General features: G+C 41.9%; 49 protein-coding genes and 1 pseudogene (2 of these 50 running past the window's edge). 43 read left to right on the forward strand and 7 right to left on the reverse strand.

Annotation, left to right across the window (positions count from 1 at the left end):
• The 3 genes from NQ536_RS02225 to NQ536_RS02235 all read left to right on the forward strand — a co-directional run.
• Nucleotides 1-1012: the 3' end of an ATP-binding protein gene (locus NQ536_RS02225; protein ID WP_004851598.1), read on the forward strand. The gene continues 1307 nt to the left of window position 1, outside the view; the window shows 1012 of its 2319 coding nt (coding positions 1308-2319); its start codon lies beyond the left edge, outside the window; its stop codon occupies nt 1010-1012.
• Nucleotides 1009-1590, forward strand: coding sequence for a hypothetical protein (locus NQ536_RS02230; protein WP_259805371.1), 582 nt, complete (start codon nt 1009-1011; stop codon nt 1588-1590). Before NQ536_RS02225 ends, NQ536_RS02230 begins: the two co-directional genes overlap by 4 nt.
• Nucleotides 1591-1755: 165 nt before the next feature.
• Nucleotides 1756-2973, forward strand: a complete 1218-nt coding sequence (locus NQ536_RS02235) for an IS256 family transposase (RefSeq protein ID WP_167530854.1) — start codon at nt 1756-1758, stop codon at nt 2971-2973.
• Nucleotides 2974-3324: 351 nt separating this feature from the next.
• On the opposite strand, the pseudogene NQ536_RS02240 reads toward NQ536_RS02235, so the two are convergent.
• Nucleotides 3325-3690, reverse strand: a pseudogene (locus tag NQ536_RS02240) (UDP binding domain-containing protein); the annotation flags it as partial.
• A 110-nt stretch (nt 3691-3800) separates the two neighbouring features.
• Between NQ536_RS02240 and NQ536_RS02245 the strand changes: the two are divergent.
• Complete coding sequence (locus tag NQ536_RS02245) at nt 3801-5480, forward strand: ATP-dependent nuclease (protein WP_004851593.1); 1680 nt, start codon at nt 3801-3803, stop codon at nt 5478-5480.
• Between the two features lie 124 nt (nt 5481-5604).
• Complete coding sequence (locus NQ536_RS02250) at nt 5605-6525, forward strand: DHH family phosphoesterase (protein ID WP_004851589.1); 921 nt, start codon at nt 5605-5607, stop codon at nt 6523-6525.
• A 172-nt stretch (nt 6526-6697) separates the two neighbouring features.
• Here NQ536_RS02250 and NQ536_RS02255 read toward each other — a convergent pair whose 3' ends face one another.
• Nucleotides 6698-7846: an endonuclease/exonuclease/phosphatase family protein gene (locus tag NQ536_RS02255; RefSeq protein ID WP_004851586.1), complete on the reverse strand. Its 1149-nt coding sequence runs from the start codon at nt 7844-7846 to the stop codon at nt 6698-6700.
• A gap of 245 nt (nt 7847-8091) precedes the next feature.
• Here NQ536_RS02255 and NQ536_RS02260 point away from each other — a divergent pair, with 245 nt between their 5' ends.
• Both NQ536_RS02260 and NQ536_RS02265 read left to right on the forward strand, forming a co-directional pair.
• Complete coding sequence (locus NQ536_RS02260) at nt 8092-8733, forward strand: VanZ family protein (RefSeq protein WP_004851584.1); 642 nt, start codon at nt 8092-8094, stop codon at nt 8731-8733.
• Between the two features lie 124 nt (nt 8734-8857).
• Nucleotides 8858-10486, forward strand: a complete 1629-nt coding sequence (locus tag NQ536_RS02265) for a C69 family dipeptidase (protein ID WP_004851578.1) — start codon at nt 8858-8860, stop codon at nt 10484-10486.
• A gap of 61 nt (nt 10487-10547) precedes the next feature.
• Here NQ536_RS02265 and NQ536_RS02270 read toward each other — a convergent pair whose 3' ends face one another.
• On the reverse strand, nt 10548-11432 hold the full coding sequence (locus NQ536_RS02270; protein ID WP_004851576.1) for an AraC family transcriptional regulator: 885 nt from the start codon (nt 11430-11432) through the stop codon (nt 10548-10550).
• A gap of 160 nt (nt 11433-11592) precedes the next feature.
• On the opposite strand from NQ536_RS02270, the gene malQ reads away from it, so the two are divergent.
• From malQ to NQ536_RS02315, 9 genes are all read left to right on the forward strand, one after another.
• Nucleotides 11593-13128: a 4-alpha-glucanotransferase gene (malQ, locus tag NQ536_RS02275; RefSeq protein WP_004851574.1), complete on the forward strand. Its 1536-nt coding sequence runs from the start codon at nt 11593-11595 to the stop codon at nt 13126-13128.
• A gap of 117 nt (nt 13129-13245) precedes the next feature.
• The gene (locus NQ536_RS02280; RefSeq protein ID WP_044998084.1) at nt 13246-15495 is read left to right on the forward strand and encodes a glycogen/starch/alpha-glucan phosphorylase; all 2250 of its coding nucleotides are present in this window, start codon (nt 13246-13248) and stop codon (nt 15493-15495) included.
• Nucleotides 15496-15612: 117 nt separating this feature from the next.
• Nucleotides 15613-17184 carry a response regulator transcription factor gene (locus tag NQ536_RS02285; protein WP_004851571.1) on the forward strand — a complete coding sequence of 524 codons (1572 nt, stop codon included), beginning with the start codon at nt 15613-15615 and terminating at the stop codon, nt 17182-17184.
• A 58-nt stretch (nt 17185-17242) separates the two neighbouring features.
• Nucleotides 17243-18955, forward strand: coding sequence for a sensor histidine kinase (locus NQ536_RS02290; RefSeq protein WP_004851569.1), 1713 nt, complete (start codon nt 17243-17245; stop codon nt 18953-18955).
• A gap of 346 nt (nt 18956-19301) precedes the next feature.
• Complete coding sequence (locus tag NQ536_RS02295) at nt 19302-20603, forward strand: extracellular solute-binding protein (protein ID WP_004851568.1); 1302 nt, start codon at nt 19302-19304, stop codon at nt 20601-20603.
• A gap of 106 nt (nt 20604-20709) precedes the next feature.
• Nucleotides 20710-22104: a carbohydrate ABC transporter permease gene (locus tag NQ536_RS02300; protein ID WP_004851566.1), complete on the forward strand. Its 1395-nt coding sequence runs from the start codon at nt 20710-20712 to the stop codon at nt 22102-22104.
• Nucleotides 22104-22979 carry a sugar ABC transporter permease gene (locus NQ536_RS02305; RefSeq protein ID WP_004851565.1) on the forward strand — a complete coding sequence of 292 codons (876 nt, stop codon included), beginning with the start codon at nt 22104-22106 and terminating at the stop codon, nt 22977-22979. The genes NQ536_RS02300 and NQ536_RS02305 overlap by 1 nt, the downstream gene beginning before the upstream one ends.
• Nucleotides 22980-23028: 49 nt before the next feature.
• Nucleotides 23029-24738: an extracellular solute-binding protein gene (locus tag NQ536_RS02310; protein WP_004851564.1), complete on the forward strand. Its 1710-nt coding sequence runs from the start codon at nt 23029-23031 to the stop codon at nt 24736-24738.
• Nucleotides 24739-24995: 257 nt separating this feature from the next.
• Complete coding sequence (locus NQ536_RS02315) at nt 24996-25694, forward strand: HAD family hydrolase (protein ID WP_004851562.1); 699 nt, start codon at nt 24996-24998, stop codon at nt 25692-25694.
• A gap of 51 nt (nt 25695-25745) precedes the next feature.
• Here NQ536_RS02315 and NQ536_RS02320 read toward each other — a convergent pair whose 3' ends face one another.
• Nucleotides 25746-27074 (reverse strand): MATE family efflux transporter, encoded by a 1329-nt coding sequence (locus NQ536_RS02320; protein WP_004851560.1) that lies wholly within the window; start codon nt 27072-27074, stop codon nt 25746-25748.
• Nucleotides 27065-27529: a MarR family winged helix-turn-helix transcriptional regulator gene (locus tag NQ536_RS02325; protein WP_004851558.1), complete on the reverse strand. Its 465-nt coding sequence runs from the start codon at nt 27527-27529 to the stop codon at nt 27065-27067. Before NQ536_RS02325 ends, NQ536_RS02320 begins: the two co-directional genes overlap by 10 nt.
• 359 nt (nt 27530-27888) lie before the next feature.
• Here NQ536_RS02325 and NQ536_RS02330 point away from each other — a divergent pair, with 359 nt between their 5' ends.
• Complete coding sequence (locus NQ536_RS02330; protein ID WP_004851555.1) at nt 27889-28689, forward strand: SDR family NAD(P)-dependent oxidoreductase; 801 nt, start codon at nt 27889-27891, stop codon at nt 28687-28689.
• A 146-nt stretch (nt 28690-28835) separates the two neighbouring features.
• Here the strand turns inward: NQ536_RS02330 and NQ536_RS02335 are convergent, their stop codons facing one another.
• Nucleotides 28836-29312, reverse strand: a complete 477-nt coding sequence (locus NQ536_RS02335; RefSeq protein WP_004851551.1) for a DUF3592 domain-containing protein — start codon at nt 29310-29312, stop codon at nt 28836-28838.
• A 342-nt stretch (nt 29313-29654) separates the two neighbouring features.
• On the opposite strand from NQ536_RS02335, the gene NQ536_RS02340 reads away from it, so the two are divergent.
• The 4 genes from NQ536_RS02340 to NQ536_RS02355 all read left to right on the forward strand — a co-directional run bounded on the left by NQ536_RS02340 (nt 29655) and on the right by NQ536_RS02355 (nt 36858).
• The gene (locus tag NQ536_RS02340) at nt 29655-32204 is read left to right on the forward strand and encodes a cation-translocating P-type ATPase (protein ID WP_004851549.1); all 2550 of its coding nucleotides are present in this window, start codon (nt 29655-29657) and stop codon (nt 32202-32204) included.
• 66 nt (nt 32205-32270) lie between these two features.
• On the forward strand, nt 32271-32831 hold the full coding sequence (locus NQ536_RS02345; RefSeq protein WP_004851548.1) for a TetR/AcrR family transcriptional regulator: 561 nt from the start codon (nt 32271-32273) through the stop codon (nt 32829-32831).
• A 79-nt stretch (nt 32832-32910) separates the two neighbouring features.
• A complete protein-coding gene (locus NQ536_RS02350) occupies nt 32911-34743 on the forward strand; it encodes a GGDEF domain-containing protein (protein ID WP_259805372.1) in 1833 nt (610 codons plus the stop codon).
• Between the two features lie 150 nt (nt 34744-34893).
• A complete protein-coding gene (locus NQ536_RS02355; protein WP_044998162.1) occupies nt 34894-36858 on the forward strand; it encodes an oleate hydratase in 1965 nt (654 codons plus the stop codon).
• A 97-nt stretch (nt 36859-36955) separates the two neighbouring features.
• Here the strand turns inward: NQ536_RS02355 and NQ536_RS02360 are convergent, their stop codons facing one another.
• Complete coding sequence (locus NQ536_RS02360; RefSeq protein ID WP_004851544.1) at nt 36956-37657, reverse strand: DUF6796 family protein; 702 nt, start codon at nt 37655-37657, stop codon at nt 36956-36958.
• Nucleotides 37658-37850: 193 nt separating this feature from the next.
• On the opposite strand from NQ536_RS02360, the gene NQ536_RS02365 reads away from it, so the two are divergent.
• From NQ536_RS02365 to NQ536_RS02470, 22 genes are all read left to right on the forward strand, one after another.
• Nucleotides 37851-38624 carry a hypothetical protein gene (locus NQ536_RS02365; protein WP_004851542.1) on the forward strand — a complete coding sequence of 258 codons (774 nt, stop codon included), beginning with the start codon at nt 37851-37853 and terminating at the stop codon, nt 38622-38624.
• Nucleotides 38625-38677: 53 nt separating this feature from the next.
• On the forward strand, nt 38678-39601 hold the full coding sequence (locus NQ536_RS02370; protein WP_004851540.1) for a DMT family transporter: 924 nt from the start codon (nt 38678-38680) through the stop codon (nt 39599-39601).
• A 98-nt stretch (nt 39602-39699) separates the two neighbouring features.
• Nucleotides 39700-40161, forward strand: coding sequence for an NUDIX hydrolase (locus NQ536_RS02375; RefSeq protein WP_004851538.1), 462 nt, complete (start codon nt 39700-39702; stop codon nt 40159-40161).
• Nucleotides 40162-40250: 89 nt separating this feature from the next.
• Nucleotides 40251-41297, forward strand: coding sequence for a DUF3592 domain-containing protein (locus tag NQ536_RS02380; protein ID WP_004851536.1), 1047 nt, complete (start codon nt 40251-40253; stop codon nt 41295-41297).
• A 26-nt stretch (nt 41298-41323) separates the two neighbouring features.
• Nucleotides 41324-41746 carry a PPC domain-containing DNA-binding protein gene (locus tag NQ536_RS02385; protein WP_004851534.1) on the forward strand — a complete coding sequence of 141 codons (423 nt, stop codon included), beginning with the start codon at nt 41324-41326 and terminating at the stop codon, nt 41744-41746.
• A gap of 44 nt (nt 41747-41790) precedes the next feature.
• The gene (locus NQ536_RS02390) at nt 41791-42447 is read left to right on the forward strand and encodes a hypothetical protein (protein WP_004851532.1); all 657 of its coding nucleotides are present in this window, start codon (nt 41791-41793) and stop codon (nt 42445-42447) included.
• 75 nt (nt 42448-42522) lie between these two features.
• Nucleotides 42523-43494, forward strand: coding sequence for a site-specific tyrosine recombinase/integron integrase (gene xerA, locus NQ536_RS02395; protein WP_004851530.1), 972 nt, complete (start codon nt 42523-42525; stop codon nt 43492-43494).
• Nucleotides 43495-43548: 54 nt separating this feature from the next.
• On the forward strand, nt 43549-43851 hold the full coding sequence (locus tag NQ536_RS02400) for a type II toxin-antitoxin system RelB/DinJ family antitoxin (protein ID WP_186814605.1): 303 nt from the start codon (nt 43549-43551) through the stop codon (nt 43849-43851).
• Complete coding sequence (locus NQ536_RS02405; RefSeq protein WP_004851526.1) at nt 43851-44171, forward strand: type II toxin-antitoxin system RelE/ParE family toxin; 321 nt, start codon at nt 43851-43853, stop codon at nt 44169-44171. Before NQ536_RS02400 ends, NQ536_RS02405 begins: the two co-directional genes overlap by 1 nt.
• A 66-nt stretch (nt 44172-44237) precedes the next feature.
• Nucleotides 44238-44822, forward strand: a complete 585-nt coding sequence (locus NQ536_RS02410) for a hypothetical protein (RefSeq protein WP_004851524.1) — start codon at nt 44238-44240, stop codon at nt 44820-44822.
• Between the two features lie 538 nt (nt 44823-45360).
• The gene (locus NQ536_RS02415) at nt 45361-46794 is read left to right on the forward strand and encodes a phospholipase D family protein (protein ID WP_004851519.1); all 1434 of its coding nucleotides are present in this window, start codon (nt 45361-45363) and stop codon (nt 46792-46794) included.
• 18 nt (nt 46795-46812) lie between these two features.
• Entirely contained in the window at nt 46813-47484 is a 672-nt protein-coding gene (locus tag NQ536_RS02420; RefSeq protein WP_004851516.1) for a response regulator transcription factor, read from the forward strand.
• Nucleotides 47484-48527 (forward strand): HAMP domain-containing sensor histidine kinase, encoded by a 1044-nt coding sequence (locus NQ536_RS02425; RefSeq protein WP_004851514.1) that lies wholly within the window; start codon nt 47484-47486, stop codon nt 48525-48527. Before NQ536_RS02420 ends, NQ536_RS02425 begins: the two co-directional genes overlap by 1 nt.
• 33 nt (nt 48528-48560) lie before the next feature.
• Nucleotides 48561-49598, forward strand: a complete 1038-nt coding sequence (locus NQ536_RS02430; protein WP_004851512.1) for an FUSC family protein — start codon at nt 48561-48563, stop codon at nt 49596-49598.
• 635 nt (nt 49599-50233) lie between these two features.
• Entirely contained in the window at nt 50234-50488 is a 255-nt protein-coding gene (locus tag NQ536_RS02435) for a hypothetical protein (protein ID WP_004851507.1), read from the forward strand.
• Nucleotides 50489-50633: 145 nt separating this feature from the next.
• Complete coding sequence (locus NQ536_RS02440) at nt 50634-52775, forward strand: ATP-binding protein (protein WP_044998161.1); 2142 nt, start codon at nt 50634-50636, stop codon at nt 52773-52775.
• A 1-nt stretch (nt 52776) separates the two neighbouring features.
• A complete protein-coding gene (locus tag NQ536_RS02445; RefSeq protein WP_004851504.1) occupies nt 52777-52950 on the forward strand; it encodes a DUF6017 domain-containing protein in 174 nt (57 codons plus the stop codon).
• Between the two features lie 57 nt (nt 52951-53007).
• Nucleotides 53008-53805 carry a PfkB family carbohydrate kinase gene (locus tag NQ536_RS02450; protein WP_004851502.1) on the forward strand — a complete coding sequence of 266 codons (798 nt, stop codon included), beginning with the start codon at nt 53008-53010 and terminating at the stop codon, nt 53803-53805.
• 350 nt (nt 53806-54155) lie between these two features.
• The gene (locus NQ536_RS02455; protein WP_004851500.1) at nt 54156-54422 is read left to right on the forward strand and encodes a hypothetical protein; all 267 of its coding nucleotides are present in this window, start codon (nt 54156-54158) and stop codon (nt 54420-54422) included.
• Nucleotides 54423-54905: 483 nt separating this feature from the next.
• Nucleotides 54906-55802 carry a LysR family transcriptional regulator gene (locus tag NQ536_RS02460; RefSeq protein WP_004851493.1) on the forward strand — a complete coding sequence of 299 codons (897 nt, stop codon included), beginning with the start codon at nt 54906-54908 and terminating at the stop codon, nt 55800-55802.
• Nucleotides 55803-56043: 241 nt separating this feature from the next.
• Nucleotides 56044-57342 (forward strand): MmgE/PrpD family protein, encoded by a 1299-nt coding sequence (locus NQ536_RS02465; RefSeq protein ID WP_004851491.1) that lies wholly within the window; start codon nt 56044-56046, stop codon nt 57340-57342.
• A gap of 9 nt (nt 57343-57351) precedes the next feature.
• Nucleotides 57352-57671, forward strand: the beginning of a protein-coding gene (locus NQ536_RS02470) for a Rossmann-fold NAD(P)-binding domain-containing protein (RefSeq protein ID WP_004851489.1). 796 nt of this gene lie beyond the right edge of the window; 320 of the gene's 1116 nt are visible here — the first part of the coding sequence; it begins with the start codon at nt 57352-57354; its stop codon lies beyond the right edge, outside the window.

Raw genomic sequence — 57671 nt, forward strand, 5'->3', positions numbered from 1 at the left:
TATTACGAAAAGAACTGATATAGACACAACCCGAAATGTGTGGGAAGCAGTATTGAAGCGGATGGAGGGAACATTTGTCAAGATTATAGAGAACAATGGCGTGCGGCAAATTGGAGCTATCAACCCATCTGTAAATGACTTTTTGAAGAATTATTTGGATGAGAATGAACCTGAGGTTGAAGAAATCAGGAGAAACGCCACGGAATATATTCAGGTTGTCAGAGGATTCGGACCAGATATGGCGGATATTGTAAAATCTGGAGACGCATGTAGATACAACTTTGCAAGTGATGTCGAAAAGCAGCTTGTCATATTGTCGAATATATGTGAGCTGGGTATATGCATAAATCAATACAGAGATATTGTCAGGACGTTTGTGGAGTCTTTGCCATATGCGTTTTATAACAAAGCAAGTACATTTACTGTAGTGCCTTCTTTGCTCTCGGAGCCGCTGGCAGCATATTATGGCACACGTGAGCATTTGTCGTCAGAGGCGTTGAATGACCTGCTGGATTCGATGGATTTTGATGATTTTTGTGTATTTGAAGAAAATCTGAAGAATAATGGACTGGAACTGTATGAACTGGTGGACAGTGATGTTGTTCTGGAAAAGCTGGACAAGGCCATGCGGGATTACATAGATGGATATGACAGATCCGAAAGTTATACAAATCAGGATACATATGAACTTTTCAATGAGAACATGGTATACAACGGATCATATCATGAGGTTGATGTAGATAAGGTTGTTAATATTTTGGCAGATTGTGTGCGGAATGATATATATGACGATGTGACAGATAAATTGGCGGTATTCCCTCGTGCGATAACAGATGACATTGACTTATCCAGATATGATATCTGGGCGGATGCTGGTGAGATTGAGAGTTATGTGTGCGATGTGCTGGCTGATCCTGGTGACAGAGATTATAGCGACATTTATGATGGTGATAGTTCTTATTCGGGGCATTTGGATGGGATGGATGAGCTGGATTTTATATTTGCGGAGTGACAGCTTTTGAGTTGCGTATTAGAATTATTCTGCATAAATTGAGGTTTAGTTATACAAATAGAACTTTAAGTTCCTGGCACTGCGCTTTAATGTGTTTTATAATGTTGCTAACGGTTTATGGTAAGACCTTGGATGATAATTATATGCATATTTTGTATGACCATCCAGAATTAAATTTACAAGATGCGTTTTTGCTTGATAGAGTCCAAAAAGGTGTTCAAATTGAGAAGAAGGATGCTGATAGATTACGAGCATTAAAACTTGTAGAGGGAAGACTTGGAAGCCTATATTTGTCAGCATCAGTTGCAAAAAGTATTGAGGATCAAGCAGGTTATATAAAAAACAAAGGCTTGGATGATCAGTATTATAAGACATTAATTATTGAATATCTGAAACAATATTCAAAAGCAAATAGAAAAGAAATTAACAAATTGTTATGGGGCAAGTTACCAGATTCATTGTCGGATGACCAAAAGAAACATAAAGTTCACAACTTATTAACGGCCTTAAAAAATAAGAATGTTATTGAAAAGGATGGAGAAAACCAACGTAAAGCTAATTGGATATTAAAAGATTAATCGGTTTAGGATTGGTTTAGTTTGCTTTGTTTAAACCGATTATTAAACCAATCAATGGGAGCATCCCAAAGTTTGTGTAAACCTCCAAACTGATGTAAGATAAAATTACTCAGTTTGGAGGTTATTTTTATGGCAAGAAGAAAAGACAGCCCACAAAAAGCAGCAATGAGAGAAATGATGCGTGATTATCTGAAGAATAATGATATCAGCATCAAAGACGGCACCGATGTAAACAGTATCATGCGTGACATGATGTCTGTCATTTTGGAAGGTGCTTTGGATGAAGAACTGGATGAAGAATTAGGATATTCCAAGTACGACTATCGAAACAAAGAAACAGACAATAGTAGAAATGGACATTCCAGCAAAACCATGCACACCAGTTATGGAGATATGGATGTGGCAATCCCAAGGGATCGTAATGGTGATTATGAACCACAGCTGATTAAAAAATATCAGAATACCGTAACTCAGGACATGGAAGAAAAAATACTTTCCATGTATGCCAAGGGAATGACAACTGGAGACATTGAATCCCACATGCGTGAATTATACGATATTGATATTTCTGACAGCACAATCAGCCGGATCACAGACAAAATCCTGCCGATTGTAAAAGAATGGCAGGAACGCCCTTTGGAAGAAGTGTATGCTGTAGTATTTATGGATGCAATCCACTATCACGTCCGCAGTGAAGGACGTATTGTAAAACGTGCGGTTTACATTGCCCTTGGTATCGATATGAATGGGAAAAAAGATGTTCTTGGAATGTATGTTGGAGAAAACGAAAGTGCGAAGTTCTGGCTTTCTATCATGAATGGATTAAAAAACAGAGGCGTTGAGGATATCCTGATTGCATGCGTTGATGGTTTAAATGGATTTCCACAGGCAATCGAGGCTGTTTATCCAAAAACAGAGATTCAGCAGTGTATCATCCATCAGATCCGTAATTCAACGAAGTTTGTTTCTTACAAAGATATCAAAAAACTGATGGCTGATCTGAAGCTTGTATATGCGGCTCCAACGGAAGAAACCGCTTTAAATGAACTGGAACTGTTCAAGGATAAATGGGATTCCAAGTACCCGAAAATCTATAAATCCTGGCATGATAACTGGGCAACACTGTCCACTTATTTCAAATATCCAGAGGCAGTAAGACGGCTGATTTATACCACAAATGCCATTGAAGGATTCAACCGCCAGCTCCGGAAAGTGACCAAAAGCAAAACGGTTTTTCCGTCGGATGACAGCCTTTTGAAAATGCTGTATCTGGCAACCATGGATATCACGAAAAAATGGACCGGACACAGGCAGGACTGGGGACAGATCCATTCCCAGCTTGAAATTTATTTTGAAGAACGTCTGGCGGGACGGAACCTGTAAAGCAGTCAATTTTAGGCAGGTTTTATTGACATGCCTAAAAACTACTGTATAATGCAGATATGGGCAGAATCCGGAAAATCGGCTCTGCCCATTTGTAACTATTCACAAATCTTATATCAGTTTTTAACGTTTACACAAAACTTGAAACGGTCTCCAATCAATACTCCAAATCCTTATAAAATAGGGATTATGATTGGTTTAATATGATCAAATTCAACCGATTTAAACCGATTGAATCAGCAATATTTATGGATATTGCATGTACTAAGACCAACAGAACCCAACACGCCTCTCAACGATGCGGATCATGTTGGGTCTTTTGGTTTTTAAGGAACTAACAATTTTTCGAGATTAATCTCTCTTAAAAATATCCCTCGTATAAACTTTATCCTTCACATCGTCAAGGCACGAGTCGTATCTGTTGGCGATGATAGCATGGCTGATTTTTTTGAATTTCTTAAGGTTATTTACCACTTCTGAGCCGAAGAACGTTTCGCCGTTCTTGAGAGTTGGCTCGTAGATGATAACTCTGGCGCCTTTGGCCTTGATCCTTTTCATGACACCCTGGATGGAGGACTGGCGGAAATTATCTGAGTTGCTCTTCATGGTCAGGCGGTATACGCCAATCACACAGTCCTTCTCCTGTTCAGGAGCGAAATCACCGCGGTTATTATAATCATAGTAGCTGGCCATATTCAGTACCTGGTCCGCTATGAATATTGATTTAAATAGAAAATATATTAAAATTACTATATATACGTATTCAATATTGGAACATAAAACAGTGATAAATCTATCAACCAATGTAATTAAGAAAGGAGCCCCCCATGTACAAAGGAATAAGATTCAAAGGCTACAAGGCATTCGCCGCCGACACATACACAGAACTTGACAACCTTCCACGGGTGTCGGTGATAATAGGCAAGAACAACAGCGGAAAGTCAAGTGTCATCGATGTGATGGGGATGATGTATGACAGGATGTATGCAATGAGGGAGGAGATCACATCCTGTGCAGAAGAGATTGCTGCGGAGATACCGATCACCAGGGATATGTGTGACAGATTGCTCAGCGGGTATACATCGATTCAGGGCTACACAAGCGGAACTCTTTGGATCAAATCAAAAGGCCGGTCGATAGGCTACAGGGTGGAGCCTGAGGACAGCGGTGGACATATAGTGGAGTGGAATGACAGGCTTCCCCTTTGGAACTCCTCAGATGCCAATCGAGTCGAATCTGATATAAGCCGGGAGAGGGACACATACGTGTTCAGACATGTTGCCGCGGAGCGCAATATCGTTCCTGAGGAGGAAGAGAAGATAGGCGGAACACTGGAGGATCTGTCCAGTACCGGCAGGGGCGCAAGCAACATTATCAGGGCATTTCTGAACGATAGCAGCTACGATGAGACGATCATTGAGGACACTCTCTTGAAAGCGGTAAATGAGATCATGGGCCCTGAGGCTGTATTCGAGAGCATACGTGTGCAGCAGGTACAGGATGGCTACGGGAATGTACGGTGGGAGGTGTTTCTCAAGGAGGAGGGCATGAGCCGCTGCCCTTTGTCCCGTATGGGAAGCGGACTCAAGACGATCATTCTGGTGCTGCTCAATCTGCTTGTCATACCGGAGCTGGATGAATATAAGAACAAGAAGATGGTCTATGGCTTCGAGGAGCTTGAGAACAATCTTCACCCCGCCATGCAGAGAAAACTGTTTGAGTATATATATGAATTTGCGGAAATGCATGATGTACAGGTGTTTATCACGACCCATTCGCATGTGGCCATCAATGCATTTTATGACAAGGACGATGCGGGGATATTCCACGTGTACAAACAGGACGGAAGGGCATTTGTCAAAAGGATAGAGTCGTATCTGGACAAGACCCGGATACTTGATGATCTGGACGTGAAGGCGAGTGATCTGCTCCAGTCAAATGGAATCATATGGGTGGAAGGACCATCAGACAGAGTGTACATAAAGCACTGGCTTGACCTGTATTTCCCGGACCGTTTCGTGGAGGGGGTGCATTATCAGTTTCTGTATTATGGTGGAAGACTGCTGTCACAGTACTCGGCTGAGGAAGTGACTGAGCTCATAAGTGTTATCAAGACCAACAGAAATGCTGTTATTGTGATGGACAGTGATAAGAGAAACAGGAATGCCCAGCTGAATGATACCAAGAAGAGGATCATCGCGGAATTTGATGCCCTTGGAATGATGTCGTGGGTCACTAAGGGCAAGGAAATAGAAAACTATATTCCGAAGACCGCCATAGAGGAGGCACTGGAAGTCAGCCTGAAAGCGCAGTGTGGACAATATGAGCTTTTTCCTGGTTACATAGAGAAGTATTACAGAGGTTTCACTGGTAAGAAGGTCAGGTTTGCGAGGTGCGTTGTGGATCACATGACTGAAGAGAACATGGCTGGTATGATGGATGTGAAGAAGCGAGTTACGGAGCTGGGCGGGAGGATCGCTGAGTGGAATGGTGGGCAGTCTCACTGATAAAAAAGCTTCTTGAAATCCCCCTCCCATGTCTATATAATTATAGATATATTTTGTTGCGGAATATGAACGGATCAGCCCGGCCGGAAAAGGGCTGAAGTTCAATATCAGGGAGGATATTACTATGAGGTTGGTTACAAGATCAGATTTTGATGGACTTGCATGCGGAGCGCTTTTGAAAGAGGCGGGTATCATAGATCACTGGAAATTTGCACATCCAAAGGACCTTCAGGATGGATTGGTGGAGATCACGGAGGATGACTGTCTTGCGAATGTGCCATTTGTTGAGGGCTGCGGACTTTGGTTCGATCACCACTCAAGTGAGCATGAGAGACTGGCACTTGAGGGCAAATACAAGGGCGAGAGCCGTATCACACCGTCATGTGCGAGGATAATATATGAATATTACGGTGGAAGAGAGAGATTTCCACAGTTTGACGATTTGATGGAGGCTGTTGATAAGGTGGATTCTGGAAATCTTACGATAGACGAGGTGCAGAATCCGAAGGGATGGATCCTCATAGGCTTCCTCATGGATCCGAGAACGGGACTTGGAAGATTCAGAAACTTTACAATTTCTAATTATCAGCTTATGGAGAAGCTTATAGATGCCTGCAGGACCATGACTACGGATGAGATCCTTGCCATGCCTGATATTCAGGAGAGAATTGTGCTATACAATGAGCAGACGGAGAAGTTTAAGGAGATGGTTAAGGCACACACAGTAGTTGACGGTAACCTGATAATAAGTGATCTCCGCGGTGTCGATCCTATATACACAGGCAATCGTTTTATGATCTATAGTATGTATCCTGAGCAGAATGTGTCAGCTTGGATAGTCAGTGGTCGTGGTGGACAGGGCTGTTCAGCCGCATGCGGATACAGCATTCTCAACCGTACAGCGACAATGGATGTCGGAAGTCTTATGCTCAAGTATGGCGGTGGTGGTCACAAGAAGGTTGGCACATGTCAGTTCAAGAACGAGGAGATGGACACTAAGCTTCCACAGATGCTAGACGAACTGAAAGCGCAGGCCAACGCGTAAGTGCGAGATTAATACAATCAAATAGATATCACCGTAAACAGGTGGAGTTCTGGTTGGATTCAACCGAAACTCCGCCTGTTTGCATGTCTGGCTGTGGGGACGGAGAGGAAGGCTGCGTGACAGAAAAATGCCGTTCCCGATAAAAAGGGAGCGGCATTTGTGCGTAATTAAGTTAATTAAGTATTACCTCAAGTTTTATTGGATTGTGATCTGAGTTTTGAAAATTCAGATTAACTGTTTCAATAGACTTGATAGAAATATTTGATGAAACAATAAAACCGTCAATTACATAAAACTGAAATTTTTCATCTGCGTCATCATAAGACTTGTCCAGGGAACGGCATGTAGGAACTGACGAATCAGTTATACATGTAAAATCATTTCCAAATTCTGAAATATCGATGAGACTAGGAGCCCACAGTTCATCGGATTGCTGGGGATAGGCTGATATGTCGGTATTTGAAAATGTCTGGTTGAAGTCGCCCCCGGCTATCACGTAATTGCCTTTATCGGTTTCAGCTTGCAGTATGTCCGCAAGCATTTTCGTCTGAGCAGCCTTGCCCTCACCAGAATCATAGGCTTCAAGGTGTAGATTTACAATGACAAGCTCTTTATCCGTACCATCAATAGGAACTTTGGATACAATCAGACAGCGTTTCAGATTGCACAGCCTGATAGGATAAGAAAATGGGCAAGGAAGCTTGATTCTGCAAGCGGTCGATGCCGGATAAGTGCTGAGGGTCATTATACCGGAAGCAACCTGCCCGATGGGCGGAATTGGGTATGGCACCATGAGCGTTTTGTAGTTGTAAGCGTAAGAACTGTTGTATGAGGGCAGTTCATCTCTGATTATGGATGCTTCGTTTATTTTGTGACTACGGGAGGATTTCTCATCGACTTCCTGAAGCAGGATAATATCAGGCGATAAACTGTTCAATTCTTCTGTGATGGCAGACATGTTGGTTAGTACCTGTTCTTTGGTGGATGTGTACACACTATCACCGCCATCCATGAAAAAGTCAGCATTTGCTCCGAGGGAACCGTAGCCGATGTTCCATGTAACAACGGAAATGTTATCGCCGATTGATAATTTCTTCTGCTGGGAGAGCTTGTTTGTATCAGTGGGAAATGAATCATCCTGAGTAGCTTGCTGGTCGTTGTAAGTTACCGTCAGATCCTCAGAGTCTTGAGGTTTGTATTCGGTTACGGTGAGTACGCCGACAAAGATAGCAGCAATAAAAATGATAATTCCAAGAGCAGCACCTACTATCTTAAGAATTTTGATCACTGGCTTAGCGTTAGATTTTTTTACGGATTTCAAATAACAGGTCCTCTCTTATCAAATAATAAGCACACAATATCGAGATATTGTGCACTAAACAAAATTATAGCAGACATGTCTTATTCAAACAACGAAAAATATTTTTTACAATAACGTAAATGAGGACGGAGGTGCCTGTCCCCTCCGTCCCCATGAAATTATCGGTAATGCATTCTATTTCCGTATGTTTAATTACAGAGAAATATGTTATGATGCATAGGATAATAAGTCGATGAGGGGAAAATATGTTTGATTATATAATTAAAGATGTTATGGAAGTGGTGGGATACCTGCCCATAGGAATTCTGTGCGGAATCCTTGCGGTTGCTATATATCTCGTGTGCGTGTGGCATGCTGGGAGAAAAAGACATTTGGATATTCATTTGTCGGATGGCAGCAGTGAAATAGATGATAATGATGTTCCGGCTGTGACCTCAGCGGTAACTCACATATGGAATTCTATGGTGTGGTTTCTGCTCGGAGTGTATCTTGCAGTTATGTTTGTGACGGTCTTTCTGTCTAGAGAGCCGGGGTCTAGGCAGGGGATAGACATGACATTGTTCGGAACCTGGGGCGAGACACCGCAGGCGCATGCATTTGTCATAGAGAATATACTGTTGTTTGTCCCGTTTGGAATATTGTATCCGCTGGCGGTTTCGACGACGGACAGAAAGCCGGATCTCAGGAAGAAAATAGGCTGGGAGAAATTCACAGTGCTGTTGGGATTCCTCATAAGCGTTGGGATAGAGACAGTGCAGCTTATAACGGAGCGCGGATATTGCCAGCTGGATGATGTGGTGATGAACACGCTGGGAGCACTGGTGGGGTATGTGGTATTTGCCTCTTTGAAATTTTGGACAGGCTTAGTCTTTGAAAAGCAGACGTGATGAAGAAAGCTATGAAGGAAATTATATAGTTGCAAAACTAAAAAATCCATATTTGGTAAAATTAAGATTGGATATTAAACAGAAGAAAAGAAATTAATTTGAGGAATAAGAAGGAGGAACACACATGCCGTGCACAACAATTTTAGTGGGTAAGGCCGCCTCATATGACGGTTCAACGATAATAGCGAGAAATGATGATTCGGGGGCTGGTTCATACACTCCGAAGAAGTATGCTGTGGTGCATCCTGAGGAGCAGCCGCGCATTTACAAGTCTGTTATTTCCCATGTGGAGATAGAGCTTCCGGACGATCCGATGAGATACACCTGTGTGCCGAACGCTCTAAGCGGTGAGGGAATCTGGGCGGCCAGCGGAGTAAATGCAGCAAATGTGGCGATGACCGCAACTGAGACTATAACCTCGAATCCGAGGGTGCTCGGGGCGGACCCGCTTGTGTGTTATGAGCCAGCAGACGGAGATAAGCCCGAGAAGGCAGGTGGAATAGGTGAGGAGGACATCGTGTCCATCACTCTTCCATATATAAAAAGTGCCAGAGAGGGTGTAATTCGCCTTGGAAGTCTGCTTGAACAGTACGGAACTTATGAGATGAATGGAATAGCATTTCAGGACGTGGATGAGATCTGGTGGCTTGAGACCATCGGCGGACATCACTGGATCGCGAGAAAGGTTCCAGATGACGTGTATGTTGTCATGCCAAACCAGTTCGGCATGGATGAATTTGACCTGGCAGATGCATTTGGGGCACAGAACGAATTTATGTGTTCAGCGGATCTTCCGGAATTTATAGAGAAATATCATCTGAACGTGGAGAATATGGAGTGCGTGATGCTGCGGAATATATCACAGACCGGAGAGCTACAGGATAAAGATGAGAACGATGATTGTGGACAAGAAGTCGACGACACCAACAATGAGACCGATTCGTCGGATGGCACATATACAAGTATAATATGCCCGAGGGATATATTTGGCAGTCATGACGATGCGGACCATGTGTATAATACGCCGAGAGCATGGTTCATGGAGAGGACACTTAATCCGAATTCCGCTGTCTGGGATGGCTCGGACGCAGACTTTACTCCGGTGTCGGACGATATTCCGTGGTGCATGATACCAGAGAAGAAGATAACTATGGAGGACGTGAAGTATGTCCTGTCCTCACATTATCAGGGCACTCCGTATGATCCATATGGAAATTACGGCGATAAAAGCCTTCGAGGTGCATACAGGTCAATCGGAGTGAACAGAACGGATTTTATGTCGGCGATCCAGATCAGGCCGTATGCAGGTGAGGACAGCAGTGCCATTCAGTGGCTGGCATTTGCATCAAATGCATTCAATGTCATGGTGCCATTTTACACAAATGTTGACGAGGTTCCAGAGTATCTGGCAAATACCTCCGCGGAAGTGTCCACGGACAATTTCTACTGGACCAGCCGTATGATCGCGGCAATGGCGGATGCATCGTATGCGAAGTCGGTGTTCCATATTGAGAGATATGACGAGAAGGTCATGTCTAAGGCGCATGAGATCATATACAGGTATGATGATCTTCTGGGAGCTGATAGGGATGTGCAGACGGATGCTGTAAGTAAGTTGGGGCAGAAACTCAGGCAGCAGGCAAACCGGGAGACTGCAGATATGGTAAGGCAGGCGGCAAGCGACACTCTTGGAAAGGTGCTTTATGAGCTGAGCAATCAGATGAAAAATTCATACTCCAGATCGGATGCGTAACTGAAGTATGCATGGCGCAGTTTGAGTGGTGACTTTTCAGTAGGGAATATACGCCATGGTGTCAGTTGTGAGTTTCTCTGTACCGGCTCGGTGTCACGCCATATTTTTTCTTAAACATTCTGTTGAAATATGACAGGTTGAAGAATCCGCAGTTTTCTGCTACAGACAGCACACTATCATCATTTGTGGAGAGAAGTCTTGCGGCAACATTCAGTCTGAAGTCGTTCAGGTAGGATACAAATGACACACCCATGGTGTTTTTGAAAAATCGCATAAAATGGGATTCTGAGAATCCACAGTAGGAGGCTATGTCTGTAATGGATATGGCCTCTTTGTAGTTTTCATCTATATATGAGAGGATGAGCTTGGTCCTTTCAAGATCTCTGGAGCGGTTCTTTCTGTCTGCCTCATCCCTGACCGTGGAGTTGGTGAACAGAACGTAGAAAAATTCAAAGTAACATCCCTTTAGAGCCAGATGATATCCTTTGGGAGTTTCAGAGCAAAGCTTATCCACTCGGTTCAGGCATGAGGAAAGCTGTGGGTACAATGGATCATCCTTGTCGTAGATGCTCTTTATGTCCACATCTCCCGCCAGGAGTGGTAAGAAAAATTCGCTGTCCAGTGAGTCGTGATTCTTTGATCTGAACATGTCGACGGAGAACAGGATATTTTCATATTCCATGGAGTAACCCTCGTGCTGAGAAATACCGTGGATGTGTCCGGGCAGGATGATGATGATGTCACCTTCCTCAACGTAATGAGTGGTAAAATCTACAGTAACATTTCCTTTTCCTTTTTTGATATAGATTATTTCCATAAACTCGTGCCAGTGCAGCGACACCGAATTGAAGTCCAACGGTATAGAACACAGATACGTATTATATGGAAACATCGGATCTGCGTGAGTCTTATTCTCCAGCAGGTTTTCATATTCCAGACTGTTCATGTTATATAACCCTCCACTTTGTCAAAGGGGACAGGTACCTCCGTCCCCAGGTTGATAGATGATAGAATTGTACAATTAATTGCCTGTATAATGCAAGCATAAATGAAGGAATGCTAATAAAATACAAATCATAACAGGAACTGTTTAGGAGGTATCAGAGATGAATAAAGCGTTGGAGCGTGGTGCAGGAATACTTCTGCCGATAAGCAGCCTCCCATCACCGTACGGAATTGGAACCATGGGAAGAGATGCTTATGATTTTGTTGATATGTTGAAAAGAGCAGGGCAGAAGTACTGGCAGGTACTTCCGATAGGACCAACAAGCTTCGGTGACAGCCCATATCAGTCATTTTCGGCATTTGCGGGCAATCCGTATTTTATCGATCTGGATACATTGATAGCTGAAGGGCTTCTCAAGAAAGATGAGGTGGAATCCTACAAATGGGCTGACAGTGATGACGAGATAGACTACGCTAGAATATACAGACAGAGATTTGAAGTCCTCAGAAAAGCATTTGGCAGATCGGAGCACAAAGACAGCAGGGATTACGCAGATTTCATAAAGGAAAATGAACAGTGGATAGATGACTATGCGCTGTATATGGCGATCAAAGCTGATCATAACAACAGAGAATGGCTTGCGTGGGAACCGGCGATCAAGAAGAGAAAGCCGGAGGCAATGGCAGCTTATAGAGAAAAGCTTGGTGAAGACGTGGAATTCTACAAATTCCTTCAGTTCAAGTTCTACCAGCAGTGGATGCCATTAAAAGAGTACGCCAACAGAAATGGAATAAGCATCATCGGTGACATTCCGATCTATGTTGCACTGGACAGTGCGGATGTGTGGGCGAACACGGATCAGTTCCAGCTTTCTGGAAGTCTGGCACCGTCAGTTGTGGCAGGGTGCCCGCCGGACATGTTCTCAAGCTACGGACAGAAGTGGGGTAACCCGATTTATGACTGGGATGTCATGGAGAAGGATGATTTCGCGTGGTGGAAGAAGAGAATTGCTGCATCTGCAAAGCTCTACGACGTGATCCGTATAGATCACTTTATCGGGATAGTCAGATACTACAGCATTCCGGCAAATGGAGAGCCGAAGGATGGCTACTACAGACAGGGACCGGGAAAGAAGCTCATCGATGCTATAGACAGTGCCATAGGTTCATCCAAGGTTATAGCTGAGGATCTCGGCGTGGTCGTGCCAGAGGTTCAGAAGCTGGTGAAGGAATCCGGTTATCCGGGCATGAAGGTGTTGGAATTTGCATTTGACGGCAATACGGCAAATGAATATCTGCCGCACAATCACGCAAAGAACTACGTAGCGTATATCGGAACCCACGATAATGATATGCTGAAAAGCTATATCAGCGGACAGAGTGAGGAGCTTCAGGAATATATGATGAAGTACCTCATGGCGAACGGCCTGGATGATGTGGCAGAGAAGATGATACATGCACTTTACATGAGCTCAGCGGACACGGTCATACTTCAGATGCAGGATATTTTGGGCAAGGACAACAGCGCCAGAATGAACTATCCATCAACGCTTGGCGGCAACTGGAAGTGGCGGCTTACGAAGCAAAGAGCTGCAGCAAATGAAAACAGGAGCGATGCGGTTCAGGGCGCAACATGGGAATTTACACAGGAACATATAGATAAATTAAGGGATCTCACCAGACTGTATGGAAGATAATGTGTCAAGTTTTCTGTGAAAACTTGACATGTAGCATCAGCTCTCGCCGAAGGCGACTCAGAATGAGCTGATGTTCAAGCAAACAGGGTGAAGACGTATATTTGTAAGGAGGATATTATGTTAAAGGATATTTGCATGAAGAAATACAACAAGGAGATCAAGGATTGTACAAATGAGGAGATATACTTCGCACTCCTTGATATGACAAAGAAGCTCGCAGACGGAAAGGTTTCAGAGGAGGGACAGAAGAAGGTTTATTACATCTCAGCAGAGTTCCTCATTGGAAAGCTTCTCTCGAACAATCTCATCAACCTTGGTGTATTTGACGAGGTTAAACAGGTGCTTGCTGAGAATGGCAAGAGCATCTATGACATAGAGGAGGTTGAGCCGGAACCATCACTTGGAAATGGCGGACTTGGAAGACTTGCAGCATGCTTCCTTGACTCCATGGCAACCCTCGGACTTCACGGAGATGGAATTGGACTTAACTACCACATGGGTCTGTTCAAGCAGGTATTTGAGAACAACTATCAGAAGGAGACTGCAAATCCTTGGATTGAGGCAGACAGCTGGCTCGAGAAGACAGACGTTACCAACACGATCACATTTGGCAATCTGAAAGTTCAGTCAAGAATGTACGATATAGATGTAACCGGATATGAGAACAGAACAAATAAGCTCCACCTCTTCGATATCGAGAGCGTTGACGAGTCCATCATGGAGCCGGACGGAATTAACTTCGACAAGACAGACATTGCAAAGAACCTGACACTTTGCCTGTACCCGGACGACAGCGATGAGGCTGGAAATCTTCTCCGTATCTACCAGCAGTATTTCATGGTGGCAAATGGTGCAAAGCTCATTCTTGATGAGGCTAAGGCAAAGGGTTCAAACCTTCACGACCTGGCGGATTATGCAGCAGTTCAGATCAATGATACACATCCTTCTATGGTGATTCCTGAGTTCATCAGACTTCTTACCGCTGAGGGAATATCATTTGACGAGGCTACAGAGATCGTGACAGAGGTGTGCGCATACACCAACCACACTATCCTTGCAGAGGCTCTTGAGAAGTGGCCGCTTGCATACCTTGAGAAGGTTGTTCCACAGCTTGTTCCTATCATCAAGAAGCTGGATGAGAAGGTTCGTAACAGATATAAGGATGAGAGCGTATACATCATCGACAAGGATCAGAGAGTGCACATGGCACACATTGATATACACTATAGCCACAGTGTAAACGGTGTTGCATACCTTCACACAGAGATCCTCAAGGATTCTGAGCTGAACAACTTCTACAAGATCTATCCTGAGAAGTTCAACAACAAGACAAATGGTATCACATTCAGAAGATGGCTTCTCCACTGCAACGAGCAGCTTGCAGCTTATATCACAGAGCTTATCGGTGACGGCTACAAAAAGGATGCAGAGAAACTGAATGACCTCGCTAAGTTCTATGATGATGATGCAGTCCTTGGCAGGATCATGGATATTAAGAAGCAGAACAAGGTCGTTCTCAAGGATTACCTTAAGGAGACACAGAACATTGACATAGATGAGAATTCTATCTTTGATATACAGGTTAAGAGACTTCATGAGTACAAGCGTCAGCAGATGAACGCACTTTGGGTTATCCACAAGTACTTCGATATCAAGGCAGGAAATCTTCCAAAGACTCCTGTAACTGTAATATTTGGCGCAAAGGCAGCTCCTGCATACACCATCGCAAAGGATATCATCCATCTTATCCTCTGCCTGCAGCAGCTCATCGATAATGACCCAGAGGTGAACCCATACCTCAAGGTTGTCATGATCGAGAACTACAATGTGTCAAAGGCAGCAAAGATCATACCTGCATGTGACATTTCAGAGCAGATCTCACTTGCATCAAAGGAGGCATCAGGTACCGGAAATATGAAGTTCATGTTGAACGGCGCGCTTACACTCGGAACAAGAGATGGTGCAAATGTTGAGATTGGTGAGCTTGTCGGTGAGGATAACATTTACTTCTTCGGCGAGTCAAGCGAGGCAGTCATCGACCACTATGCAAAGGCTGATTATGTGTCAAAGGATTACTACGAGCAGCCTGAGATCAAGAAGCTTGTTGATTTCATCGTGAGCGATGAGCTCCTTGAGATCGGACAGAAGGAAAGTCTTGAGAGACTTCACAACGAACTTATCGTTAAGGACTGGTTCATGACACTTCTGGATGTTGAGGATTATATCAAGACCAAGGAAGGCGTACTTGTAGATTACGAAGATCGCAAGACTTGGGCAAAGAAGGCACTTGTCAACATCAGCAAGGCTGGATTCTTCTCATCAGACAGAACCATCGCTGAGTACAACAAGGACATCTGGAGATTGTAATATAAAGCTAGGTTATTTCCCAGCAGGGGACGGAGGGGACAGGTACCTCCGTCCCCTTTTGATTTAGGTTTTGGTGGCATATAGGAAGTAAGTCGGTTATAATTAAATTTACTAAAGTTGGAATGCGATACGAAAACAGTTCACATCAAGAAAAAGAAAGGCAGTGGAGAGATGTATAGAATACTGATCGTTGATGACGAGAGAATAGAGAGAAACGGGATAAGATTCCTCCTGAAAAAGTTGAATATGGAATTTGATATTGACGAGGCGGTAAACGGTCTTGATGCACTGGAGAAGATACGTCAGGAGGATTATGATATCCTTCTCACCGATGTGAAGATGCCTTTCATGGACGGTATAGAACTCATTGACAATGTGGTAAATGAGAAGAAGAAAATGAGATGTGTGATATTCAGCGGCTGCAATGAATTTGACTATGCTAAGAGAGCAATAAGGTTGGGGGTTGTGGATTATATACTGAAACCGGTCGATCCAAAGGAGTTTAAGGATACGCTGGAGAAGGTTGTGGATGAGCTTGAGGCGGCTAAAGCCTCGGATGAGCTCAAGAGCAAGAGCATGGAATTCCTTTATGAGCATGCGCTATATATGCTTGTAAATGGCGAAGATATAGAGAGTATACGCAGAGAGTACAACGGTCTGAACCTGAATTTCGCCAGATTTAAGAGAATTCTGCTGGTTGAATTTAATCACGATTTCTTTGGAAGACGAGATGTAGATTTCAAGAAAAATGAGAAGATAATGGCACTTGGAATACAGAGATACCTCAATCTGAATCAACAGCAGGAACTTATTTTTCTGGGCGACGAAACAGATGCGGTTTACACGGCCCAGGAGCTTGTCAAAATAATTAAAAGTGATTACGATGAGGAATGTTTTATAGCAGTTTCATCGGATATAGAGAAACCTGAGGACATGAAACAGAAGGTTGATGAGCTTGATGAGCTTATGGACAATAAGTTTTATCATCCGGAGATAAAGGTGTTCTACCCAAATATGGAGAGTGATTCATCAGGAATGATCCAGTTTGATGATGACACTCTCATGAAACAGATGAAACAGGATATCAAGATGAAGGATGTGGAGGCCCTCAGGGAACATTTTGACAAATTCTGTGAAAAGTACAGGCACAAGAATGAGTGCTCACAGATATATATAAAGTTTCTCTACTCAAATCTTTTGAAAGACATATACGGCAGTATAGATGGGACCAGTGAGGCGGATCTTAACAAGGATGTTGAAAAGATGTATATGACGACGGATTTTCAGAGCCTTACAGGCCTGGTTGAGGTTGCGATAGATAGACTGGCGGCCTGCTTTGAGGACAAGAGTCAGACCGGACATAAGGAAGTGGAGATGGTAAAGCAGTATATTTACAGGAATTACGGGAGCGAGCTTGGCATAGATATGCTTGCGGATATGGTATATCTTGCCCCAAGTTATCTCAGCACAGTGTTTAAAAAAGAGACGGGACAGAACCTGAGCAAATTTATCAAGTCATACAGAATGGAGAGGGCAAGGGATATGCTTGAGAATAGTATGGCGAAGATTGTAGATATAGGTGCGATGTGTGGTTATCAGAATGTATCTTACTTTTGCTCGAGTTTCAGGGAGTTTTATGGAGTGAGTCCTCAGAAATTCAGGGAGAGCGGTGTTGCAGGCGGTGAGTAGACATACAGCAGACTTGGAAAAGGGCGATTGCAGAACTCGTTAAGCAGGGGGATCGTAGATGAACAAAGGTGGAGTCAAGAAGAGATTTCGTGATATGAAGCTGACTGGCAAAATGGTTGTTATTTATCTGCTGGCCGGACTTGTGCCTGTTATGATAATACTGGGTATAACATATATGGAGATGAAAAAGATCCTGTGGGACCGGGAGACAACGATCCTGGAATCTTATGTCAGCCAGACCACGGATTCCATGGACAATGAATTGGAGATATACAACAATCTCTCTAAATATATATCGTATAACCAGTCGATTGCAAAGATACTGAGCGCGGATCAGTCGGCATATCAGAATTATGAGCAGTTCAGTACGGTGATCGATCCTCTGCTGGCATCAATCATGTATTTCCATGAGGATGTAAATCAGGTCACGATATATACTGATGCCAGTGATGTAAAACATGGGTCAACGGTTGCACCGCTAAAAGATCTGGCGGACGGAACGCATGAGTATGATGACCTGGATAACAATATACACTGGCATATTGACCTGGAAAGCCGCACTGCATTTTCAGTCAGCAGGATGGCTATGCTGGAGCAGAAAGGCGCCAAGGGCGTTTTGTATGTAGGCGTGGATTATGACAGTGTATTTCAACCGTTTTATACAGAGACAATGTTTGATAATTATGGGCTTATCATAGAGGATGAGTATGGACATATGATATTCAACAAGAATACATTTGCTGATGAGCAGTCAGCATATGAATTGGATGTGGACAAATTCGATGTTTTGAGAGAGATGGAAAATTCGGGGTATCAGTTCATAGATAAGACGTCCAAGGCGACAGGCTGGAACATATGTGTATACAAACCGAACAGACTTATAATCTCATCGGTTCGCCCGATACTTATAATAGCGGTGGCGGCACTTCTGATAAGTATGCTCGCAGGTATATTATGTATAAATATGGTATCAGAATTTATAACGAAGCGAATCAAAAATCTTCAGAAGACTATGAAGGCCACCGAGACAGGAAATCTGGGCATGGTTATAGAAAATGACAGTACAGATGAGATCGGTGATCTTATAAATGGCTATAACAGCATGAGTAAGCGCCTTGATGAGACTGTCAATGAGGTATATCAGAGCAAGATCAAGGAAAAGGAATACGAGATGAGGGCACTTCAGGCCCAGATCAATCCGCATTTCCTGTATAATTCTCTGTCTATGATCAATTGGAAAGCCCTTGAGGCGGAGCAGGAAGACATAAGCCGGATCACCTTGTCTCTGTCCACATTCTACAGGACAGCCCTGAACAAAGGGAAAAACATCCTGCTTGTCAAAGATGAGATAGCAAATATCAAGTCGTATCTTGATATACAGCTTGCCATGCATGACAACAGCTTTGATGTGGTGTACGACATAGATGACAGTATTCTGAAGTATGAAACATTGAATCTGATACTCCAGCCGCTGCTTGAAAACGCGATAGGGCATGGAATTGACGTCAAGACTGACGGCAGAGGAGAGATACGCATAGAGGGAAAGGAGAATGGAGATTTTCTTGATTTCACTGTGTCAGACAACGGAGTTGGAATGACAAAGACCCAGGCCGCCCTGATCCTGTCCAAGTCGTCCAATGGCTACGGTGTGTCAAATGTAAACGAGAGGATCAAGCTATATTATGGAGAGAAGTACGCGGTGAAGATCGAAAGCACCCCGGGAGTCGGCACGAAAGTAATGCTCCACTTCCCAAAGAGAGTAGAAAACTAGAAAATCATACAAAAATACAAAGAGTGGATGTACCTCTTGAAGCATATTAAGGCTCAAGAGGTACATTTTTTTATACTTTATAATAACAAATCCAGTTATCGGCGAAAAATAAAACAGAATCTATATATGTAATAAAATCTATATATGAGAGACATAATAACATTGCTAACACTCTGGGGGCGCCCGCCCATCAAAAAAACAACATATCTAAAAAATCCAACATGATTCTAAAATCATTGATATATACGGATTGGAAACGTTTTCTTATAATAATGACATAAGGTAAAGGTACTGCAAAGGTGTTAAAAACATTCAATCAAAACTACATTTTTAAGGAGGAACGGTTATGAAAGTTAAGAGATTTGCAGCAGTTGCACTTGCGGGTGTAATGGGAATGTCAATGCTGGCAGGATGTGGAGATTCAGGAAAGGATGAGTCAACAACAGCAGCAAAGAGTGATGCAACAGAGGCTACAGATGCAACAGAGGCAGCTTCAGAGGAAGAGGCGATCAAGACAACACTTACAGTATGGGGACCAGCTGAGGATCAGTCACCTGATTACGGCGAGTGGTTACAGACAACATGTGAGGCATTCAAGAAAGAGCATCCAAACTGGGATATCACATTTGACTATGGTACATGTAGTGAGGGTGATGCAGGAAAGACTGTTACACAGGACGTTTCAGCGTCAGCAGATGTATACATGTTCGCAAATGACCAGTTACAGACTCTGATCGATGCAGGTGCCATCTCAGAGCTCGGCGGAAGCACAGCAGATTATGTTAAGTCAACAAATTCACAGGCGATCGTAGATTCTATCACAGTTGATGGAGGTATCTATGGTGTGCCATTTACAACAAATACATGGTTTATGTACTACAACAAGAAGACATTTACAGAGGATGATGTAAAGAGCCTTGACACAATGCTTGAGAAGGGTAAGGTTTCATTCCCACTCACAAACTCATGGTACATCGCAGCATTCTACCTTGCAAATGGCGGAACATTATTCGGTGATGGTACAGACAATGATGCAGGAATCAACTTCGGTGGTGACAACGGCAAGGCTGTTACAGACTACCTGGTAGATCTTGTAAACAACAAGAACTTTGTAAACGATGAGTCAGGTGTTGGTATCTCAGGTATGACAGATGGTTCAATATCAGCAATGTTCTCGGGCTCATGGGACTACGCAGCATTACACGATGCACTTGGAGATGATCTCGGAATCGCAGTTATGCCAACAGCCAAGATCGGCGGTGAGGACAAGCAGCTCCTCTCATTTGCAGGATCAAAGGCAATCGCTGTAAATCCTAACTGTGAGTATCCACAGGTTGCAGTTGCACTTGCACTCTACCTTGGAAATGAGGCATCACAGGAGTCACACTACACAGCAAGAAACATCGTTCCATGTAACACAAGCCTTCTTGAGAGCGATGCAGTTAAGGGCGATGCACTTGTAGCAGCTCAGAATGCAACATTCGATACAACAGCATTCATCCAGCCATTTGTTCCTAAGATGGGCAACTACTGGACACCAGCAGAAAACTTTGGTAAGTCTCTCGTAAATGGTGAGGTTACACATGACAACGCAGCAGATATGACAGAGTCATTCAACACATCACTTAACACTGATGTAGCACAGTAAAAATACTAGTTATATATTTCAAAAACAGGTGCTCCATTCATCTACAGGTGATGGGGCACTTGTAATAAGAAGAGATAATGATTTACTTTGAGACGGAGGTGTTAGGATGGCTCAGGCTATAACAAATAAAAAAAGCAAAATAAAGAAAATACGAAGATCTGATTACCCATATACCGTTGCACAGGCAGCGGCAAATGGAGACATAGCTACCAGAATTTCATTTCTGATCTTGGGGTTTGGAAGCATAGTCAGAAAACAGTTTGTAAAGGGATTTTCGTACCTGGTACTTGAGGTACTGTTTATATGGTTTATGATAAAGCATGGAGCATCACTACTGGTGGATATCTTCCATCTGGGTGGTCAGGAACAGCAGAAGGTCTGGAATGAGGCAAAGGGTGTATTTGAATATACCCAGGGTGACAACTCTCTGCTCATGCTCCTGTACGGTGTGGCAACACTGTTTATAATTTTCGCATTCATCTGCCTTTGGGTAGTAAGTATAGAGAGCGCATACAAAGCGTATTGCCTGTGGGATAAGGGCAAAAAGGTTCCAAAGTTTAAGGACGATGTGAAGAGTCTGTTTGACAGCAATCTTCATGCATTCCTTCTTCCACTTCCTGTACTTGGAGTCGTTGTATTTACGATATTGCCATTGGTTTTCATGATATTTATGGCATTTACAAATTACAGCAAGCTTGGTTCACATACAGTTATATTCAACTGGGTTGGACTGAAGAATTTTGCAAAGATATTGAACTTTAGTGATGCAATAGGAAGTACATTCTGGTCAGTGCTTGGCTGGACACTTGTTTGGGCTGTGGCAGCCACATTCAGTAACTACTTCCTTGGAATGATACTCGCAATGGTGATCAACAGAAGGGGAACCAGGGCAAAAGGTATGTGGAGAGCGATCTTCATGCTCTCAGCAGCGGTTCCGCAGTTCGTATCACTTCTTCTGATGAGAACAATCTTCAGCCAGAATGGTATCGTCAATACATTACTTATAAATAACGGAATAATCGACAATGCTATTCCATTCTGGAGCAATGCAACACTTGCCAGAGTCATGGTAATTGTTATCAATATCTGGATAGGAATTCCATTTACCGTCATGCAGGTCACAGGAATTCTCCAGAGCATACCGGAGGAGATATACGAGGCTGCGAGAGTTGACGGCGCAGGCCCGGTAAAGATCTTCTTCAAGATCACTCTTCCTTATATGTTGTTTGTCACAGCACCATATCTGATAACAACATTTGCGGGAAATATCAACAACTTCAACGTTATCTACCTTCTGTCAAATGGAGCGCCTACTCCGGTTGGAAAGACTGCCGGAAAGACAGATCTTCTTGTCACATGGCTCTATAAACTGACGGTTGATAACCAGTACTACAACTTAGGTGCTGTTATAGGTATCATGACATTCATAGTTCTCGCTGTTGTGTCACTGGTAACTTACCACAACACCGCATCATATAAAGATGAGGAGGGATTTCAGTAATGGCTAAATCAAATAATGGGATTAAAGCAAGAAGCAAATGGACACTGGGAGACATCGTGGTTCATATCATACTGGTAATCCTTTCGGTTATCTGGGTACTGCCGATCGCATGGATAATCATGATAAGCTTCAGAGGAGAGAAAGGACAGTATGTTTCAACTCTGCTGCCAAAGTCTCTGACTCTGGCGAACTATACAAAGCTTTTTACAGACACAGGTATTCTGAATTTCATGCAGATGTTCAAGAATACTTTGATAATAGCAATTTTCTCATGTATAATATCAACAGCGTTCGTGCTTGCAGTTTCATACTGTATGTCAAGAATGCGTTTCAGACTGAGAAAGCCATTTATGAATGTGGCACTTATCCTTGGAATGTTCCCGGGATTCATGGCTATGATAGCTGTGTATTACATCCTTAAGGTTCTGGGACTTTCAGAAGGCTCGCTCATCAGGGTTGCTCTGGTACTCGTATATTCAGGCGGTTCAGGACTTGGATTCTATATCGCCAAAGGATTCTTTGATACTATACCAAAGTCGCTGGAAGAAGCAGCATACCTTGATGGTGCTACAAGATGGCAGTCATTTACAAGGATCATCATACCACTCAGCCGTCCGATCATAGTTTATACGGTTCTGAATTCGTTCCTTGCACCATGGATTGATTTCGTGTTTGCCAAGGTTATATGCAGAGCCAACAAGGACTATTACACAGTATCCATCGGACTTTGGAACATGCTCGAGAAAGAGTATGTGTACAACTGGTTCAACTCATTTGCGGCTGGCGCAGTGCTGATATCCGTACCGATTATCATTCTCTTTATGGTAATGCAGAAGTGCTACAAGGATAGCATGTCTGGAGGCGTAAAGGGTTAAGGATAATATATGAAATTATTTGCATAAACAAGTGGAATGAGGAAAGCATATGCCAGCAGAGCGATATAAATTCAAGTATCTGAAAAAAATAATAACATGTGTGCTAACAATTACCCTTATAATAATATGTGGCTGCCAGGACAATAACACCCCCTCCAACCCGTCTAAGGCGACCACAGATGCAGAATATGAGTCTGCCATGCATATTGCGGAGACAACGCCGCTTGGAAGGTATCCGGAACAGCTCACCTATACCCTGGGAAAGCTGTCCGGTGCAAATAATTCAAATCTCCCACAGGGAGAAACGTATGAAAATAACGCATACACACAGATATTAAACGAAATCTTAAATGTGCAGAACCAGGATATATTTGAGGCTGCTGATAATCAGTATGATGATAATGTATCCATGGTGATAGCACAGAAGGATCTTCCGGATGTGATGATCGTCCAGGACATGGATGAGCTGCAGTATCTGGTGGAAAATGACATGATCGAGGATCTCACAGACAGTTATAACAACTGTATGAGTGAAACGATAAAGAACATATATAAGAGTTATGGCAGCAGTATCATGGATGTGGTCACATTTGATGACCGTATCATGGCCATACCTGAGACAAATATATCAGATGGACCAAATCTGATATGGCTTAGAAAAGACTGGATGGATAAGCTGGGACTTGATGCTCCGAGAACACTTTCGGATGCGGAGGAGATCATCAGGCAGTTTATTGAGAAGGATCCGGGAAATAATGGTGAAGGAAATACCGTAGGGCTGGTGGCAGACACAAGTCTCTGCGGCGGTTGTGGTTATAGCAGCGAGTACACGCTCGACATTGTATTTGCCGCATATGGGGCATTTCCAAAACAGTGGATAAAGGATGAGGACGGAAAAGTTGTGTATGGTTCTGTACAGCCGGAGGCAAAGAAGGCTCTGGAGCATATACATGAGATGTACGAGGAAGAGATTCTGGATCAGAATTTCCTCATGCGGACAAGCAGCAATATAATAGAACTCATAGTGAATGGACAGTGTGGTTCGTTCTTCGGACCATGGTGGGCTCCAAATAATCCTCTTATGGACGCTGTAGCGGACGATCCAACAGCAAAATGGGAACCATATCTGCTTGCCACAGAGGAAAATGGTTCAACGAGTTATCATACCCAAGTTCCGTATGGCAACTTTGTGGTTGTCAAAAAGGGATATGAGCACCCGGAGATAGTGTGCAAGATAATAAGTGTGCTGTTTGACTATGTAAGATATGAGGATAAAGACAATCAGGCTATAAAGGATTACTACAAACTCAATGTGGATCCTACCGCAAGACCACTTGCGATGAACGTGGATTACAACAATGCACTTAAGATATGTTATGGCGAGCTGAGCCATGTGTTCTCTGGCGTAAGGCAGCCAGATGATCTGAATCTGCTGGAACAGTCTTATTATGAAGCATGTGATTCATATCTTAAGAATGAAGATAATGCGTCATCGGAGGACTGGGCGGCATATACATCCCGTATAACTGCGTGCAAGATCCTCAATGATGCGCGTACAAATAAAGTCGAATCTCTGTACTTCGGGGAGACCGAGACCATGATGTCAGACTGGTGGCACCTTGAGAATCTAGAGAGCGACACTTACCTGAAGATAGTTACAGGTGAAGCAGATCTGGATGAATTTGATAGTTTCGTGGACAATTGGTACAAGACTGGTGGAACAACTATTACCAAGGAAGTTCGACGTGAGTGCCGGTAGCTGGATATATAATTAAATAAAAATGATCACTCGCTATTTTCTATAGAACCTGACGGTGTCAAAACCGTCAGGTTTTTTGCTTTTCCGGACGGAACGTCCATGGGGACGGAGGGGACAGGTACCTCCGTCCCCCCTAAGGGTATGAATATAATTGGTGTAATGCGCACAAGGATGAGATTGTAAAAAAAGCTCAAAATTTATATACTATGTATACAGTATGAACTAGAACACCCGGCACAATACATAGGAGGATATATATGATAAGAGCAATAGTATTTGATTTAGATGATACATTATACGACTGCCTTCACGAGAATGATAAGGCAGTGGAAGACACTGTGAGATATGTGGCAAATGAACTTCTTCATATAGATGAAGTGACAGTGATGAAAGCATTTGAAGAAGGCAGAGACATGGTAAAGGATCAGCTCTCTGCCTGGGATATGGCGGCGCAGCACAACAGGGTGTTGTATTTCCAGAAGATGCTGGAGATCCTGGGGGTATCACCATTTAAGTATGATCTGCAGGTGTATAATTACTTCTGGAACAATTTTCTGAACAAGATATCCATATTCCCCGGGGCATTGGAGTTTATAGATGATATGAAAGCCAGAGGGATAAAGATAGGTATCTGTACAGATATGACTGCTCATATCCAGTTCAGGAAGATAGACAGACTTGGACTTACGGGCAGACTTGACGCAATGATAACAAGCGAGGAGGCTGGTATAGAAAAGCCGAACCGCAGGATGTTTGATATGATAGCCACAAAGCTGGGCGTAAAGAACGATGAGGTCATCTATGTGGGTGATAGCTACAAGAAGGATATCATGGGAGCGAAAAATGCCGGAATGACACCAGTGTGGTATCTGTCGCTGCAGAACAAGACGGACGAGGATGTACTGGCTGTGTCCAGCTATCCGGAACTTAAGAACATAGTGAATAGGGTGATGTAAAAATGCCGGAGTGCGTGATAATTAAAAATCACATACTCCGGCTTATTTTGTTTAATATCCGTATTTCTTTTTATTTTTTATAAGGAAGGTGATAGTTATGACAAGGGTCACAGCCTCCGCTACGGCCACAGCACACCAGATTCCATTGATGCCAAACACCATAGGCAGCATCAACACCGCTGCAAGCTGTATCACCAGTGTTCTGAGGAAAGATATGGTTGCGGATACAAGCCCGTTGCCTAGACCTGTGAAGAAACCTGAGCCAAATACGTTGAATCCGCAGAACAGGAATGATATGGAAAAAAGCATCATACCGGTCTGGGTCATACGGCATAGTGTATCATCATAGCCAACAAATATTCTTGCGATAGGGAGTGCCAGAACCTCGGACAAAACCGTCATTGTTATGGCTGTGACGGCGGTGATCACAAGGCTTTTTTTAAGCAGGCTGTGCAGCTGTTTTTTGTTACCGGCACCATAGTTATAACCGATGATAGGCGTGACTCCGATGGCATAACCGAAGAATATTGCCATGAATATGAATGACACATACATTATCACACCATATGCTGCTATACCATTTTCATTCGCAAGTTTCATAAGCTGCAGGTTATAGACCACAGACACAAGGGATGTGGACAGGTTGGTAAGCATCTCAGAAGAGCCGTTTCCACAGGCTTTCCAGATACACTTCCAGTCAAACTTTGCTTTCGTCAGTTTTAACGATCCTGTTGTGTTGGTCGCAAAATATATGAGCGGTACTACACTTCCTATAATCTGTCCGCACACTGTGGCAGCCGCAGCTCCGGCTATGCCGAGGCGGAACACAAACATGAGAAGAAAATCAAGTACCATGTTGGTGATACCCGCAAGTACTGAAACCAGCAGACCAAGGTTTTGTTTCTCTGCCGTTGTAAGAAAACTCTGAAAACTGTTCTGAAGCATAAAAAACGGCTCTGACAGAATGAGTATTCTTCCGTATAATATGGCGTCTGAGCGTATAGTATCGCTGGCTCCGAGGAGCTCGACTATCTGGGGCATGAAGACAAATCCTATGACTGCCACAATGCAGGACGAGATGATGATAAGCCACACCAGCATCGAGAATACTTCATTTGCCTTTTTCTTTTCCCCGAGCCCCATATAATATGAAGTCAGTGCGCTGCCTCCCGTACCGATCATGAATCCTATGGCGGATATCGCCATCAGCACAGGCATGACCAGATTGACCGCTGCAAATGGATTCTTGCCTATGATGTTGGAGACAAAGTAGCCGTCCACAATGCTGTAGATGGATGTCATGATCATCATGGCAATGCACGGCAGCACATATCTTATAAGCTTTTTATATGTAAATGAATCAGAAAGTCTTATTTCCATAATCCTTCAGTTCCTTTCTTAAGGTAATCGAGCTGACGCTGCATGAGTGAGAGCAGAAGTTCTCTTTCCTCATCCGTAAAACTCGAAAATGATGAAATATCAGCATTTGTCAGTGGCGTAATATATTTGTTGGCGAATGAGACTCCATTTTCCGTGAGTGATAAATATTTAATGTTCCCTGCACCTTTGTGTGTTGTCAGAGAAATGAGTCCCTTGCCTTCCAGTTTTTTGACAGCAGAGTTGCATGTCTGTCTGGGTATGAACCATGTGTCGCATAGCTCTGCCTGAGTAAGTTCAGCTTTATTCTCAATGGTCAATATATAAATTATCCAGAAAGCAGTTTCAGGCAGCCCGGAGTTTCTTGCCGCCTCCTGCCAGATATCGTCCTGAGCTTTCCAGAGGGTGTTAAATATGCGTAGCTGTTCTTGTAAATGACTGTCTTTATATGCGATCATAAAATATGAAAAAACTCCTTTAGTTATTATTGGGGTGCAAATTTAAACCCATAGCAATGAGAAAGTATTTTCTTAAAATATATGATATTTGATCGGGAAAGCACCACTATCCAATATAAATCCGAAATCGGATTTAGTCAAGCAAGTTTATATAAATTTTAATAAGAGGACAGGATAGTGGGTTAAGTAAAGATATGCATAAATATTTTCATTTAAAGGTATGTGAATGAGTTGTTTTGGGTAGGTAGTGTGGCTATAATAATAGACATGGGCTATGAATTTATAGATATATGTTATGGATGACTGAAATCTATGCGATGTGAAGAAAGTAGTCATGGCCAGGAAAGGAGTATATACTTATGGGGTTTTTAACAGGTAAGACAGCGATAATAACAGGAGGTGGACGTGCAGTTCTCAGTGATGGAAGTTGTGGATCCATCGGATACGGAATAGCGACAGCATATGCCAAGGAAGGTGCCAATCTGGTGCTTACAGGACGTAATGTCCAGAAGCTTGAGGATGCAAAGGCAGAGCTTGAGAGCAAATATGGGATCAAGGTTCTTGCAGTCCAGGCTGATGTAAACGCAGGTGCGGACAATGAGAGCGTTGTCAAGAACGTTGTGGAGCAGGCAGTTAAGGAATTTGGAAGAATAGATGTGCTCATCAACAATGCGCAGGCATCTGCATCAGGCGTTACCATCGCAGATCACACAACAGCACAGTTTGACCTTGCCATATATTCAGGTCTTTACGCTGCATTTTACTATATGCAGGCATGCTATCCATATCTGAAGGAGACAAAGGGTTCAGTCATCAACTTTGCATCAGGTGCAGGTCTCTTTGGAAATTACGGACAGTGTGCATATGCGGCAGCGAAGGAAGGCATCAGGGGCCTTACAAGAGTTGCAGCTACAGAGTGGGCAGCTGATGGAATAAATGTCAATATAGTATGTCCTCTCGCATGGACATCACAGCTTGAGAACTTCGAGAAGGCATATCCGGATGCGTTCAAGGCAAATGTAAAGATGCCGCCAATGGGACACTTCGGAGACGTAGAGAAGGAGATTGGACGTGCGTGCGTGGCACTCGCATCACCGGATTTCAAGTACATGAGTGGTGAGACCATCACACTTGAGGGCGCGATGGGACAGAGACCATAGAGCAGTCAATATATCAAATATGGCTTATGCTATGATAATAGAATATGATGTATATGCGAAACCTGGTTCGCAGCTTACATAAAAAATGAGCGTAACACAATAAAACCCAGATGGAAAATGTGTTATGCTCATTTTGTTTAGCCGACTCAGTCATCAACTATCTTGAAGGGAAGTAAGTATAATATGAGTAAGGCGGCACCTAGACCGAACATGAAAACGGAAGTGAATGTAGGTGTTCTCTTCATGGCAATGTCAGTCACGGCATTTTCTGGATTGCCTTTTTTGTAGTATACTTTGACGGATTCTCCCATGTTAAAGTAATTAGTACCAGTGTATACTGTCTGGGTATATGTCTGGTCATCAATGGTGTATTCGACGATTGTATCAAAGGTTACTGTATGGTTACTGGCTTTTCTGTAACGACCGGAATAATAATCATACTGTTCAGAATACTTTACATATCCGGTTGTCTGTTCACAGCCAATACTTTGAGTCCATGCAATGATATCCGGTACGATATACTTCAAGCAGCCAAGCCCACCCAGTATCAAAAAAACGATCGCTAGGTACAGTGCCTTTATGTTTTCCGGGTTTCTCCGGTAGTCTTTCACGATTTTCGTCATTAGAATAATCCCCCTTAAAAATAAAACTTGTCATCCTCCCAAGTTTGATGACCATCCACATTATAATATAAAAAATGTATTAATAAAATGTAATATTACAATATAATATGCTGTGAATTATCTCAAATAACTTACTTTAAAATAATTTTAAATATATCCACATCTATATTCACATCTCAAACCAGATGGCCTTCCGCTTGTCGTTAATGAGATACAAGGTTTCTTAAAAAAATATGAAATATCTGCCATCCTTCTTGAATAACCTTACTTAGAGTACTTATAATAGAACTTTATTAAAGAAATAATGAGATGTCATGGGCAGTCGATGCAAAATGCTGCTCGATGCATAACATTTGCCGACCATATACACAGGAAGAGGTGTTTTATTTGGATACAAACTCAGAAAGCAATTTGGATACACGGGGAGTCCCGATCATGGGTCTTACCTCGGAGGAAGTAAGGAAAAGGATCGACAATGGACAGACCAATCACACGGATATAAGTACGCAGAAGACTGTGGGGCAGATCGTCAAGTCCAATCTGCTCACATATTTCAATCTTATATTCCTCATACTTACGGTGCTGCTATGTATCGTTGGTTCATTTAGGAATCTGACTTTCCTGCCGGTCATCATAGGCAATACGGTTATAGGAATATTTCAGGAGCTGCGTGCCAAAAAGACTCTTGACAAGATGAGCATGTTAAATGCGCCGCATTCGATAGTTGTGAGAGACGGAGAACAGCAGAAGATACAATCAGAGGAACTGGTTAAGGACGATATCATCATTCTGTCGGCAGGCAATCAGATATGTGCTGATGCTACGGTGCTCAGCGGCAGTATATCGGTAAATGAAGCCCTGCTCACCGGTGAGTCGGATGAGATCAAGAAGAAATCAGGTGATCGACTCATGTCCGGAAGCTTTGTGGTGTCCGGGCAGTGCTATGCCAAGCTTGACAAGGTGGGCAATGAGTCATACATATCACAGCTCACAGCCCAGGCGAAGGCCATGGGTGACGGCGAACAGTCAGAGATGATCAGGTACATCAATAAACTTGTAAAATGGGTTGGAATCATCATCATACCGGTGGGAATCATATTGTTCTGCCAGGCGTATATCATGAATGGAGAGACATTCAAGAAGAGTGTTGTATCGATGGTTGCGGCGGTTCTCGGAATGATCCCTGAAGGACTTTATCTGCTCACAACTGTTGCGCTTGCGCTCAGCACAATAAGACTTGCGAAGAAACAAGTGTTACTGCATGACATGAAGAGTATAGAGACACTCGCGAGAGTCGATGTACTCTGTGTGGATAAGACCGGAACCATCACTGAGCCGGGTATGCAGGTTACAGAGCTGGTGATAAGCGGCAGATGCGGCGATGCCGAGATGGACAAGAGAGCATTTGCGCACTTGCTGGCGGATTACTCGGCGGTCATTGAGGACAACAATGCCACAATGGAGGCGATTAGATCCTATGTGGCTAAGAATGAGATAGAGAAGGGCAGCAGGACACTGCTCAAGACACAGCCTTTCACATCAGCGAACAAATACAGCAAGGTGTCATTTGTCGAAGGAGACTATATGCTTGGTGCTCCGGAGTTTATAATGAAGGATAGGTATGAGGAGATATCCGAAGAGATAGAGGAGTACCAGAGCAAGGGATACAGAGTCCTTCTTATGGCGGAGTCAGGAGTTTCATATATAGAGAACAACGACGACAAAGATGCGGATGATAGTAAGAATATTAATGGAGAGAATTCTATTGGTTCGATAAGACCATTAGGAGGCATATCTCCTATTGGTTATATAGTGCTTTCAAATCCAATAAGGGAAAATGCGGAGAGCACATTTACATATTTCAAAGAGCAGGGCGTTGCCATAAAAGTCATATCCGGAGATAACCCTGCCACAGTATCAGAGGTGGCAAAGCGGGCAGGCATAGATGGAGCGGAGAACTATGTGGATGCGTCCACTTTGGCGTCTGAGAAGGATATAACTGAGGCTGTGGATAAATATACAGTATTTGGAAGAGTTACGCCTAAACAGAAGCAGCTCATAGTCAGGGCGCTCCAGAAACAGAAACACACGGTTGCCATGACTGGTGATGGTGTAAATGATATACTCGCAATGAAGGATGCTGATTGCAGTATTGCAATGGCATCCGGAAGTGAAGCGGCTGCGCAGGCGGCACAGACGGTGCTTCTGGATTCGGATTTCGGACGTATGCCATATGTGGTGTTTGAGGGAAGACAGGTAGTCAACAATATACAGAGATCAGCAAGCCTCTTCCTTGTTAAGAATATATTCTCACTGCTGATGGCCATATTCTCAGCGATATTTGCGATCACATATCCGCTGGAGCCTTCACAGATATCGCTCATAAGCATGTTCACCATAGGATTGCCGGGATTCCTGCTGGCACTTGAGCCGAACAGGAATCGTATAGAGGGAAACTTTATGGTAAATGTCATGTTAAAAGCATTGCCTGCAGGACTCACGGATGTGTTGTCAGTCGGAGCACTTGTAATCTGCGGACAGGTCTTCAATCTCCCGAGTGAGGACATAGCCACAGCCGGCACAATGCTTCTTGCGGTTGTCGGATTCATGATAATAATCAAGATCAGCCATCCGTTCAACAAGATGAAGTATGGTGTACTTCTTATCAACATAGTCGGACTGCTGTTCTGTGGCCTTTTCCTCGGCAGGCTGTTTGCCATAGAGTCGATATCCAACATATGTTTCCTGCTCATGGTTGTATTTGCATTTGCTGCGGAATCTATGTTCAGATATTTGACATTGTTTGTTGAAAAGCTCAGCAGCTTCTTTGGAGACGAGAAGAACAGACGTAAGATCAGAAGAAAGATAAGGAAATATAACATTTTTAAGTAGAGAATTGTCGAAAAAAATGGGGACAGGTACCTCCGTCCCCGGGAAAAGATTGTGAGGAGGTGTAAGATGGCGAATACAACGAAGAAGGCGCTTGAAGTTTCGCTTAAGAAATTGCTTAAAGAGAAGCCGTTTGACAAGATAACGATAGCGGATCTCACTGGAGACTGCGGGATAAGCAGAATGACATTCTATTATCATTTTCAGGATATATATGAGCTTGCCGAGTGGGTGTGTATAGAGGATGGAAAGCAGGCGCTGAAGGATAAGAAGACCTACGATACCTGGCAGGAGGGCATGATACAGGTGTTTGAGGCTGTGCTTGAGAACAAGCCATTTATCGCAAATATATACAGGTCAGTTGATAAGGCTAAGATAGAAAACTATCTGTATAAGCTGTCGTATCAGCTCATAGCGGATGTAGTGGATGAGAAATGCGCAGGGGATAATCTTTCGGAGACTGATAAGCAGTTCATCGCAGACTTTTACAAGTATGGATTTGTGGGGATTATGCTTGACTGGGTAGACAAGGGGATGAAGGACGATTATCATAAAATAGTAGAGCAGCTTAGCATTACGCTTCGTGGAAATATAGCAAATTCCATTCATAACTTTGAAAGCGAGATGTAAAAGCAGAGGACGGATCAGAATAAAGAAATCTATTACTGCGGGATACGCGGGGAGAGCGCTTATGAATCGAACATCAGATATGAAAAAGAGATTGCCGGGGATAATATTGATAACAGGGGGGATCGTGCTGGTTGCTATGGTCATCCAGGCGGTTATACTCAGCTTTATCAATAACAGGAGTTTTGACGGGACCTCGCAGGTGCTGTTGGATCAGGTCAGCAATGTAATCGAGAAGAATAAGGCAAGTGAGGAAGATCTGATAGACTCCCTCAAGGAAGATTATATGGTCAGGGCTAAGGCTGTGGCGTATATAGTTGATGCAAAGCCTGAGGTTGCAAATAATGTGGAGGAGCTCCGCAAGATTGCTGCACTTATATCTGTTGATGAGGTGCATTTGTTTAATACGGATGGCGTGATATATGCTGGTACCAATCCCGAATATTTTGGATATAGCTTTGATTCCGGGGAGCAGATGGCGTATTTCAAGCCGATGCTTGATGACAAGAATCTCACCATGTGTCAGGATGTCACTCCGAACACATCAAATGGTAAGAAGATGATGTATGCAATAACATGGAACGACGATGGAACCAAGATGATACAGGTTGGAATCGAGCCGAGAAGACTTCTGAATGAAGTAAAACAGAATGAGATATCCACGGTGGTTGCCAATATGCCTATGTATGATGGACTGAGTGTTGTAGTGGCAGATGGCGAATCGGGAGAAATATATGGATGTTCATATGAACCGGTAGTAGGGCTTACTCTTGATGAGATCGGCATTTCGGTGACTGATGATGTGCTGCCGGACGATGAAGACAGTTTTACAGGCATAAGAAGGATTAATGGATTTAGAAACAGATGTGTATTCCGAAGATCCGGAGAGTATGTGATCGGGGTCATATATAGAATGGATGTGAATAGCCGGAGTAATATGGCAATCATGGTTATCATGGCACTGTATCTGTGTTTTGCCGCCGGCCTGGTGGTAAGCATGGTGATGAAGGTGATACATGCGAATCGGGAGAGAAATGAACAGCTGTCAATATTGACATCCATGTCGGGGATGTATTACAGCATGCATATGCTTGATCTTCAACATGATACATTTGCCCTCTATACCGCAGGAGACCTGATATTGAGGGTTGGTGAGCGGGCAGCAGGGGCGAAGGAACTTATGAGGAAGATCGTTCATAAGGTGGTTGTGGAGGAACATCAGGCAAGTGCCCAGAAATTCATGGATCTTGATAGTCTGGGTGACAGGCTGATCAAGAAAAAGATTGTATCAGGTGAGTTCATGGTGAAGGACCTTGGATGGTTCAGACTGTCATTTATATCGATAGATGTTGACGAGGACGGACGTCCTTTAAAAGTCATATTTACCACCAGAAACATAGATGAAGATAAGAAACGGGAGCAGAAGCTGATAAGACGGTCTTATACAGATGAGCTCACAAAATGTTATAACAGGAGCGCATATATAGATGATGTCAGGGAGCTGCCGGGAGATTCTGTATATGTGTATGTGTCCATGGATGTAAATGGGCTTAAGCCAGTGAATGATACCCTGGGACATGCGGCTGGAGATGAACTGCTTCAGGGTGCTGCCGAGTGTATGGAGCAGTGTCTTGGAAACTATGGTAAGGTGTACAGGATGGGCGGTGATGAATTTGCAGCCATCATCTTTGTAAATACCAGAAGGCTGAAGAGAGTGCAGCAGGAGTTTGATGACGTTGTGCGTGGATGGTCTGGACAGCTGGTGAAATCCGTATCGATATCATGTGGCTATGTGTCAAGTGATGAGAAGGACTGGGAGTCATTTGACGAGATGGTCAAGGCTGCAGATGAGAGAATGTACGAGAACAAGGCGGCATATTACAGGCAGGAGGGCGTCGATAGAAGGTATCGCTAGAGTACATATGCAATATAGAGTTATACAAAACGGGTGGAATGATAAAAATTTTATCATTCCACTTTTTTTGTAAATATGAAATAAAAATTGGGCAAGCTATTATAGGGGCATGAGATGGATATAGACGGCAAACTGAAAGGAGAATTGCTTATGTCAAAGAAGAAATTGGGAATCGGGATAGCAGCGGTGGCAGTAGCCGGCGCAGGAGCAGCAGCTCTCACAGTTAAAAATCATAATAAGGCAAAAGTTCAGAAGGAGAAGGCTGCGGCTGAACATGCTGAGTACCGCAATACGGAGCGCGGAAAGCATGAGAAGAACAGTAAGGGAATCTATTATACAAATGGAAACTATGAGGCATTTGCTAGACCGAGAAAGCCGGAGGGCGTGGATGACAAGAACGCATATATAGTGGGAAGCGGTCTTGCATCACTGGCAGCAGCTTGTTTCCTTGTACGTGACGGACAGATGCCGGGTTCACACATCCATATTCTTGAGGCTATGGATATAGCGGGCGGTGCGTGCGATGGAATATTTGATCCTGCCAGAGGCTACGTCATGAGAGGTGGACGTGAGATGGAGAACCATTTCGAGTGCCTGTGGGATCTGTTCAGAAGTATACCTTCCATAGAGACACCGGGGGTATCGGTTCTTGACGAGTATTACTGGCTGAACAAGGAGGATCCAAATTATTCACTGTGCAGAGCAACAGTGAACAGAGGCAAGGATGCCCACACAGATGGCAAATTCAATCTGAGCCAGAAGGGCTGTATGGAGATCATGAAGCTCTTCATGACAAAGGACGAGGATCTGTATGACAAGACAATAGAAGATGTATTCGACGATGAGGTATTTGATTCGACATTCTGGCTGTACTGGAGGACGATGTTCGCATTTGAGAACTGGCACAGTGCACTGGAGATGAAACTCTACTTCCAGAGATTCATACATCACATCTCAGGACTTCCAGATTTCTCGGCCCTCAAGTTCACAAAGTACAACCAGTATGAGTCGCTGATCCTTCCGATGGTGAAGTATCTTGAGGCTGCGGGCGTGACATTCCAGTACAACACGGAGGTCACAAATGTCATATTTGACATGAGAGACGGCAAGAAGATAGCAAAGACCATCGAGTGCAGGGTAAACGGAACTGAGAAGGGGATCCCGCTCACTGAGAACGATCTTGTATTTGTCACAAATGGAAGCTGCACGGAGGGAACTATCTATGGCGATCAGAACCATGCGCCAAATGGTGACGCAGAGGTGAGAACAAGCGGCTGCTGGAGCCTATGGAAGAACATAGCTGCACAGGATCCTTCATTTGGCCATCCTGAGAAGTTCTGCTCTGATATATCTAAGACAAACTGGGAGTCAGCCACAGTAACAACGCTTGACGACAAGATCATCCCATATATCGTAGATATCTGCAAGCGCGATCCGAGAACAGGAAAGGTTGTCACGGGTGGTATAGTGAGCTGTCAGGATTCAAGCTGGCTGCTGAGCTGGACCATCAACAGACAGGGACAGTTCAAGACCCAGGACAAGGATAAGGTGTGTGTATGGGTATATGGCCTGTTCACAGATGTTCCGGGCGATTATATCAAGAAGCCTATGAAGGATTGTACCGGTAAGGAGATCACGGAGGAGTGGCTCTATCATCTGGGTGTGCCAGAAGATGAGATCGAGGAGCTGGCCACAAACAGCGCAGTCTGTGTGCCAACTATGATGCCATATATCACCGCGTTCTTCATGCCTAGAGCAAAGGGCGACAGACCGGATGTAATTCCAGACGGATGCACCAACTTTGCATTCCTCGGACAGTTCGCAGACACCCCTCGTGACACAGTGTTCACCACAGAGTATTCGGTGAGAACAGCCATGGAGGCTGTGTATGGACTTCTCGGCGTGGACAGAGGTGTTCCTGAGGTGTGGGGAAGTGTGTACGATATCCGTGAACTGTTGGACAGCAGCGTGAAGCTCATGGATGGCAAATCTCCGCTTGAGATAAATCTTGGACCTCTGAACAAGCTCAAGAGGCCTATACTTAAGAAAATCCAGGGCACGGTGATTGAAAAGGTACTGAGAGACCACGATATTATAAAAGAGGGTATGCTGTAGGTTGAAGTTAATATAGAGTAATAAGAAAGTTCCATGTGTCTGCACGGTGCAGATGCATGGAACTTTTTATATGTTTGAATTAGTTTGGAGACGGTTGTTAATTGCTGTTTCTTTTAGAATATACAAAGCTGGCAACTAGCCAGATGAGGCAGGCGGTGTTTCCTGATGCCTGACTGAATACATAATCCAGTGTGGATATGTCGGCGCCCATGGCCTGTCTGATGTCAGGAATGAGCACAAATATAAGCTGCCATGTGATGATGTGAAATACGATCATGCTCCTCTTCATGACAGTTCTGCCTGCCAGCAGCGATATAAGACTTGTGAGCATGAGCAGTGCCGTAGGTATGTACACTATGCTGACGGCTGGAAAGAGCAGATTGTAGTAGTCGTCAACATATGCGATGGCCTGTTCTCTTCCAATGTGTTCAGACAGATAGGTTACCCAGTAAGCGAGTGTTCCCACGAGAAAATGCAGTGTCGCGGCGGACGCGACATACATGAGCCCTGCGTATTTGACGAGTGCCCTCGTCTTGCGGTACTTGGGAAGTATCTGCTCCGATATGGCGTCTATGCCAAATGCATAGAAGAACATACCGACAAGACCTGTCACAAGCAGCAGAGCCACTCTCCACAGCTGGAAATCCCCGTTCAGATATGCCCCCCTCACATAAAGTCCTTTGTCCGCGGGTGATGCGGGTACTATGCTGATACACAGATCCCCCACGATCAGGAGCGCTGCGCCGAGCGCGCCCAGCAGGCAGTTCCTTTGGTATTTAATTTTTTCTTTCTGTTCCATGTAATCCCCCTTGTAAATAATCTATATGGTTAGCATAAACTAACTAGAACATATCATATACGAGGAGATAATTGAAGAAATATTTGCCAAAAACAAGTCGAGCCAATGGGGAAAGAAAATTGACTTTTTTCGTATATAAAAATATACTTTCCATATATATACAATAAAAGATGCTTAAGAATGGAGGTACATTATGAGGGGAAGATGGAAAAAGGAGATTTTGTTATTTGTGATAGGTGCAGTATGGGGATTCATATATTGGGGCAATACGGTGTGGAATCCTGATGTGCAGTACCTCTTGCAAGATATAAAACATATAAAATTGCCGCTTAACTGGCATTGGATATTTGACTCAGGTGTGCATCTTGGCATAGCGGCTCTTGTGTTGGCGGTTGGCACACTGTTGATTCTATGGATACTGCGCTTTTTATCAGATTCACGTAACACACATGGGCTGATCATAGCCGGCCAGTGGTTCACAGATCTGATCTTATGTTCATTTCTGACTGGCGTGATCCTGTTCTATTTTAATAAATGGTTCCTATACAAGATTATTGGCGATAAAGGTGATGTCGTATTTTCCATAGCATATTTGTTTGTATACATATTGATATATATGATACTGTGTTCATGGTTTGATATATCCATTGAGAGGGTACAGAGAAAACCAAAGAAGAATTGCAGTCTGCTTATATGTCAGGTTCAGAATCGTGAGACATTTATGGATGTCAAGGAACTAGTAAAGAATTGCAAGTACACAGAGTGCTATACGTTGATGAAAAATAATCAGGAGAGATTGTCTCCAAAACAGTTCTGGGTCATAAGGGAGACGAACTTTACAGGGAAAAAGATGACAGCCGAGTGGAGATATTATGCAAATGGTGACTATGTAGAACTGGATGATGAAGAGCTTGCGACCAGGTTGCTGCTTGCTGAGAATGCAAAGAATATAGACTGGCAGTTATAATCGTATATAATGTTGTTAGTCTATGATATAAAAGACACGAGAGAGAAGTAAATATGAAAAAGATAGAGATAAACGACAAATGGATGCAGAAGACCAGTGTTGTGTGGTTCGGTGCCATGCTGTGCTGCCTGTTGTGTGGAAGTGCGTTTCCTTGTATAAAGATAGGTTATGGACTGTGGAATATAGAGAGTGCGGATACGTCGGCACAGATACTGTTCGCCGGTATGCGATTCGTGCTGGCGGGAATCCTTGCCGTGATATTTGGAAGTCTGCTGGAAGGAAAGTTCATAAAGCCGGAGAAGGGCTGCGCCGGCAAGATAGCGTGGCTGGCGATGCTGCAGACAGTCATACAATACCTGTTCTTTTATATAGGTCTCGCACATACAAGCGGAGTCAAGGCGTCCATCATAGAGGCAGTAAATGTATTCGTTGCCATCATAGTGTCAGGATTCATATTCCATCAGGAAAATGTCACTGCAAAGAAGATGCTTGGCTGTCTGGTTGGATTTGCGGGAGTTGTACTTATAAACATGAATGGAATGAATTTCCATATGAGCTTGTCAGGTGAGGGTGCGATATTTCTGTCGACAGTGGCTTATGCATTTTCATCGGTGTTCCTGAAGCGATATTCGGTAAAACACAATCCGGTTATGCTCAGTGGCTACCAGTTTATAGTTGGCGGAATTATTCTGTCGGCTGCCGGTTTTGCCATGGGAGGCAGACTCAGCACCGTATCCACAGGTGGAGTTTTGATGCTCATATATCTGGCTCTTGTATCGGCGGTGGCATATTCTCTGTGGGGAATGCTGCTCAAGTATAATCCTATATCAAGGGTTGCAGTATTTGGATTTATGAATCCGGTGTTCGGCGTGATACTGTCGGCATGGCTGCTCCGCGAGGGCGCACAGGCGCTTGGTCCGATAAGTCTGGTGTCGCTGGTGTTGGTGTGTGCAGGAATATACATAGTGAATAAGTAGGGACGTTCCTTTTGTACCGAGGAGTGTCCCCGTGTCATGATAACAATAGGACATAGGGACACTCTTCGGTACAGAAGGAACGTCCCTGGGAGGATAATATGAAGATGACAACACTTTGTTACATAGAGAAAGATGGAAGATACCTGATGCTCCACAGGACAAAGAAGGAGAAGGACATTAATAAAGGCAAATGGATCGGTGTAGGTGGACATGCCGAGGAGGGTGAGAGTCCTGAGGACTGTCTTCTGAGGGAGATAAAGGAGGAGACGGGACTTACGCTTACATCGTACAGATTCAGAGGGCTGGTGACATTTATCAGCAATGAGTGTGAGAATGAGCTTATGTGCCTGTTCACCGCAGATGGATTTGATGGGGAAGTTCAGATATGCGATGAGGGGGACCTTCAGTGGATAGATAAAGAGATTGTGCCAACACTTCCGACGTGGAGTGGGGATGCGATATTCCTGAAATTGTTGCTCGAAGGGGAGAAGAGATTTTTCTCACTCAAGCTCGTATATGAGGGAAGTGAGCTGGTGGAGCACAGGCTGGAGTTTTATTGATATTGAAGATGTGATATGGTGAAGGGGAATATAATCACGGAAAACAGAGCTGGGATTTATTATTACTTGCATGGGATGGAAATGGTGCAGTGGACAATTCGGTCACGGATTTCTACAGAGAACATAAAGAGGGTATAGACACGACCATAAGAACTGTACAAAAGGGAAGGAATATTTCTGGCAGTTGGAATATTAGTGATAGTAAAAGAAATAAAAGATTTGCTTGGAAAGTGATCCGGACAAACACAGGGGATACATTGAGCGCGTTTAGAGGAAAGGGGTATAGGATGTTTCAAAGAAACAATCGTGGAAATATAAGCAGTAAGGTTTCGGCTATAATAATTATGGTCATTGGTATTGGAATAATGATAGTTGGAATATTGATGGCAGCAGACAGAATGCGGAAGGATGATTACTACGGTTTCGCAACAGGAAAGGTAGTGGGATCGTCATATTATGAAAACAGCGATGACGAGAGGATGTACTCGGCTATTTATGCGTATTCCGTGGGCGATACGGAATATGAATTAGAGGATGATGATGCATCAAAGGTTCCACCGCAAATTGGAAAAAAGGTGGAGATCAGATATGATCCAGAGGAGCCAGCTGATGCATATGTGGGCGGAAAGCCATTGCCGGGCCGCATATTGATGAGCATAGGAATTACGATGATCATGTTATCAATACTTGCCTTTGTGAAAATGCGTAAGGGTCAAATCTCTGATGAGAGAAAGCTTGTGATCGAATTGCTGACGGGGATTATAATGCTTGTGGTTTGCATAGGAACTATTATATTACTCCAGGACGGCGGGGAAGGTATCGGCTTATCTGAAATAAGCATAGTTGTATGTGGAATTGTGGGAATTATTGTAATTATCTCAAGTATTAAGTATTACATAGATGTGAAGATGGGCAGGACCCCATCTAGATCTATACTCTCTCATTTAGGATTAGACGCGGCTTCTCTGATATTGGATGATGAATCAGAGGGGGAAGAGTATAATATACCGAAATACCTCATGCCGGAATCTGAACAAGCGGAAACGGTAGGGGAAAAATCGCAGAAACAGGAGTATGAAAAATATGATCATCTGCAGGGAGATGGAACCCAGAACCCATATAGTGGGAAGATTTAGGAACGTCCATAGAAGGAGAAAACAAAATGGAATATAAAAGATTTGACAACACAATAATTGCAAGGATTGACAAAGGTGAGGAGATATTGGAGCAACTGAAGGTAATTGCTATTAATGAGAATATAAAGCTTGCCAGTATCAATGCTCTTGGAGCTATCGATGATTTTACAGTCGGAGTATATAAGATAGATGAAAAGAAATATTACTCCAACAGCTTTAAAGGATATTATGAAATCACATCGCTTACAGGAACAATCAGTACAATGGACGGAGAATATTATGCACATCTCCATATGAGCGCCGGAAATGAGAAGGGTGAAGTGTTTGGCGGACATCTGAACAGAGCTGTTGTCAGCGCAGTCTGTGAGATGGTAATTTCAGTAATTGATGGAAAAGTTGACAGAATTTATGATGAAGGAACAGGACTTAATATATTTAAGTTTGATTGAGTGCGTTGAATATATAAGATAAATCGGAATTTGTGAGGGTAATTATGATAAATTTTTTGAATGATATAAGGAATGCAGAAAATCCAATATCCAATAATAGAAAACTTATAAATACCATAGCGATATTGTTTCTCGGAATAGCTTTGGGAACTTTCTCAAAATATCTGGATTTTCGTCAAACTGAACTTCCAGGTGTGCTTATGGCAATAAATGGAGTCTTAGATATTGGTAATTTTCTTGGGCGTTTTGCAATCTGGATATTGATTGCACTGTGTATTTCTATTTATAGCAATTCTGCAATAAGAGCAAGCATCAATGTTTTTGTATTCTTTGTTGGTATGGTTGCAAGCTACTATTTGTATTCAAACTATATTGCAGGATTTTTCCCAAGAAGTTATGCGATGATTTGGTTTGGATTTACAGCTGTTTCTCCATTATTGGCTTTTGTCTGTTGGTATGCAAAGGGGAAAAGCAAACTGGCATTTATACTATCAGCGCTGATTTTGGCAGTATTGTTCAATATGTGCTTTGTATATGGATGCTGGTATTTTAATGCAAAATCTGTTTTGGAAGTGATAGTCTTTATTATTGGACTTATTGTTTTGAGGAGAGACACATTGAGGAGTTCTGCGCTAATGGGAACGATTAGTATAGTTCTTGCAGTTTTACTTGATATGGTTATTCCATTTCATTTTGGATAAACAACTTCCAGTAATACGCTCTGTTGATGTGCTGATTTTTCTACGATATACTCCTTCAAAAAGGAGTGTGCTCTTATGGGTAGAGAAATTTATGACATCATCAATGACATGGCAGAAGTATTAAATGCATCGCAGATGCAGAAACTACAAGAGGTGTTGGTAAAACGGTTATCTGAAAATACTGTATCTGATTATTTGCAGACAACGAATATGGACTTTCTAGATATGTTTTTAACTGCAAAGCATTTAGAAGGGTGTTCTGACAAAACAATACGCTATTATAGGTGTAATATTGAAAAGATGTTGGATACAATAAATATTCCGGTCATAAAGATAACGACCGAGATGCTACGAAAATATCTTGTAGAGTATCAAACGACAAATAATTGTGGAAAGGTAACTATTGATAATATTCGTAGAAGTCTTTCCACATTTTTTTCGTGGCTAGAGGAAGAGGATTATATTATAAAAAGCCCAATGAAAAGAATTCATAAGGTAAAGACTGCCGTTATTGTAAAAGATACCATTCCGGATGAGAAAATAGAAATTCTTAGAGATAATTGTAATAATCTGCGTGATAGGGCAATGATTGATTTCCTGCTTTCAACAGGAATTAGAGTAGGCGAATTGGTAAGGCTGAACATTGATGATATAGATTTCTCTGAGCGGGAATGCGTGGTTTATGGCAAAGGAGACAAAGAGAGGAAAGCATATTTTGATGCTAAGACCAAAATTCATTTGTTGAATTATATTGAATCAAGGACAGATAATAATATAGCGTTATTTGTGTCGTTAAACAAACCACACAGTAGACTTACTGAAAGCGGTGTGGAGTTACGATTACGAGAAATGGGGAAGAAGTTAGGTGTAGAAAAGGTACACCCACATAAGTTCAGAAGGACTATGGCCACCAGAGCAATTGAGAAAGGTATGCCGATTGAACAGGTACAGAAAATTCTGGGACATGAGCAAATAGATACAACGCTCAGATATGCAATGGTTAATCAAAACAATGTGAAGCTATCGCATCGAAAATATATTTCATAGATTGATTTGTAACGCAAAAGACGTTACAATAAAAGAAAGATGGAGGTGTATTCTATGGGAAAAACAGCAACATTAAATATAAGAGTAAATCCAGATGTAAAAGAAAATGCAGAAAGAGTATTGGCACAATTAGGGATACCAATGGCTACTGCTATAGATATGTATTTAAAACAAATATCATTAGTAGGAGGAATTCCCTTTTCTATTGTATTACCAAAAGCAGCTAATTCAGTGAATGCAGATATGATGTCTGTTACACAGATTCATCAAAAGTTAGAAAAAGGATATGCCGATATAGAGAAAGGAAATGTTGAGGATGCAGCTAGTGCGTTTGTGGCATTTAGAGAGAGGCATTAATGAAGCAATATAAGGTAGAGATTACAAAAGAAGCTTTGCAGGATATGGAAGATATATACAATTATATTGCTATAGATTTGCTTGCTCCGGATAATGCAATGGGGCAATATAATCTCATTGCTGATGAAATACTTACATTAGACACTTTCCCAGAACGATTTAGGATTATGGATTCTGAGCCGGAAAAGAGAATGGAGTTGCGTAGAATGCTCGTCGATAATTATTCAGTGTTTTACATAATCCGTGACGAAAGGGTAATTGTAACGGATGTGTTATACACGGCATCTGATATAGAAGCACGTTTGAGAGGCGAGCTATAAAAGCACGCGTTTATTTGAATTTGTCGACTTGTTAATTTCCAATTTTTAGTGATAGGGAGATACACAATGAATGGTTTGATTATAAAGGTACTCAGCATAAGTATTGCGGTAGTAACCGTAGTATACTTGATTATTTATAAAGGAAATACCATGATTACAAAGATATTTAGCGTGTGTATTATAGCAGCAATGGTAATATACTGGATTGTTTATGAAAGAAATACAAGAAAGCGAAAAAAACAGGAATTACAGCGTGATGACTATTTATTTGCGAAAGAAAACGATTTGCCGTTACAGATAAATTGGAATGAGATAAATGACTTTTTGTCAGATTCCGGATATGGTGTAAATATGCCGATGGAGAATTGGTTTATGATGGATTGGGCGAGACAGCCCTGTGTGGAGAATGGTATAAAAGAAGGAAAGTTTTCTATGAAAGGGTTTCGAGTGTTACAAGCTTTAAGTAACGATATGAAACACATTTTTTATGATGTGAGGTTTAATTATGACCGTGGTCCGGATATAGAAGATAAAAATAGGAAGTACGAAGCCGTAAAAAAGGTGTTGGATACAAAATACGCCGGTTTGTCAGAAGAGGTACGGAAGAATATATATGACCAATTTGTTAAGATATATGAAAGAAAAATCTAATTATAATACAAAGGAGGAAGCTGTTGAGTTTTTAATGAATGAAACTAATCTTACATATGAAGAATGTTCTAAAGCCAACGATTTCCATATTAGGCTAAATAAGAAAAATTAATATACAATTCCAGTTTGTAGGGAACAACAGCTAAGACAATTTTATAATAAAACAGCGTCAGAGCATTTATGTGTAAAAGCATGAATGCTCTTTTTTGTCCTTTCATGGACAAAGAACAAGAAAGCAGCTTTTGGACAAATTGTCCAGAAGTTCAAATAAAAAAGAAGGAGGATACCTGATGTATAGCAAAAATGGTATTCCGTGGGTAAGACCACCCACACAGGACAGGAAGCATAGAGAAAATAATATCGGGAGGACAGAACAATGGTCGATGAATTGACGCAGGAGTCGTTCCAGACAGGAAAGGCGATTGTGACTGTCAGCATAGATCTGATTACTGCATGAAAAATAAATTTTGTTGAGGTTAAATTGAGATTGACTTTGTATTGTATAAGTATGAAATAAAAAGGAATCAGGTGATGTACAATGATAAAGCATAAAATATGTAAAATCCTTCTTGTTATACTGGCAATTTTTTTATGTGCGGCTTTTTATGAATTGCTCGGAATCTGCGTTGCATATAAAAAGCAGCCGGAAGTGTCCAATACAACCAAAAAAGAAACAAAAAATGGGTCATGGAACGAATGCAGTGAAAATACAGAACGGGCAGTAATCATAGAAAAGAATCCAGAAGCGCTTTTACAAAGAGTGCGTTTGATCAAGAATGCAAAAAAGGAAATTATTCTTTCTACTTTTGCATTTCAATCCGATGAAAGTGGAAAAGTGATTTTAGGAGCACTGCATGATGCGGCAGACAGAGGTGTACATATTCGTCTGTTAGTAGATGGAATGGAGAGCTGGATTGATATGGAAGGAAATCCGTATTTCTATGGATTATCTTCCCATGAGAATGTTGAAATTAAACTGTATAATAAGGCCAATCCGTTGAAACCGTGGAAAATGATGGGTAGAATGCATGATAAATATTTGATTGCAGATGGAAAGCGATATATTCTTGGGGGAAGAAATACACACAATTATTTCCTGGGTGATTTTCCGGGACATAAGAACTATGACAGAGACGTGTTAGTGGTTTGCGATGAACCTGAGAAAGAAAATTCAGTTAACCAGTTGTCAGAGTATTTTGAAACTATATGGAATCAGGAAGACAGTGGTTATTTTCATAACAATAAAAAACTGGCAAATAGAAAATCTGTAAAGAACGCAGTTTTAGAGCTGCAGAACAGCTATCAGAAATATTTTGAGGAGAATAAGGAAAGAATCTGCGAGACCGATTATACGGACGAAACTTTTGAGACAGAAAAGATTACATTAGTGTCAAATCCTATTCACACAGGTTCCAAAGAACCAGTAGTGTGGTATCAGTTGGGAGAATTGATGAAAAATGCAAAAAATCGTGTGAAGATCCACACGCCATATATTATCTGTAATGATATGATGTATAATACATGGGAGGAGATTGCAGAGAACGTTTCAGATTTTTCTATCATGACAAATTCAGTTGCGAATAATAGGAATCCATTTGGGTCTGCCGATTATGCGAAAAACAGAAATAGAATCTTAAGTACAGGAATTAATATCTGGGAATATGAAGGCGGTTATTCATACCACGGAAAAAGTATTCTGATTGACGATGATCTGTCTGTAATAGGTTCATTTAATATGGACATGAGAAGTGCATATCTGGATACGGAACTGATGCTTGTAATACGCAGTAAAGATATTAATAAACAGTTGGAAGAGGGCATGATGGAATATGAAAGAGTGTCCCGACAGGTATTGGAAGATGGAACCTATCGTGATCCGTATCATGTAGAGCCAATTGAATTGACAAAGAAGCGTCAGAGAAACGTACTTTTGGTACAGCATCTGCTTGGATGGGCAAGATATCTGTTCTGATAAAGGAGGAAGAAGATCGTGTTTCAAATATTAATTGTAGAAGATGATAAAGAATTAAGCCAGCTATTCCAAAAAGTGCTTGAGAAGAATGGATATCAGGTCAAAAGTGCATCGGATGGAGCACTGGCATTAGAAATATTGGATAAAGAGTATATTGATCTGATCATTTCCGATATTATGATGCCGGTTATGGATGGTTATGAACTGGTGTCGGAACTCCGTTCAGCAGGATATCAGATACCGGTACTTATGATCACTGCGAAAGGTTCCTTTGATGATATGCGCCAGGGATTTCTTTCGGGAAGTGACGATTATATGGTAAAACCGGTAAATGTGAATGAAATGGTTTTAAGAGTCGGAGCACTGCTTCGCCGTGCACAGATACTGAATGAACACAAAATTGTGATCGGTTCAACAGAGTTTGATTATGATGCAATGACGGTTACAACTGATAAGGAAAGTCTTGTTTTGCCTAAAAAAGAATTCCTGCTTTTATATAAGCTTGCAGCTTCGCCAGGCAGAACATTTACAAAACAACAGTTGATGGATGAAGTATGGGGATACGAGACGGAGGCAGACCCACATACGATAGAGGTACATATAGGAAGAATCAGAGAGCGTTTTAAAGATAACCCTGATTTTGAAATCGTAACAATGCGTGGAATTGGATACAAGGTGGTGAAAAAATAATGGAACAAAAGAAAGAAAAAGGATTGCGGATCCGATCCTGTCTGACTGGTGCAATCTGGCTGGCACTTGTATTTTCAACAGTCATATCTGCTTTATTATTTGCTTTTTTGAATCATTTTTTTAATCTGCCGGGCAGCATACCTGTGCTTGGCTGGCTTTTGATTTTCAATACATTGATTGCAGGGCTGATCACTTCCTTTATTAATGCAAAGTTGCTGGAACCAATTACCAGACTTAGTAAAGCAATGAAGGAAGTTTCTCAGGGAGATTTTGAACAGCATTTGGAAACGAACAGCCGTATAGCAGAAGTTGGAGAATCTTATCAAAGTTTTAACGTTATGACAAAAGAACTTCGTGCAACAGAGGTGCTGCAGATGGATTTTGTATCTAATGTTTCTCATGAGTTTAAGACCCCGATTAATGCCATTGAAGGATATACAATGCTGCTTCAGGGAGAAGAACTGTCTCCGGATCAAGAGGAATATGTAGAAAAAATTTTATTTAACACCCAAAGACTTTCCGGATTGGTTGGTAATATTTTGCTGTTATCCAAGTTAGAGAATCAGAATATACCAATGAAAAAAACAGAATATCGTCTGGATGAACAGATCCGCCAGGCATTTCTTTCATTGGAAACAAAATGGACAGAAAAAGAAATTGGTTTTCAGGTAGAATTGGAGGAAGTTAAATATACTGGGAATGAAGAACTTTTTATGCATATCTGGATAAATCTTTTGGATAATGCGATTAAGTTCAGCCCTTCAAAGGGGACAATTACGATGTTTCTGAAACAAGAACAGGATTCTGTTAAGTTCATTCTGGAAGATGAAGGACCAGGAATAGATGATGATGTAAAATCCAGAATATTTGACAAGTTCTATCAGGTAGATGGATCTCATAAAGCAGAAGGAAATGGCCTAGGTCTTGCACTTGTAAAACGGATTGTAGATAGTTCCGGAGGAACAATCAAAGCAGAAAACCGTGAATATGGTGGATGCAGATTTGTTATAGAGCTGCCAAAGCAGAAAGATGAGATTATATAGTTTTAAGATAAATTAGAAGATGGGAGAATTTATATGACATTTTATCAGGAGTTGCAGTTAAATCAGGCAGGTTCTAAAAACCTGTTGAAAAAGAGTGAAACACGAAAAGAAAAATTATATCATATGTGGGTATATCTGGTGAAGATAGCTGTTACAATGGCATTTTGTTTTTTCTTTGTTAGTATTTTCAGCATCCTATTTGGAAATGAGAACAGCATTGTAGGTGTAGTAGTCTTATTATGTCTCATGGTGTTTAGAAATGCGGATCTGGGGATCCGCACCGGACAATCTACGATGCTTTTGGCTTTGTTCTTTGTAATTATGACTGTATGTCCGCATTTAGCAAATCAGTTTTCACCGGTATCGGGAATGCTGTTAAATATTGCGGCACTGGCTGTGTTGATTCTGTTCGGATGCCATAATCCATTCATGTTTAATCAATCTACATTGGGTCTTGGGTATCTGCTACTATATGGTTATGATGTTACGGGAAAAAGCTATCAGATGCGATTAGTCGGAATGGCTTTAGGTGCAGCACTTACCTGCTTCGTATTTTATCGAAATCATAAAAACAGAACTTATAAAAGAAATCTGAAAGATCTGATACAAGAATTTGATATCACTTCTTCCAGAACAAAATGGCAGATATGTCAGATTTTATGCGTACCGATTGTCCTTTGCATTGCAGAACTTTGTAATATGCCACGTGCAATGTGGGCTGGTATTGCGGCCATGTCCGTGATTTTGCCGTTTATGGAAGATATGCACTACAGAGTCCGTAAAAGGATTGTCGGAAATATTGCAGGTGTTATATGTTTTACAGTATTATATTTTCTGCTCCCTTCGTCAATCTATGCATATATAGGAATTCTTGGTGGAATCGGTGTAGGATTTTCAGCAAAATATGGCTGGCAGGCAGTATTTAACACATTTGGTGCTTTAGCCATTGCTGCAGAGACTTATGGACTACAAGGAGCGGTTAGTCTTAGAGTGATTCAAAATGTTTTTGGTGTTGTGTTTGCTTTAGCATTTTGTGTTATATTTTATTGGTTTATGTCTAAAAAAAGATAGATCTAAACAGTAAGTCAAACACACAAACTATGGAGTCTTTAGTCGGTTTAATAAAATTTTAGATAGAAAATAAATCATTATAAAAAGATCCTGTTCATACTATGATATATAGAACAGGATCTTTATTTACTTTATTTCGCCAGGAAATTGCTCTGAATCTCCATCGGCATATGATAAGCCTGGCCTCGTTTTGAACCATATCTTCGATTTCCTCATCTTCAATCAGCAGATCGGCAGCAAACAGATTGGCCTGGTATTCTGTATTATCCGTCATATTGTAGAGTGTATCGTCTTGCAGCTCATAAAACAATATCCTTTCAGTGTCTTATATCTGTAAGTTTCCCCGACAACAATGTTCATCTGATCCATGATCTCAAATGGATCTCGGGTTCCATATTTCTTGATTAATTTCTTTGTTTCTGTATATATGTAAGTGTTTCATTTTTTTTACATTAACGTGAAAAATATGGACGTGAAAAAATAAAATGCTATAATAAAAAAATTGAGACAAAGCAGATGAAAATCTGTGACACAAAGCTAAAGGGCTTGTAAAACGAAAATATTGAAATGTGTTTTAATCGAAAGAATAATATAGCTATTTTAAAGAGCATGGTGAGTTGCCGATTGCATCTGGTATGAAAATAATTGTCAAAAACGAAGAAAACAGATTCTCATTAAAGGATATAACAATAAATGATAAAAAAATAGACACAGAAAAAGAATATTCCATTCTTCTTACGGATACGACAAAATCTATTTTGAAAAAAATTAATCCAAAATGTGCTATTGAGCAAATAGGGGATACAACATTATCTAGTGCATGGATTGCGGCCATGTCAAATGGGCAGCAACCGTCAGCACCAGAAGACTATATAGAGGTTGAAAAATAAAGTGCAAATAGAACAAGAGATAATTAAGAGAAAAAAAATAATAATACCATTGTTTGTCATAATTTTCATTCTTTCAAGTTTTGTTTTTGTAAAGTTTCTGTTGAATAGGATGAATACATATATTGAGGTAAATGGAGAAATCAGTATGGAAGCTGTTGTCGAACAGATTCAACAGACCTATGATATGCAAGTGAGTGGATACTATAGACAGTTACATTTTGTTGAGGGCTATCTGTGTAAAGAGAAGAAAATATCCCTTGAAACAGATAATAACCGAATCTTTTTTAAGGCATGGGAAAAAGAATTTGAGAGTACACTTTTATTTCTACAGGAAAATGGAAAAGCTATAACCTCAGATGGAACAAAACTGAAAGTTGATATGCCTAGTGAGCTTTTGCTGGATTTGAGAAACGGATCTAATATTGGAAAATTGGTCGCTTTGGAATTTGAACAAGTGAAAAAAGACGGTTATTTGGTAGCAATTCCATGTCAGGAATATACGATTAATGGGGAAACTTATACAGCGATTGGAACAGTGTATGATCATTCGAAATTAGACTCCATGTTAAATCCTGGAGGATATGATGGAAGTGCATATCTCTTCATGTTGGATGATGATGGAAATATTACTTATACGAACCAGAAGGATGACATTTTTTTTCGAAATTATTCATTACTGAAACATTTGAAAAGTGATCATGCTATAACAGAAAAAGAGTTTGATTCTCTGAATAAAAAGATTGCGGGGGGAAAAAAAGGAGTAGAACTTTTTGGGAAAGATGAGCCTTATTATTTGGGATATTGTCCGATAGAAAGCAACAATACGATGTTGATTTGTATTGTAAAAAAAGCGACAGTAGATAATGTATTGAAAGAATACCAGAAAACGATTGGGCTTACTACAATGCTCATGACAGGATTTATACTCTTGCTTTTTGCTGGATTATTCTACAGTATTTCCAGATTCAGTATTGCAAATCAAAAAGTTAAATTTGAAAAAAGAAACAATGAGCTTCAGGCAATGGCTATAAGCGAAATGGAAGAAGCTAATAAAAATCTGAAAAAGGCTAAGAACATTGCTATTGAGGCTCTACAAACCGCTGAAAATGCAAATAAGGCAAAAACAGATTTTTTATCCAATATGTCGCATGATATTCGCACACCTATGAACGCAATCATTGGTATTATATCATTAATCAGACATAATGCCGGCGACAAAGAAAAAGTTATAGAGTATGCAGATAAAATAGCTATTTCTTCTCAGCATCTATTAGGAATTATTAATGATGTTTTGGATATGAGTAAGATTGAAGCTGGAAAAACAGTTTTCAAATATTCTGATTTTTCTATTCTGGATTCTATAGAAGAACTCAATACAATATTTCATTCACAGGCAAACGAAAAAAATCAGAGTTTTATAATCACAAAAGGAAACCTTAAACATGAGTGGGTAAATGGCGACAAGGTTCATCTGATGCAGATTTTCAGTAATCTGTTGTCTAATGCAATAAAGTACACACAGGAAGGTGGAATAATCCAGTTTATAGCAGAAGAAAGTGAGACAAACTCTTCTACATATGGAAAATATCATTTTATAGTCAGTGACAATGGTATGGGAATGTCTGCTGATTTTAAAGAAACTATCTTTGACGCGTTTACTCGTGCAGAAAGTTCCGTAACAAACAAAATACAGGGAACTGGTCTGGGAATGGCAATCACTAAAAATCTGGTTGAATCGATGGGGGGAACGATTGAGGTTGAAAGCGAACCAAATCGCGGAAGTAGTTTTGAAGTAATCTTAAATCTAAAAATTGTGGAGAACAGAGTAGTTTCTTCGACAGAACAGATAGAAATGCATGAGACAGATAGTGATATTCTGGATGGAATGCGCATCCTTTGTGCAGAGGATAATGAGTTGAATGCAGAAATCCTAATGGAATTATTAAAGCTTGAAGGTGCAGAGTGTACTATTTGTGAAAATGGCAAAAGGATTTTGGAAGCATTTGAACAGTCCGTGCCCGGTGAGTATGATATGATCTTGATGGATGTACAAATGCCTGTTATGAATGGTTATGAGGCAACGGAGGCAATCCGTAGAAGTTCGCATGAACAGGCAAAGACGATCCCGATTATTGCCATGACTGCCAATGTATTTTCAGAGGATATGCAGCACTCTCTCGCTGCTGGAATGAATGCTCATATTTCAAAACCAGTTGATATGAAGTTGCTGAAGAAAACCATAAGAAATATAAAACTTGGGAGGGAGGAAGTCCAATTTATTGATTAATATGGACATAAACGAATTGGTGGAGCTGATGGTTGAGACCATAGCGGTTAAACAGCCAGTAATCCGTATCAATAAATATGATTTCCCATATGATGTTGTTCGGAGCAGATTGGAGAAGATGAGGGGTAGGAGGACACACCTGCCTCTCGTTTTAAGGAGATTGCTGCAAGCATGATTCTTTGATATAATCAATGCAACAGTTTTACAAATCGGAATTTAGGGAGGTACAAGAATGATAAATTTAGTGGCACTTCCGTGCCTCTGTGTAGATGTTTTTGATGGAACAGATGAATTGCGTGCAGGTGGTGAAGCCCTTAATTTTGCAGTTCATGCATCAAAATTTGAGGAGTTTAATGTTTCAATATTGGGTGCGGTTGGACAGGATTCCTATGCAAAATTTATTATGGATTCTGTTTCTGATAAGAGAATAGATGTAAGCCATGTAAGAGTTGAAGAGGATAAAGTAACTGCAAATAATCGTACATATCTTACGGCTGACGGTGACAGATATTACAAAGATGATTCATGGACGGGTGATATTGTTGATAAAATGATATTGAATCAAGATGAATTGGACTTTATAAAAAAATCAGAGGTTGTATTTATACATTTCTGGGCAGGCTGTTTTGAACAAATTATAGATTTAAAAAAGAATAATAACTTCAGATTGGCTGTGGATTTTGTAGAATATCGTAATTTTAAGGAGATGGAAAAATATGCACCATATATAGATTATTTCCTGATTAGTGGAGAGGAATCAATTCTTCCGATATTTGAAGCATTTTCCAAGAAGTATAAAGGACTATTTAATGCATCTTTAGCTGATAAAGGAAGTGTTACATATTATAATGGTGAAAAGTATTTTGTCCCAGCTGATGAAGCTTTAGAAATAGTTGATACTACTGGTTGCGGAGATAGCTACCATGCAGGCTTTGTGTGTTCTCATATGTTAACAGGTGATATTTACGAGGCTATGAGAGTTGGTACAGAATTTGCAACAGAGACATTGTCTCATTATGGTGGCTTTTAATTCGATTTGTAAGGAGAAACAATATGACAGGGTTTATTATATGGTCACTTTTCGGAGTGTTTATAATTGGATTATGAATAAACGATATGTTTTCTAAGAATCCGGTTGTGAAGAAAAGTAAATAAATTCCAGTTTTTCAACTTGCCCTTTGAGAGAGAAAAAATCTTTTTCTCAAAGGGTTTTTCTATTTATACGGATATTCGCAAACTATAAAAGACTCGAGGTGCCAGGTGCAAATGAACCCGTGAGGCAATTCAGAAAAGTTGGATTGACGATTGGAGTTTTAGAATAAAATTGTATAATAACGGTAATAGAGAAAGCGTAAAAGAACAGAGAAGAGGTGTGATTATATGTGGACAATAAAGAGAATAGACGAGGCAGATTTTGGCTGTGAGGAGAGACTTCCGGGTGAACCGCTGATGGTGCTGGTGAGCCTGGAGAGCGATGACGGGAGAACTATACAGTTTGAGGCTGCGGACAACTGGCTTACAGTTCAGGAACTTTCTGAGGGTGATGAGTGGCCGGAGGACATAGAGACGCCAGATGCGGCTGATGAGAGAACAGCCAGGCAGATTCAGTGGATGGAGAATTATTTTGATGCTCTGGAGGAACTGTAACAATAAAATAACATATCGTATCACTTGTCATGCAGGAGCAGATAAGTGCAAATGATGCGAGGGCGTGTGTGATGGTTGTCATGCTTTTAATGATTCCTGTGTGGTGGAATGTAATCAGGCAGCTCCTGGGTTGTTGAGAAAGATGTCGATTCAGACCAGGTGTAGAATGATAACAGTAGCGGGAGAGTACAAGATCGGAAAATGCAAGTCAGGAAGGTGTAAGATCAGAAGAGCCGTTGACAAAGAGCGAGGTAAGAACCCTGTATGTGTTTGCGGAGAAGCTCTATGCAGTTGGAAGTGCTATGAAAATAAAGATCAGACTGAAGCTCAGATATGGTATGTAGACAAAATCTGCAGTAACGGATTTAATTATTCATAATAAAATAAAGTTATCCCGCATGATTTCTTAGTTTAGAAAATTGTGCTTAAAATACTAAAAAGATATACTATATGCATAACTATACCGAAAAGGAATGATGGCATATGGATATAAGAGATATGAATTATTTTTTACAGATAGCGGAGTATGAGAACATATCGAAGGCGGCTGAGGAACTACACATTTCACAGCCGCCGCTCAGCAGGCAGCTCAGAAAGCTGGAGGAGGAACTGGGCGTGGAATTGTTCACGAGGGATAACGGCAGGCTGCAGCTCACGGAGGCCGGGCACTTTTTCAGGGAGAGGGCGCAGGAGGTCATATCGTTGGTGGACAAGACCAGAAGCCAGATGGCGGAGAGGTACAATGGAGCCGGAGGCAAGATAAGGATAGGGACTATAGAGACCTTAAGTGCAGAGAAACTTCCGAAATGGGTGGCAGGATTTCATGAGATTTATCCAGATGTGACTTATCAAATAGTGAACAACAATTCCGAGGAGATCATACGGATGGTGGACAAGGGGCTGCTTGATATGGGAATTGTGAGGGAGCCTGTGAACAGCCAGTATTATGAGAGAGTAAGGCTTCAGGAGGATACATGGATCGCATATATACCTAACAGAAATCCTCTGTCGCAGAAGAACAGGACAACGATAGAGATAGAGCTTGCGGATCTCAGAGACGAACCGCTTATACTTCCGTCGAGGGGAATACACGAGAAGCAGATAAAGACGTGGTTTGAGATGATAGGCGCCGAGCCGAAGGTTGTATGCTGGTATTCGTCTCTGGTAAATGGTGTGTCTCTCGTCAAAAATGGCATAGGGACAATGCTCTGCCCAAAGTCTGCGCAGTCCATTCTGGATTACAGCTGTGCTGCCGTGAAGGAGATTGTGAATCCTACCATGACAACGGGATCGGTAATCGTGTGGAAGAACTTCCACAATCTGTCAGAGTCTGCAAGAAAGTTTATAGATTACGTGAAGTCGAAGGAGATAAAAGAATAACTAAAAGAATAGGTAAAATAACAGATGCCATACCTGCAAGGTATACATACGCGGACTGCATATCTGCCAGGGTATAGAAAATTGAAAAATGGTGATTTGACAATCTATACGAGCACTGATATTATGTGCCCAACGAAAACGAAATGCAGTTGATCAGGCAAAGGAGCCACTCTTTAGGGAGAGGCTCCTTTTCTTTATATCTGACAGCCGCTGTATTTTAACAAAGGCAGGAGGAAAGAATATGCATGATATGAGACGATATGTTACAGATCAGATCAAGTGGATAAAACAAATGTCTTATGAAGATATACCAGATGAAATAAAGACTAGGGCGAGATGGATCCTGCTGGATTCCGTGGGCTGTATAGTGAACGGAATGTCGGGGGATAAGCTTCCACCAGATATATATGAGGCGGTGCTGAAAAGTTCGTCGGCTATGGTGTCGACAGAGCTTTATGAGGGAAACAGATTTTCTATAGGGCATCCGGCATGTCACATAGTTCCGCTACTCTTGGTTGAAGCTGGAGAGAGAGCAGATCTTACATATAAAGATGCTTTAAGGATTTTCATTTGTGCATATGAGCTTGCATCAAGGTGGGGGCGTTCGGTTAGATTTACAAATGACATGTTGGGGCACGGAACCATCATGAATGCTGGGGCGGCGGTTGTGGAAGGGCTCATGACTGACATGACTGAGGAGAAATTTGTAAATTACCTCATGACATGCGAAGTGCTCCCGGAGGTATCGACGTGGCAGTCGGTATTTGAGGGAAGTACAATACATGACTATTATCCTGGAATCGCGGCGGTAAATGCCAAGAATGCACTTTACATGTCAAACAACAATGTGAAGAGCAGTGAGGAACTGATAAGAAGCGTGTACGGGAAGATAACAGGAACAAAAGTCATAGAGGACAATCTGGCTGATGACGATGACATAGGCTGGTACATAGCGAAGAATTATTTCAAGGTACATTCAGGATGCAGATTCATACACCCATTTGTGGATGTGATAGAACAACTGATGAAGGAAGGGCTCACCAAGGAGGATGTGAAGGAGATACAGGTATCTACATATAAGAAAGCGGCAATGATCTCAGATCAGCATGTGACAAATGTTCTGGCGGCGAAATTCTCTACGCCGGTATCGTTGGCTATCCAGTTGTCGGAGGGGCGTTTATATCCCGAAGATATAGAGAGGGCGCTGCATAATAAAAGTGACATTCAGGAGCTGGCATCAAAAATTTCTCTAAGGGAGGATGACAGATATAACGAACTGCTTCCGGATGTCCGGGGCGGAATGGTGAGAGTCGTAAAGAATGACGGGCAGGTGATAGAGAGGGAGGTATTCCATGCGCATGGTGATTTTGATGATCCGGCCGGATATACAGAGAGACAGCTCACGGACAAGTTCCGGAGTGTGACGGAGCGGTGCTTAAGCACCACACAGCAGGAAGAGATTATAGAGAGTATATTGAGGGGCAGTGATGAACTTACAGTGCAGGAGATTTTCAGGACATATTTTGAATGTGTCAGATAGGAGGAGATTATGAGCAAGACAGAGTTTCTGTTTTTGTCAGAGGACGACCTTGTGAAAGCAGGGGTACTGAATGCTTCGGAATGTATAGATACCTGCGAGGAGGTATTTGGCATACTGAGTGATGGAGATTACCTTATGGGTGGGCTGAATCACAATGAACACGGACTGTCCATTGTGTTCCCAAAGGAAACAAGATTTCCTGGGATGCCGGTGGCAGGACCGGAGAGAAGATTTATAGCGATGCCGGCATATCTGGGAGGTGATTTTCATGTGTGCGGAGAGAAGTGGTACGGATCAAATGTAGAAAATCCGGGACACAGAGGACTTCC

Source organism: Coprococcus eutactus (assembly GCF_025149915.1).
GTDB classification, from domain to species: domain Bacteria; phylum Bacillota; class Clostridia; order Lachnospirales; family Lachnospiraceae; genus Coprococcus; species Coprococcus eutactus.

Coding starts and splice junctions, on each gene's coding strand:
- NQ536_RS02235 (WP_167530854.1), top strand. CDS start 1,756: ATGAGAGAAATGATGCGTGATTATCTGAAGAATAATGATATCAGCATC.
- NQ536_RS02245 (WP_004851593.1), top strand. CDS start 3,801: ATGTACAAAGGAATAAGATTCAAAGGCTACAAGGCATTCGCCGCCGAC.
- NQ536_RS02250 (WP_004851589.1), top strand. CDS start 5,605: ATGAGGTTGGTTACAAGATCAGATTTTGATGGACTTGCATGCGGAGCG.
- NQ536_RS02260 (WP_004851584.1), top strand. CDS start 8,092: ATGTTTGATTATATAATTAAAGATGTTATGGAAGTGGTGGGATACCTG.
- NQ536_RS02265 (WP_004851578.1), top strand. CDS start 8,858: ATGCCGTGCACAACAATTTTAGTGGGTAAGGCCGCCTCATATGACGGT.
- NQ536_RS02270 (WP_004851576.1), bottom strand. CDS start 11,432: ATGAACAGTCTGGAATATGAAAACCTGCTGGAGAATAAGACTCACGCA.
- malQ (WP_004851574.1), top strand. CDS start 11,593: ATGAATAAAGCGTTGGAGCGTGGTGCAGGAATACTTCTGCCGATAAGC.
- NQ536_RS02280 (WP_044998084.1), top strand. CDS start 13,246: ATGTTAAAGGATATTTGCATGAAGAAATACAACAAGGAGATCAAGGAT.
- NQ536_RS02290 (WP_004851569.1), top strand. CDS start 17,243: ATGAACAAAGGTGGAGTCAAGAAGAGATTTCGTGATATGAAGCTGACT.
- NQ536_RS02295 (WP_004851568.1), top strand. CDS start 19,302: ATGAAAGTTAAGAGATTTGCAGCAGTTGCACTTGCGGGTGTAATGGGA.
- NQ536_RS02300 (WP_004851566.1), top strand. CDS start 20,710: ATGGCTCAGGCTATAACAAATAAAAAAAGCAAAATAAAGAAAATACGA.
- NQ536_RS02305 (WP_004851565.1), top strand. CDS start 22,104: ATGGCTAAATCAAATAATGGGATTAAAGCAAGAAGCAAATGGACACTG.
- NQ536_RS02310 (WP_004851564.1), top strand. CDS start 23,029: ATGCCAGCAGAGCGATATAAATTCAAGTATCTGAAAAAAATAATAACA.
- NQ536_RS02315 (WP_004851562.1), top strand. CDS start 24,996: ATGATAAGAGCAATAGTATTTGATTTAGATGATACATTATACGACTGC.
- NQ536_RS02320 (WP_004851560.1), bottom strand. CDS start 27,074: ATGGAAATAAGACTTTCTGATTCATTTACATATAAAAAGCTTATAAGA.
- NQ536_RS02325 (WP_004851558.1), bottom strand. CDS start 27,529: ATGATCGCATATAAAGACAGTCATTTACAAGAACAGCTACGCATATTT.
- NQ536_RS02330 (WP_004851555.1), top strand. CDS start 27,889: ATGGGGTTTTTAACAGGTAAGACAGCGATAATAACAGGAGGTGGACGT.
- NQ536_RS02335 (WP_004851551.1), bottom strand. CDS start 29,312: ATGACGAAAATCGTGAAAGACTACCGGAGAAACCCGGAAAACATAAAG.
- NQ536_RS02340 (WP_004851549.1), top strand. CDS start 29,655: ATGCATAACATTTGCCGACCATATACACAGGAAGAGGTGTTTTATTTG.
- NQ536_RS02345 (WP_004851548.1), top strand. CDS start 32,271: ATGGCGAATACAACGAAGAAGGCGCTTGAAGTTTCGCTTAAGAAATTG.
- NQ536_RS02350 (WP_259805372.1), top strand. CDS start 32,911: ATGAAAAAGAGATTGCCGGGGATAATATTGATAACAGGGGGGATCGTG.
- NQ536_RS02355 (WP_044998162.1), top strand. CDS start 34,894: ATGTCAAAGAAGAAATTGGGAATCGGGATAGCAGCGGTGGCAGTAGCC.
- NQ536_RS02360 (WP_004851544.1), bottom strand. CDS start 37,657: ATGGAACAGAAAGAAAAAATTAAATACCAAAGGAACTGCCTGCTGGGC.
- NQ536_RS02365 (WP_004851542.1), top strand. CDS start 37,851: ATGAGGGGAAGATGGAAAAAGGAGATTTTGTTATTTGTGATAGGTGCA.
- NQ536_RS02370 (WP_004851540.1), top strand. CDS start 38,678: ATGAAAAAGATAGAGATAAACGACAAATGGATGCAGAAGACCAGTGTT.
- NQ536_RS02375 (WP_004851538.1), top strand. CDS start 39,700: ATGAAGATGACAACACTTTGTTACATAGAGAAAGATGGAAGATACCTG.
- NQ536_RS02385 (WP_004851534.1), top strand. CDS start 41,324: ATGGAATATAAAAGATTTGACAACACAATAATTGCAAGGATTGACAAA.
- NQ536_RS02390 (WP_004851532.1), top strand. CDS start 41,791: ATGATAAATTTTTTGAATGATATAAGGAATGCAGAAAATCCAATATCC.
- xerA (WP_004851530.1), top strand. CDS start 42,523: ATGGGTAGAGAAATTTATGACATCATCAATGACATGGCAGAAGTATTA.
- NQ536_RS02400 (WP_186814605.1), top strand. CDS start 43,549: ATGGGAAAAACAGCAACATTAAATATAAGAGTAAATCCAGATGTAAAA.
- NQ536_RS02405 (WP_004851526.1), top strand. CDS start 43,851: ATGAAGCAATATAAGGTAGAGATTACAAAAGAAGCTTTGCAGGATATG.
- NQ536_RS02410 (WP_004851524.1), top strand. CDS start 44,238: ATGAATGGTTTGATTATAAAGGTACTCAGCATAAGTATTGCGGTAGTA.
- NQ536_RS02415 (WP_004851519.1), top strand. CDS start 45,361: ATGATAAAGCATAAAATATGTAAAATCCTTCTTGTTATACTGGCAATT.
- NQ536_RS02425 (WP_004851514.1), top strand. CDS start 47,484: ATGGAACAAAAGAAAGAAAAAGGATTGCGGATCCGATCCTGTCTGACT.
- NQ536_RS02430 (WP_004851512.1), top strand. CDS start 48,561: ATGACATTTTATCAGGAGTTGCAGTTAAATCAGGCAGGTTCTAAAAAC.
- NQ536_RS02435 (WP_004851507.1), top strand. CDS start 50,234: ATGAAAATAATTGTCAAAAACGAAGAAAACAGATTCTCATTAAAGGAT.
- NQ536_RS02440 (WP_044998161.1), top strand. CDS start 50,634: ATGGAAGCTGTTGTCGAACAGATTCAACAGACCTATGATATGCAAGTG.
- NQ536_RS02445 (WP_004851504.1), top strand. CDS start 52,777: ATGGACATAAACGAATTGGTGGAGCTGATGGTTGAGACCATAGCGGTT.
- NQ536_RS02450 (WP_004851502.1), top strand. CDS start 53,008: ATGATAAATTTAGTGGCACTTCCGTGCCTCTGTGTAGATGTTTTTGAT.
- NQ536_RS02455 (WP_004851500.1), top strand. CDS start 54,156: ATGTGGACAATAAAGAGAATAGACGAGGCAGATTTTGGCTGTGAGGAG.
- NQ536_RS02460 (WP_004851493.1), top strand. CDS start 54,906: ATGGATATAAGAGATATGAATTATTTTTTACAGATAGCGGAGTATGAG.
- NQ536_RS02465 (WP_004851491.1), top strand. CDS start 56,044: ATGCATGATATGAGACGATATGTTACAGATCAGATCAAGTGGATAAAA.